At 42.7% G+C, this 57,671-nt stretch carries 53 protein-coding genes and 1 tRNA gene (2 of these 54 cut by a window edge); 28 read left to right on the top strand and 26 right to left on the bottom strand.

The window, feature by feature from the left end:
• Positions 1-1,011 carry the 5' portion of a DUF4139 domain-containing protein gene (locus I3249_RS03575; protein ID WP_238068622.1) on the bottom strand. It extends 642 nt beyond the left edge of the window, so only the first 1,011 of its 1,653 coding nucleotides appear in the window; it begins with the start codon at positions 1,009-1,011; its stop codon lies off the left edge, out of view.
• A gap of 411 nt (positions 1,012-1,422) precedes the next feature.
• On the opposite strand from I3249_RS03575, the gene urtA reads away from it, so the two are divergent.
• The 8 genes from urtA (at position 1,423) to I3249_RS03615 (ending at position 10,367) form a co-directional block, all read left to right on the top strand.
• Positions 1,423-2,775, top strand: a complete 1,353-nt coding sequence (gene urtA, locus I3249_RS03580) for an urea ABC transporter substrate-binding protein (protein ID WP_238068624.1) — start codon at positions 1,423-1,425, stop codon at positions 2,773-2,775.
• 214 nt (positions 2,776-2,989) lie between these two features.
• Positions 2,990-4,816 (top strand): urea ABC transporter permease subunit UrtB, encoded by a 1,827-nt coding sequence (urtB, locus tag I3249_RS03585; protein WP_346268575.1) that lies wholly within the window; start codon positions 2,990-2,992, stop codon positions 4,814-4,816.
• A gap of 10 nt (positions 4,817-4,826) precedes the next feature.
• Positions 4,827-5,897, top strand: a complete 1,071-nt coding sequence (gene urtC / locus I3249_RS03590; RefSeq protein WP_238068625.1) for an urea ABC transporter permease subunit UrtC — start codon at positions 4,827-4,829, stop codon at positions 5,895-5,897.
• On the top strand, positions 5,897-6,742 hold the full coding sequence (gene urtD, locus I3249_RS03595; protein ID WP_238068626.1) for an urea ABC transporter ATP-binding protein UrtD: 846 nt from the start codon (positions 5,897-5,899) through the stop codon (positions 6,740-6,742). The genes urtC and urtD overlap by 1 nt, the downstream gene beginning before the upstream one ends.
• Before the next feature lie 78 nt (positions 6,743-6,820).
• Positions 6,821-7,519, top strand: coding sequence for an urea ABC transporter ATP-binding subunit UrtE (urtE, locus tag I3249_RS03600; protein WP_057761967.1), 699 nt, complete (start codon positions 6,821-6,823; stop codon positions 7,517-7,519).
• 305 nt (positions 7,520-7,824) lie between these two features.
• On the top strand, positions 7,825-8,709 hold the full coding sequence (lgt, locus tag I3249_RS03605) for a prolipoprotein diacylglyceryl transferase (protein ID WP_238068628.1): 885 nt from the start codon (positions 7,825-7,827) through the stop codon (positions 8,707-8,709).
• 148 nt (positions 8,710-8,857) lie between these two features.
• Positions 8,858-9,727 carry a thymidylate synthase gene (locus I3249_RS03610; RefSeq protein WP_238068629.1) on the top strand — a complete coding sequence of 290 codons (870 nt, stop codon included), beginning with the start codon at positions 8,858-8,860 and terminating at the stop codon, positions 9,725-9,727.
• 64 nt (positions 9,728-9,791) lie between these two features.
• Positions 9,792-10,367, top strand: a complete 576-nt coding sequence (locus I3249_RS03615; protein ID WP_238068632.1) for a dihydrofolate reductase — start codon at positions 9,792-9,794, stop codon at positions 10,365-10,367.
• A 129-nt stretch (positions 10,368-10,496) separates the two neighbouring features.
• Here the strand turns inward: I3249_RS03615 and uvrC are convergent, their stop codons facing one another.
• Together uvrC and I3249_RS03625 are read right to left on the bottom strand one after the other, a co-directional pair.
• The gene (gene uvrC / locus I3249_RS03620; RefSeq protein ID WP_114701789.1) at positions 10,497-12,341 is read right to left on the bottom strand and encodes an excinuclease ABC subunit UvrC; all 1,845 of its coding nucleotides are present in this window, start codon (positions 12,339-12,341) and stop codon (positions 10,497-10,499) included.
• A 154-nt stretch (positions 12,342-12,495) separates the two neighbouring features.
• Positions 12,496-14,019 carry a DUF3360 family protein gene (locus I3249_RS03625; RefSeq protein ID WP_238068634.1) on the bottom strand — a complete coding sequence of 508 codons (1,524 nt, stop codon included), beginning with the start codon at positions 14,017-14,019 and terminating at the stop codon, positions 12,496-12,498.
• Between the two features lie 512 nt (positions 14,020-14,531).
• On the opposite strand from I3249_RS03625, the gene I3249_RS03630 reads away from it, so the two are divergent.
• A complete protein-coding gene (locus tag I3249_RS03630) occupies positions 14,532-15,092 on the top strand; it encodes a DUF4442 domain-containing protein (RefSeq protein ID WP_238068636.1) in 561 nt (186 codons plus the stop codon).
• A 224-nt stretch (positions 15,093-15,316) separates the two neighbouring features.
• Here the strand turns inward: I3249_RS03630 and rplS are convergent, their stop codons facing one another.
• From rplS to rpsP, 4 genes are all read right to left on the bottom strand, one after another.
• Positions 15,317-15,736, bottom strand: coding sequence for a 50S ribosomal protein L19 (rplS, locus tag I3249_RS03635; protein WP_165598205.1), 420 nt, complete (start codon positions 15,734-15,736; stop codon positions 15,317-15,319).
• A 205-nt stretch (positions 15,737-15,941) separates the two neighbouring features.
• Positions 15,942-16,706 (bottom strand): tRNA (guanosine(37)-N1)-methyltransferase TrmD, encoded by a 765-nt coding sequence (gene trmD, locus I3249_RS03640; RefSeq protein ID WP_238068637.1) that lies wholly within the window; start codon positions 16,704-16,706, stop codon positions 15,942-15,944.
• A 77-nt stretch (positions 16,707-16,783) separates the two neighbouring features.
• Entirely contained in the window at positions 16,784-17,317 is a 534-nt protein-coding gene (gene rimM / locus I3249_RS03645) for a ribosome maturation factor RimM (RefSeq protein WP_101205950.1), read from the bottom strand.
• A gap of 165 nt (positions 17,318-17,482) precedes the next feature.
• The gene (rpsP, locus tag I3249_RS03650; protein WP_021812802.1) at positions 17,483-17,752 is read right to left on the bottom strand and encodes a 30S ribosomal protein S16; all 270 of its coding nucleotides are present in this window, start codon (positions 17,750-17,752) and stop codon (positions 17,483-17,485) included.
• 426 nt (positions 17,753-18,178) lie between these two features.
• Between rpsP and I3249_RS03655 the strand changes: the two genes are divergently transcribed.
• Entirely contained in the window at positions 18,179-19,654 is a 1,476-nt protein-coding gene (locus I3249_RS03655) for an ATP-binding protein (RefSeq protein ID WP_238068638.1), read from the top strand.
• Between the two features lie 38 nt (positions 19,655-19,692).
• Here I3249_RS03655 and I3249_RS03660 read toward each other — a convergent pair whose 3' ends face one another.
• The 13 genes from I3249_RS03660 to I3249_RS03720 form a co-directional block, all read right to left on the bottom strand.
• Positions 19,693-19,872, bottom strand: a complete 180-nt coding sequence (locus tag I3249_RS03660; protein ID WP_238068639.1) for a hypothetical protein — start codon at positions 19,870-19,872, stop codon at positions 19,693-19,695.
• A gap of 191 nt (positions 19,873-20,063) precedes the next feature.
• Positions 20,064-21,761 carry an ATP-binding protein gene (locus I3249_RS03665; protein ID WP_238068640.1) on the bottom strand — a complete coding sequence of 566 codons (1,698 nt, stop codon included), beginning with the start codon at positions 21,759-21,761 and terminating at the stop codon, positions 20,064-20,066.
• A 329-nt stretch (positions 21,762-22,090) separates the two neighbouring features.
• Positions 22,091-22,807, bottom strand: coding sequence for a response regulator (locus tag I3249_RS03670; RefSeq protein WP_057761994.1), 717 nt, complete (start codon positions 22,805-22,807; stop codon positions 22,091-22,093).
• A 601-nt stretch (positions 22,808-23,408) separates the two neighbouring features.
• Positions 23,409-23,825, bottom strand: a complete 417-nt coding sequence (locus tag I3249_RS03675; protein ID WP_057761996.1) for a F0F1 ATP synthase subunit epsilon — start codon at positions 23,823-23,825, stop codon at positions 23,409-23,411.
• Between the two features lie 114 nt (positions 23,826-23,939).
• On the bottom strand, positions 23,940-25,373 hold the full coding sequence (atpD, locus tag I3249_RS03680; protein ID WP_057761998.1) for a F0F1 ATP synthase subunit beta: 1,434 nt from the start codon (positions 25,371-25,373) through the stop codon (positions 23,940-23,942).
• A gap of 38 nt (positions 25,374-25,411) precedes the next feature.
• Entirely contained in the window at positions 25,412-26,293 is an 882-nt protein-coding gene (gene atpG, locus I3249_RS03685) for a F0F1 ATP synthase subunit gamma (protein ID WP_238068641.1), read from the bottom strand.
• A gap of 216 nt (positions 26,294-26,509) precedes the next feature.
• The gene (atpA, locus tag I3249_RS03690) at positions 26,510-28,054 is read right to left on the bottom strand and encodes a F0F1 ATP synthase subunit alpha (protein ID WP_057762002.1); all 1,545 of its coding nucleotides are present in this window, start codon (positions 28,052-28,054) and stop codon (positions 26,510-26,512) included.
• 93 nt (positions 28,055-28,147) lie between these two features.
• The gene (locus I3249_RS03695; protein WP_057762004.1) at positions 28,148-28,771 is read right to left on the bottom strand and encodes a F0F1 ATP synthase subunit delta; all 624 of its coding nucleotides are present in this window, start codon (positions 28,769-28,771) and stop codon (positions 28,148-28,150) included.
• Between the two features lie 13 nt (positions 28,772-28,784).
• On the bottom strand, positions 28,785-29,255 hold the full coding sequence (locus I3249_RS03700; protein WP_101205956.1) for a F0F1 ATP synthase subunit B: 471 nt from the start codon (positions 29,253-29,255) through the stop codon (positions 28,785-28,787).
• A gap of 117 nt (positions 29,256-29,372) precedes the next feature.
• Positions 29,373-29,621, bottom strand: a complete 249-nt coding sequence (gene atpE / locus I3249_RS03705; protein ID WP_010197960.1) for a F0F1 ATP synthase subunit C — start codon at positions 29,619-29,621, stop codon at positions 29,373-29,375.
• Between the two features lie 33 nt (positions 29,622-29,654).
• Positions 29,655-30,521: a F0F1 ATP synthase subunit A gene (gene atpB / locus I3249_RS03710; RefSeq protein WP_101205957.1), complete on the bottom strand. Its 867-nt coding sequence runs from the start codon at positions 30,519-30,521 to the stop codon at positions 29,655-29,657.
• Positions 30,522-31,197: 676 nt separating this feature from the next.
• Positions 31,198-31,596: an ATP synthase subunit I gene (locus I3249_RS03715; RefSeq protein ID WP_102093133.1), complete on the bottom strand. Its 399-nt coding sequence runs from the start codon at positions 31,594-31,596 to the stop codon at positions 31,198-31,200.
• A gap of 277 nt (positions 31,597-31,873) precedes the next feature.
• Positions 31,874-32,767 (bottom strand): zinc ABC transporter substrate-binding protein, encoded by an 894-nt coding sequence (locus I3249_RS03720; protein ID WP_238068642.1) that lies wholly within the window; start codon positions 32,765-32,767, stop codon positions 31,874-31,876.
• Positions 32,768-32,977: 210 nt separating this feature from the next.
• Here I3249_RS03720 and I3249_RS03725 point away from each other — a divergent pair, with 210 nt between their 5' ends.
• From I3249_RS03725 to gluQRS, 6 genes are all read left to right on the top strand, one after another.
• On the top strand, positions 32,978-33,556 hold the full coding sequence (locus I3249_RS03725) for a transcriptional repressor (RefSeq protein WP_238068644.1): 579 nt from the start codon (positions 32,978-32,980) through the stop codon (positions 33,554-33,556).
• Positions 33,557-33,628: 72 nt separating this feature from the next.
• Positions 33,629-34,426, top strand: a complete 798-nt coding sequence (locus I3249_RS03730; protein WP_238068648.1) for a metal ABC transporter ATP-binding protein — start codon at positions 33,629-33,631, stop codon at positions 34,424-34,426.
• A gap of 113 nt (positions 34,427-34,539) precedes the next feature.
• On the top strand, positions 34,540-35,343 hold the full coding sequence (locus I3249_RS03735; protein ID WP_238068649.1) for a metal ABC transporter permease: 804 nt from the start codon (positions 34,540-34,542) through the stop codon (positions 35,341-35,343).
• Positions 35,344-35,659: 316 nt separating this feature from the next.
• The gene (locus tag I3249_RS03740; protein WP_238068651.1) at positions 35,660-36,499 is read left to right on the top strand and encodes a metallophosphoesterase; all 840 of its coding nucleotides are present in this window, start codon (positions 35,660-35,662) and stop codon (positions 36,497-36,499) included.
• A 492-nt stretch (positions 36,500-36,991) separates the two neighbouring features.
• Positions 36,992-37,429 (top strand): RNA polymerase-binding protein DksA, encoded by a 438-nt coding sequence (gene dksA / locus I3249_RS03745; RefSeq protein ID WP_057762021.1) that lies wholly within the window; start codon positions 36,992-36,994, stop codon positions 37,427-37,429.
• 242 nt (positions 37,430-37,671) lie between these two features.
• The gene (gene gluQRS / locus I3249_RS03750; RefSeq protein ID WP_238068652.1) at positions 37,672-38,667 is read left to right on the top strand and encodes a tRNA glutamyl-Q(34) synthetase GluQRS; all 996 of its coding nucleotides are present in this window, start codon (positions 37,672-37,674) and stop codon (positions 38,665-38,667) included.
• 127 nt (positions 38,668-38,794) lie between these two features.
• Here gluQRS and I3249_RS03755 read toward each other — a convergent pair whose 3' ends face one another.
• The gene (locus I3249_RS03755; RefSeq protein ID WP_182176715.1) at positions 38,795-39,991 is read right to left on the bottom strand and encodes a putative peptidoglycan glycosyltransferase FtsW; all 1,197 of its coding nucleotides are present in this window, start codon (positions 39,989-39,991) and stop codon (positions 38,795-38,797) included.
• A 280-nt stretch (positions 39,992-40,271) separates the two neighbouring features.
• Positions 40,272-41,696 carry a UDP-N-acetylmuramoyl-L-alanine--D-glutamate ligase gene (gene murD, locus I3249_RS03760; RefSeq protein WP_238068654.1) on the bottom strand — a complete coding sequence of 475 codons (1,425 nt, stop codon included), beginning with the start codon at positions 41,694-41,696 and terminating at the stop codon, positions 40,272-40,274.
• Positions 41,697-42,397: 701 nt separating this feature from the next.
• Between murD and I3249_RS03765 the strand changes: the two genes are divergently transcribed.
• From I3249_RS03765 to I3249_RS03780, 4 genes are all read left to right on the top strand, one after another.
• Complete coding sequence (locus tag I3249_RS03765) at positions 42,398-43,897, top strand: SulP family inorganic anion transporter (protein WP_238068657.1); 1,500 nt, start codon at positions 42,398-42,400, stop codon at positions 43,895-43,897.
• 174 nt (positions 43,898-44,071) lie between these two features.
• Entirely contained in the window at positions 44,072-44,926 is an 855-nt protein-coding gene (locus I3249_RS03770) for a universal stress protein (RefSeq protein WP_057762029.1), read from the top strand.
• A gap of 479 nt (positions 44,927-45,405) precedes the next feature.
• On the top strand, positions 45,406-45,744 hold the full coding sequence (locus I3249_RS03775) for a P-II family nitrogen regulator (protein ID WP_010197981.1): 339 nt from the start codon (positions 45,406-45,408) through the stop codon (positions 45,742-45,744).
• 107 nt (positions 45,745-45,851) lie between these two features.
• Positions 45,852-47,114: an ammonium transporter gene (locus I3249_RS03780; protein ID WP_238068659.1), complete on the top strand. Its 1,263-nt coding sequence runs from the start codon at positions 45,852-45,854 to the stop codon at positions 47,112-47,114.
• Between the two features lie 194 nt (positions 47,115-47,308).
• On the opposite strand, the gene I3249_RS03785 is transcribed toward I3249_RS03780, so the two are convergent.
• The 3 genes from I3249_RS03785 to I3249_RS03795 all read right to left on the bottom strand — a co-directional run bounded on the left by I3249_RS03785 (position 47,309) and on the right by I3249_RS03795 (position 49,134).
• A complete protein-coding gene (locus I3249_RS03785; protein WP_101205965.1) occupies positions 47,309-47,692 on the bottom strand; it encodes a DUF2147 domain-containing protein in 384 nt (127 codons plus the stop codon).
• 261 nt (positions 47,693-47,953) lie between these two features.
• Entirely contained in the window at positions 47,954-48,217 is a 264-nt protein-coding gene (locus tag I3249_RS03790; protein WP_238068661.1) for a hypothetical protein, read from the bottom strand.
• Between the two features lie 71 nt (positions 48,218-48,288).
• The gene (locus tag I3249_RS03795) at positions 48,289-49,134 is read right to left on the bottom strand and encodes a DNA/RNA non-specific endonuclease (protein WP_238068664.1); all 846 of its coding nucleotides are present in this window, start codon (positions 49,132-49,134) and stop codon (positions 48,289-48,291) included.
• A gap of 177 nt (positions 49,135-49,311) precedes the next feature.
• Here I3249_RS03795 and I3249_RS03800 point away from each other — a divergent pair.
• Positions 49,312-49,402 (top strand) — tRNA-Ser (locus I3249_RS03800).
• 283 nt (positions 49,403-49,685) lie between these two features.
• The gene (locus I3249_RS03805; protein WP_238068667.1) at positions 49,686-51,050 is read left to right on the top strand and encodes an integrase arm-type DNA-binding domain-containing protein; all 1,365 of its coding nucleotides are present in this window, start codon (positions 49,686-49,688) and stop codon (positions 51,048-51,050) included.
• 22 nt (positions 51,051-51,072) lie between these two features.
• Here I3249_RS03805 and I3249_RS03810 read toward each other — a convergent pair whose 3' ends face one another.
• Positions 51,073-52,377 carry a hypothetical protein gene (locus I3249_RS03810; RefSeq protein ID WP_238068670.1) on the bottom strand — a complete coding sequence of 435 codons (1,305 nt, stop codon included), beginning with the start codon at positions 52,375-52,377 and terminating at the stop codon, positions 51,073-51,075.
• 389 nt (positions 52,378-52,766) lie between these two features.
• On the opposite strand from I3249_RS03810, the gene I3249_RS03815 reads away from it, so the two are divergent.
• The 6 genes from I3249_RS03815 to I3249_RS03840 all read left to right on the top strand — a co-directional run.
• A complete protein-coding gene (locus I3249_RS03815; RefSeq protein WP_238068672.1) occupies positions 52,767-53,654 on the top strand; it encodes an inovirus-type Gp2 protein in 888 nt (295 codons plus the stop codon).
• A 189-nt stretch (positions 53,655-53,843) separates the two neighbouring features.
• Complete coding sequence (locus tag I3249_RS03820; RefSeq protein WP_238068674.1) at positions 53,844-54,131, top strand: hypothetical protein; 288 nt, start codon at positions 53,844-53,846, stop codon at positions 54,129-54,131.
• A 68-nt stretch (positions 54,132-54,199) separates the two neighbouring features.
• Positions 54,200-55,192 (top strand): DUF932 domain-containing protein, encoded by a 993-nt coding sequence (locus I3249_RS03825; protein WP_238068675.1) that lies wholly within the window; start codon positions 54,200-54,202, stop codon positions 55,190-55,192.
• A 109-nt stretch (positions 55,193-55,301) separates the two neighbouring features.
• Positions 55,302-56,405 (top strand): lambda-exonuclease family protein, encoded by a 1,104-nt coding sequence (locus I3249_RS03830; RefSeq protein WP_238068676.1) that lies wholly within the window; start codon positions 55,302-55,304, stop codon positions 56,403-56,405.
• Between the two features lie 107 nt (positions 56,406-56,512).
• Positions 56,513-57,424 (top strand): hydrolase or metal-binding protein, encoded by a 912-nt coding sequence (locus I3249_RS03835; protein ID WP_238068677.1) that lies wholly within the window; start codon positions 56,513-56,515, stop codon positions 57,422-57,424.
• A gap of 165 nt (positions 57,425-57,589) precedes the next feature.
• A protein-coding gene (locus I3249_RS03840; RefSeq protein ID WP_238068678.1) for an AlpA family phage regulatory protein crosses the window boundary here: on the top strand, positions 57,590-57,671 show its beginning. Its footprint extends 179 nt past the window's final position; 82 of the gene's 261 nt are visible here — the first part of the coding sequence; it begins with the start codon at positions 57,590-57,592; its stop codon lies off the right edge, out of view.

Raw genomic sequence — 57,671 nt, forward strand, 5'->3', positions numbered from 1 at the left:
AGGTAGCGGCGCCATAGCTGCCCCTGCTCCTTTATTATAAGCAGGCTCTTCCATCATAACAGGGGACGCATCCATCATAGGTAGCTCACGTCTTACTCGAGCATCTTCGCTCTCTTCATACAATGACAGACGCTGCACATACGGCAATTGCCCCGTCGTACTTTGATTAGGATTAACGGTACTAAGTGTCAGTGGTACGTTTGTCCAGTTCTCACCAGTTTGCTGAGCAATAATCGCAGAAGCTGTGATACTTAACTGCTCACTGTTTGTATTTAGGCGAGCTTGATACGCAGGCTCCCAACCTGCACCTTGCACTTGATAATCCAACTTAACGCTACTTGGCGAGCGACTTGCCGTACGTACACTCACCTGTGTCACCTTGTTAAAGGTCGATGTCGCGCTGCCTGCCATCAGTTGATTCAGTGCGTCTTGGGCACGCGCTTGTCGCTGTTGAATCTCTAGAATTCTTTGGTTAATACTGGTCGCTTGAGTTTCTATATCGCGGGCATTATTGGCAATCGTACTGTCTGTATTAACTTGCGTGGCTTTGGTCAAATTCTGCAAGTAGGCCTTTGCTAACCGTGCTGCTTCTAATTCCGCATTAATACTAGCTAGAGTATTTTGCTGCGTCTGTACCTTGGCATCACCTTGATATTGGCACTGGGCTGCCTGCTCACCTGTCAGCTCTTCGATACTGACTTCCCCAACGTTGACACTACCTGTCGCCTGTACGCTTAGGCTTTCTTTATCCATATAAGGTGACAAGCACGAAAACACCACCGTTTGCTCACCGCTACCTGTGATAGGCAATGCGCGCGTCACGCTCGCCAGCCCCTGATAAATGGTCACTTGCTCGACGCTACTGGTGGCTGCTTGTGCCGAAGACAATTCCAAGATGCCACTACTACCAAGTACAAATGGCAAGATAGCAAATCTGGTCATTTGATTAAGTGGCGGCAATACGCTGCCATGCCCTGTTGAGACAGTCGAATCCGTTAATTGTGCGTTCATACATCATTCCTTAGCAGTAAAATCGATCATGGCAGCCACGCATTGGCTCAACGCGCAAAATAGTAACTATCTTAGAGAGATTACCGTAGCCGTTTTACAGGTCTTTGGCAATAAATGCTTTTGGCAGACAGCATTTTTAGTAAAAATCGCCTTATCGATAAATCTCTTAATATGGTAGCTCTTCAATTTTAAAAATTTGGTTTTCTGTATTGCACCATTTTTTTGTTCATCTCCCCTTTATGGTGCAGTTTATTAGCCATCCTGCACTAAATTAATGAATATATTAATCAGAACCTAATTATTGCTCAATTATTACTCGATTATTGGCTTTTTTAACTTGGCACGGAACTTGAACTCTTAATAGGTGTTCAGGAACATTATTTTACCTTTTGTATGTATTAGGAGATGTCCATGTTTTCGTTACCAATTTTAGCCAATACTCAAGTAGTAGACCCTCAATCACACGGAAAAATCAAATCGCGTTTTTCGTTACTAGCGGTGGCCGTCGTTGGCAGCTTAAGTCTTACTGGTTGTCAAAAACCTGCCGAAACTGCGACATCGGCAGAGACAACGACTGAAACAACAACAGAAACAACAACCACTCCTGCCGCTGATGGCGACACGATCAAAGTAGGCATCTTACACTCGCTATCTGGCACCATGGCCATCTCTGAAACTTCTCTAAAAGACACGGCACTCATGACCATTGATGAGATCAATGCCAATGGCGGTGTGCTGGGTAAGCAGCTAGAGCCTGTCGTTGTTGACCCTGCCTCTGACTGGCCGTTGTTTGCTGAAAAAGCGCGTCAGCTGCTCACTCAAGACAAAGTCGACGTGATTTTTGGTGGTTGGACATCGGTCTCGCGCAAGTCAGTATTGCCAGTGGTTGAAGAGCTGAATGGCTTGATGTTCTATCCAGTGCAGTACGAAGGCCAAGAGCAATCAGAAAACATCTTTTATACTGGCGCGGCGCCCAACCAGCAGGCCATTCCAGCAGTTGAGTATTTGATGAGCGAAGAAGGCGGCGGTGCAGAGCGCTTTGTATTATTGGGTACCGATTACGTTTATCCACGTACTACCAACCAGATTCTAAAGGCATTTTTGAAATCAAAAGGCGTGGCTGATGCAGACATCATGGAAGAGTACACCCCATTTGGTTTTAGCAACTACCAAACCATCGTCTCTAATATTAAGAAATTCTCAACGGGCAAAAAGACCGCGGTGATCTCTACCATCAATGGCGACTCAAACGTGCCGTTCTATCGTGAGCTTGCCAACCAAGGTATCAAAGCCTCAGATATTCCCGTGATGGCATTCTCAGTTGGTGAAGAAGAGCTGCGCGGTATCGATACCAGTCTGCTACAAGGGCATTTGGCGGCGTGGAACTATTTTATGTCGATCAAAAACCCAACCAACAGTGCCTTCACCAAACGCTATAAGCAGTATGCATTGGACCAAAAACTACCAAATGCTGAAAAAGTCGTGACCAATGATCCAATGGAAGCTACTTATGTCGGTATCAACATGTGGAAGCAAGCTGTCGAAAAAGCAGGTACGACTGATGTCGACAAAGTGCGTATCAGCATGGCGGGACAAACGTTTGATGCACCTTCTGGCTACACGCTAAAAATGGATGAAGAAAACCATCACCTATGGAAGCCTGTCATGATTGGTCAAATTCGTGCCGACGGACAGTTTGATACGATTTTCAAAACGCCAGAAGTTATCCAAGCCCAGCCATGGAGCGAGTACATTCCTAAATAGGCTATCCCTAAATAAATCAGTACTGAAAAGCACGTATATAGTAACTGAAAAGTAGGCGGATGGATAAACGATACCAATAACCGTCCTAACGCCTACTTTTCACACTTATTCTTAACTTTTAAATAACACCAAACCTTATCAACTCTTCTATCGCTTAAAACGCTAAGCAGTAAAAGCTAAAGGTTTGTTGTCTGTGAAAAACAGGGAGCCGCACATGCAGCACCATACTTTACGCCCGTTTGTAGGGCAAACATCGTCCGAAAATGGTAACAACCCACAAGCATCAGTCAGTGAAGTCATGCAGTATGTGGCACGTTTTTCAATTTATGCGCCTCTGCGATTACTTGCATTGATGGCATTATGCATAACAACTTTTACCACCACAGCATATGCGGATCATGATGGTCAGGTACATGACCACGATACGAATATCGCTCATAGTGAGCAATTCTTGGTCACGCCTGCGAACAAATCTATCTCTATTCAAACCACCTCAGATACCTCAGCAGCAACTTCTACAAGTTCAGGTGATGCCATTCAACAATTTGTGGCCGGCGATTTTAGTAAGCGTCAAGCCATGCTAAGTGATTGGCCAGGATCCGTTGAGAGTTTAGATAGTTTGGTTGAATTTATTGCCAATGATGAGCTATATCAAGGCAACGGTGGGCAAACGTATTTATTGAATAAAGAAGATCAGCTGTTTACTTATCCTGATAAAAAAGAGACTAACGATTGGCCAAGTGATTTATCACAAATCACCCTAACCAATGCCCTTCGCTCAGCGCTTATCTTTGGTCAAGCCAAGGTAAAACTAGCATCTGACAAGCCAGCACAGCGCCTGCAAGCTGTAGAGATTTTGGCTGATAATATTGACCAAGTAGATCCAGCCATTATTATGATCGCAGCAGGAAATGAGGACAATGCTAAAGTTCAAAAAGCACTAACGGCACTACAAGCTCGTATTGATTTCAAAAACGGCGACCTGCCCACTCAGATTGCAGCGGTCAATCTACTCGCTGATAGTGATAACCCACAAGTATTGGTCGATATTGAATCTGCCCTTGCTGCGGATAACTTAGATGCCTCGCTCGAAGCTGCACTTATCGATGCTGAATCTAGCGTGTCACGCCGTATTGAAATAAGCACATGGACGGGTCATATTTTCACCGGTATGAGTACCGCTAGTATTTTGCTGCTAGCAGCGCTTGGTCTCGCCATTACCTTTGGTTTGCTTGGTGTGATTAATATGGCGCATGGTGAGCTGATTATGATTGGCGCTTATACCACATATATGGTGCAAAACTTCTTTCAAGCTTATATGCCAGATATGGCAGGTTGGTATTTGCTTGCCGCTATTCCAGCCGCTTTTTTAGTCAGCGCTGTCATCGGTATGATTATTGAACGCATTGTGATTCGCCCACTATATGGTCGTGAGCTAGAGACTTTATTAGCGACCTTTGGCGTTAGTCTGATTTTGATGCAATTAGTACGGATGATTTTTGGTGCTCAGAACGTTGAAGTCAGTAACGTGGCATGGTTAAGCGGCGCGTACCAAGTGTCATCAAGTTTGGTGCTGCCTTACAACCGTATCGCCATTATTGGTTTTACTGTCATTGTCGTAGCGCTGCTGGTTTACTTACTCAACAAAACGCGCTTTGGTTTGTTTATACGTGCCGTCACTCAAAATCGCCAAATGGCACGTGCTGTCGGTATTCCTTCTGCACGTATCGATATGATGGCATTTGGTTTGGGCTCTGGGCTAGCTGGTATGGCTGGCTGTGCCCTTGCCCAAGTCGGCAACGTGGGTCCTGATCTGGGTCAAACCTATATCATTGATACGTTTTTGGTCGTCGTCGTTGGCGGTGTCGGACAAGTATGGGGCGCAGTATTGGCCGCCTTAGGACTTGGTGTGAGCGGTACGGTACTTGAGATTGGTATCGGTGCAGTACTGGCTAAGATTGTATTGTTGGTTCTTGTGATTCTGTTTATTCAGAAACGGCCACAAGGTTTATTTGCACTCAAAGGCCGCTTTGTCGAATAAGGAGATTCCTATGATACTGACCAAATTACTGTCTGATACACCGCGTAGTGCTTTTTTAATTGGATTATGTTTTGCCGTACTGCTTATATTACCTTGGCTACACCTTATGCCGGAGACTTCAGCCTTTCACCTTTCAGCCTACTGGATTACCCTGATTGGCAAAATCATGGCACTAGCGATGGTGGCTTTGGCGCTAGATCTCGTCTGGGGCTATGCCGGTATCTTAAGCTTGGGACATGGCTTGTATTTTGCCTTGGGTGGTTATGCATTTGGCATGTACCTAACACGTGAGACAGCAGGCGATGCGCTTCCTGATTTTATGCGATTTTTGAGCTGGACCGAAATGCCATGGTACTGGGCGGGCACGCAGCATTTTTGGTGGGCTGTCGCACTGGTCGTATTAGTGCCTGGCTTGGTTGCTTTTATCTTTGGTTTCTTTGCCTTTCGCTCCAAAATCAAAGGGGTGTACTTTTCTATCATCACTCAAGCCATGGTCTATGCAGCAGCCTTGCTATTCTTCCGTAATGAGACAGGCTTTGGTGGCAACAATGGCTTCACTGGTTTTACCACCTTACTCGGCTATGACATTACCGCTGCCTCTACACGCTCAATGCTGTGCTTTGTCACGGCCTTAGCATTGTTAATCTCTTATATGGGTTTACGTCATTTAATGAATCAGCCTTATGGGCGAGTACTTGGTGCGATTCGTGATAGCGAAAACCGCTTGCAGTATTTGGGCTACCGTACGTTGTGGTACAAGCTATCCGCTTGGGTATTATCCGCCGTCATCGCTGGTATCGCAGGTGCGCTATATGTGCCACAAGTAGGCATTATCAATCCGAGCGAGATGAACCCTGTGAACTCAATTGAGATAGCCGTCTGGGTAGCAACTGGTGGTAGAGGAGGCTTAATTGGCGCAATCTTAGGTACTGGTGTGGTAAACGCGGTAAAAACCTACTTTACGGTCGCCTACCCTGAGTTTTGGCTATTGATATTAGGTGGACTGTTCGTCGTCGTGACGTTGTTTTTACCCAATGGCATTATGGGCTTGTTCGATCGATTCAAAAAGGAGAAGCAATAATGCTAAATGATAAACCGTCAACGACTGAGCAAATTATTAACGAATATGGACGTAATCATGGCGGTACTGGCCGCAGTCACCCAAAGCCATCAGGCGTCGATTTTAGCCATGGCATTGCATTATATTTAGAAGATTTAAGTGTTTGGTTTGATTCGTTTCGCGCACTCAACAATCTGTCACTCTATATCGAAGAAGGCGAGCTACGCTGTATCATCGGCCCCAACGGCGCTGGCAAAACCACACTAATGGATGTCATTACAGGTAAAACCCGCCCTACCGAAGGCAGCGTGTTTTTTGGTCAGACTCACAACCTTGCCAGCTTATCTACCGAACAAATCGCTGAAGCAGGTATCGGCCGTAAGTTTCAAAAACCTACTGTCTTTGAGAATTTTACGGTAATGGATAATCTGTTACTTGCTGCGCCAAAAGACAAACGTGTGGTTAAAAGCTTATTTAACAAACTCAATGCCGATACTCGCGATACCCTCGACGCGACCCTACAACAAATTCGCCTGACCGATAAGATCAATAAACCTGCTGGCTTGCTCTCACATGGGCAAAAACAATGGCTAGAGATTGGCATGCTTTTGATGCAAAGCCCCAAGCTAATTCTGCTTGATGAGCCTGTGGCCGGTATGACTGATGCAGAAACTGAACATACCGCTGAGCTGTGTCTACGCCTTAAAAAGAATCATACCTTAGTAGTAGTTGAGCATGACATGACCTTTATCGATGCCATCAGTGAAAAAGTCACAGTATTGGCACAAGGGGCGATTTTGGCCGAAGGTACGTTAGCGGAAGTGCAAGCCAATGAAGCAGTGATTGAGTCCTACTTAGGTCGATAGCTGAACAAATTGTCTGGACGAGCCAAACGAACATTCCCTTTGAAATATTAGAAAAGTTTTAGAGTTTAGGAGACAGCCATGTTACAAGTGAACGATATCAACCAGTATTACGGCGGCAGTCATATTTTACGAGATGTCTCGTTTACAGCACCTGTAGGCGCATGCAGCGTGGTACTTGGACGTAATGGCGTGGGCAAAACTACGCTACTTAAGTGCCTGATGGGGATACTACCGATTAAATCAGGAGAGATTTTGCTCAATGATAAAGATATCAGCAAGATGTCTCCAGAGCAACGTGTCCGAGCAGGTTTGGCTTATGTACCACAAGGACGCGATATTTTTTCGACACTGACGGTAGAAGAGAACATATTAATTGGTATGGCAAAGTTTTCACGCAGTAAGGCCAAACACGTACCTAAGCATCTGTATGATATTTTTCCCGTACTCGATGAGATGAAACATCGTCGTGGCGGTGATTTGTCTGGTGGTCAGCAGCAGCAACTTGCCATTGCACGCGCCTTAGCCTCCGAACCGACTGTGTTAATTTTAGACGAGCCAACTGAAGGTATTCAGCCCTCTATCATTAAAGATATTGGCCGAGTCTTGCGTGACCTAGCGGATAAAGGTGACATGGCCATTGTACTGGTTGAGCAATTCTATGAGTTTGCCGAAGAGCTTGCTGACAATTACACGGTACTATCACGCGGCAAGGTAGTCTCACAAGGCGCAGGCGATACGATGGTCGAAAACAAAGTACAAGATCTGGTCGCCATCTAATTTCTTTTAATAATAGATGTAATAATACAAATTGGTAGTGAACGCTCGATAATGCTAAAAATAGCACTTTCATCTCAAGCTAATAGCTACCAAGATTACATATCATCACGAAAACACTCCTTAATTAAAGTCATTTTTTTCACCTCACTTCTTATCTTTTTTGACTCTTAGCCTATACATTCTGTATCATCTCAAAGAATCAAATTACTCATACACTCTGATTGGCACTAGAGCAATTATGTATGCCCAGCGAACGAAATTTGCTATTATAGTCAGCATTTTATTATCAATATTATGATGCCTTTATGATGATTCATCCTCAGTACGATCCTGTAGCATTAGCAGTTGGACCTGTCGAAGTCCATTGGTATGGGCTGATGTATTTGTTGGCATTTGCCGCCGCTTACGGCCTAGCATGGTACCGCAGTACCAAGCGTGAAGGCTGGACGACAGATATGGTCTCCGACCTAGTGTTTTTTGGCGCACTTGGTGTGATATTAGGTGGCCGTGTCGGCTATGTATTGTTTTATCAGTTCGGTGAACTGCTTCAAAACCCTGCCTATCTGTTCAAAGTCTGGGAAGGCGGTATGTCATTCCATGGCGGCCTGATTGGTGTCATGTTGGGTATGCTGTATTTTGCCCGCAAATATAAGAAGACACCTTTCCAAGTGCTCGATTTTGTCGTTCCCTGTGTGCCAACTGGTTTATTGTTCGGACGTATTGGTAACTACATCAATGCCGAGCTATGGGGCCGTGTCTCTGACGGTGGCTACAACTGGTTGACCTACTTCCCGCAGGCCGCTAGTGTTGATATGCAGCAGCTACAAACCAATCCTGCGCTGCAAGACCTTATGACTGAAGTCAATGGTCAGTACCTGTTGCCTCGTCACCCGTCGCAACTGTATGAAGCCCTTGCAGAAGGTCTACTGTTGTTTCTATTCTTGTGGTGGTACTCATCAAAGCCCCGTCCTCGTATGGCAGTGACCGGTGTCTTTATGCTTGGTTATGGCTTTAGCCGTTTCATCATTGAGTTTTTTCGCCAGCCAGACATCGACCAAGGATTCATCTTGCTAGGCTGGATGACCAAAGGTCAGATACTAAGCGCCCCAATGATAATTATCGGTCTGTTCTTGATCGGTTACGCTTACAAACGCGGCATCTACGACTGGGGTAAGCAAGCTGCTTATTAAGCCTACCCTTTCGTGATAAAGGTTGAGGACTTAAAATAGGGTAAGCTGTCAAAACACCTACCCTAGTAATACTTTCAATAATGACAGTGTCTATATCGACTACCCATCTAGCCTGTATGCGCTGTCAGCAGTAACTAAAGAGCATTTTATGATCAATGGCACCCAAAGTAATAACGAGCAAGGCTATTTAGATTTACTACGCCACGTTCTCGACAATGGCACTGAAAAAGGCGATCGTACTGGTACGGGTACGCTTAGCCATTTCGGCGCACAGCTACGCTTTGACTTAGCAGATGGGTTTCCACTGCTAACAACCAAAAAGGTTCACTTTAAATCTATCGCTTATGAGCTATTATGGTTTTTAAGTGGCAGCACTCATGTTGACTATCTACAACAGAATAACGTTCGTATCTGGAATGAGTGGGCAACAGCAGAACAGACCGCGCGCTTTAACAGACCTGCTGGCGATTTGGGTCCTATTTACGGTCACCAATGGCGTAACTATGGTGCGACCAAAAATGAAGATGCCAGTTATAACGCTGATGGCGTCGATCAAATCGCACAGGTCGTTGAACAGATAAAGACCAATCCGAATTCACGTCGTTTGATTGTTTCTGGCTGGAATCCAGGTGAAGCAGAGCAAGTAGCCCTACCACCATGTCATACGTTATTTCAGTTCTTTGTCGCAGACAACAAACTGTCGTGCCAGCTGTATCAGCGTTCTGCTGACTTATTCCTAGGCGTGCCTTTTAACATTGCGAGCTATGCGCTATTGACTCATATGATCGCGCAGGTGTGTGGTCTAGAAGTTGGAGAGTTTGTTTGGACAGGTGGTGATTGTCACATCTATCAAAACCACCGTGAACAGGCTGAGCTACAGTTGACTCGCTCGCTATATAAACTGCCGACATTGTCTTTGAACCCTAAAGTGAAAGACATATTTGCGTTTGAATACGAAGACATTAGCGTCAATGACTATGAGTCGCACCCTGCTATCAAAGCCAAAGTTGCCGTATAAAGTTAGTCTGGTTAACTACACTGAATCAGAGCAAAACTTAAGAATACAATAAAAAGGATATATTATGAGCTATGCCCATACCGAAGTTGCCCAAATCGCTGCTATTAGTAGCAATCGCTGTATTGGCAAAAACAATGAGCTACCGTGGCATATCTCAGCAGATTTGCAACATTTCAAAAGCATGACGACCAAAGAAAACGATAGCAAGATTCAAGGTATCGTGATTATGGGTCGTAAGACATTTGAGTCGATGGGTAGCAAACCATTACCAAAGCGTGTGAGCTTCATTGTCACGACACAGATGGGTTATGCTGAGACAAAAGGTCTCGCAGATAGCAGCAACGCCTATGTGGTACACAACCTAGACGATGCTCTGACACAAGCAGCTAGCCTAGCACATGGCGCGCATCTCGATACGATTTGGGTGATTGGCGGTGAGCGCGTATTTAGTGATGCTCTGATGTACACCGACCGTATTGAGCTGACTCATGTAGATACTGATATTGCAGACGGTGATGCATTTTATCCTGAGTTGCCAGAACGCTTTAAAGTAGCAGACGAATCTGAGCAAATGCACGATGAAAAAAGCGATTTAAACTTTAAATTTACCACTTATAAAGTAACAACTGATAAGCAGTAAAAGCCTATTAAAAAAGGGGCAGTCTTGGATAATTTTACTTATCCAAGACTGCCCCTTTTTCGTTTACTCTTCACAAAGTCTTATTTGTATACAATCAATAAAAACTGCTGCTTGATACTATCTAATCCATTACTCGTGCAATACTTTATAAACCGTTTTTGCGAGTACTGGTCCGATGCCTTGTACGCCTGCCAACTCTTGCTGTGAAGCACCAAGCAGCTGCTGCATACCACCAAAGTGATTGAGCAAGTCACGACGACGTTTCTCACCCAGTCCCGGTATCACCTCTAGCACTGATGATGAGCGACGCTTATCGCGTTTTTTACGGTGAGCGGTAATCGCAAAACGATGCGCCTCATCACGAATATGCATCAGCAAGTGCAATGCTTTGCTATCCATTGGCAGATCTAACGGCTCATGATCGATAAAGTGTAGTACTTCAAGCCCAGCCTTGCGCCCTTCCCCTTTTGCCACACTGATGAGCAAAGTATCGCCAAGAATACCCAATTCAGTCAATACTTCTTTGGCAATACCAAGCTGACCTTTACCACCATCAACCAATAGTAAGTCTGGCAATGGTTGTTTCTTGTAACGCCGAGTCAGCACTTGTTTCATCGCTGCATAGTCATCGCCGCCTTGGATATCATGGATAGCATACTGACGGTAATCGCGACGACGCGAGCCACCTTGGTCAAACACCACGCAGCTGCCAATGGTCGCTTCACCCATCGTATGTGAGATATCAAAACATTCAATGCGATCAATCGTCCGATCGGTGACAGTCGCCAATACGTCTTTTAGTGCGCCAAAGCGTGCATGCAGCTCTAAATAATCGCCAAGCTTGGTTTTTAATGCATTACTGGTATTCAATGTGGCTAAGTCCAGCCACTCTGAACGGTGTTCGCGTACATTGGTCTTGATGACTACTTTATTACCGAAATGCGTTGCCAATGCTTCACTCACTGCCACCTGATCTGGTATCTGATGGCTCAATATGATTTCGGCGGGCAAATCATCGGTCACTTGGAAATAGAATGACGTAATAAAGGCCGATAGGTTATCTGCTAACGACTCACTACTGTCCACATCTGGGAAGTAGTTTTTTCCGCCTAGTACACGGCCGCCACGTACCGTCAGCACATTCACACAGGTCATGCCAGCTTGACTGGCAATCGCAATCACATCTGCCTCACCTTGTACGGTATAAACCGCTTGCCTTGCTTGTACTTCACGTAACATAGACAGCTGATCGCGATAAAATACCGCTTTCTCAAAATCTAACGCTTCAGCTGACGCTTCCATCTTTTCAATCAGAGTCGTATGAATATCACTAGAGTCGCCTTTTAAAAAACGAATGGTATTATTTACATCTTCTGCGTACTCTTCTGGCGATACCAAACCGACACAGGGCGCACGACAACGTTTAATCTGATACTCAAGGCAAGGACGCTGACGCTGCTTAAAAAAGGTATTGGTACATTGACGCATTTGAAACATTTTTTGCATCAAGACCAACGTTTCTTTTGCCGCATGTGCAGAGGGAAACGGGCCAAAGAATCGACCTTTTTGATGATTGCCTTTGCCGCGACCATAAGCCAAGCGTGGATAAGGCTTATCGGCTGAGATAAACACATACAGATAGGATTTATCATCACGCAGCAGTACATTATAAGGTGGACGATGCTCTTTGATCAGATTCTGTTCAAGCAACAGCGCTTCGGTCTCACTACGCGTGATGATAGTCTCAATATTATGAATCCGCGCCACTAGCGCCCGTGTCTTTGGATGATCAATCGTTTTGGCAAAATAGCTATTTACTCGGCTTTTTAGCGACTTAGCTTTACCAACGTATAATATATCGCCGTTCTTACCCAGCATCTTATACACTCCTGGCAAGTTAGGAAGGCGTTTAATCAGATGCTTAAGACGGGCTTTTTTATCATCGACAGGACTCGATTCTGAGACATTAACCATAGAATTTATTGCTCTTGAAAATCTTAGTAATACTGCTAGTTATGGGGCGGGAGTCATTGTTTTACAAGCCAATTATTATCGCAGTGCTACCCATAAAAAAGCCAGCTTTCGCCGGCTTAGTTTGTTCTATTATCGTTTATGCAATAACCTACTACTAATGACGGAAGTTTGCCATCAGTGCTGGAATACCCGGCAGCATACCAACGATAGCCATCACGCCTGTCAGTACCACAAACATAATACCTGGTATGATCCAACGGCTCATTTTAGTCAAATTGGCACTACGTTCTTTAGAGCCAATTAAGCCTAAATTGTCGAGTAATAGCGTCAACGACCAACCGAAGGCTGGGTTAACCAATGCCGACGCAAATACCACAATCGCAGCAGACTGCGTAGTTTTACCTTCACGCGTCATCTCCATACCAGCTTCTAGTAATGGAATAAACACCCCAACGATCAAGGCCACACACATCACTGGTTGCCAGATGGCTAAATCCATTGGATAGCCCCAAACCCCTGCGATAATACAAAATAGAGCCGTCAATAAAGCACCGGCAGGAATTGGACGTTTAGCAATCGCCGCAGGAACAATATACGTTCCCCAAGATGACGCAAAGTTGGAGCCGCCCAATACAGAGCCGACTACCTGACGAAATGAAGCACTGGTCATGGTGTCATCAATATCCATAAGCACTTTTTCAGTACGCTTAGGATAGCTGATTTTTTGGAATACCTGATGGCCCAAGAAATCTGGCGACCACATTGCCACGGCCAAAATAGCAAATGGCAATACTACAATGAAGCTTTCAATCGTCGGCAGACCTAACATCCAACCTGTGTTTTCGCCCCACCAATACATTGGATTCATGTTTGGTAGACCTGGTGCTGTTTTGAACTCAAAAGGTGCGCCCAATGCAAATGCAAGACCACCACCTAACACACAGCTTAGCGGAACCGCGAGCCAGCGTTTTTGCCAATGCTCAAGCAATGCATACAGCAGGATAGTCGCCAGAATAATAAAGAAAGCGATATGTGACATGCCAATCCCTTCTGCCCAAGCAAAGAGATTTTTGACCTGTGATGTGGTACCGATAAAGCCCAAGTAAATCAAGAGGCCACCGCACACACCCTTACTGGTCAAATTAGCCAGCAAACTCCCCCCTTTACTAATTGCGAGGAGCAGACCAAAAGCACCGATAAGCAAACCAAAGGCCATCGGGTGCCCACCAGCTGCTACCACAATAGGAATCAGAGGAATAAGTGGGCCGTGAGTACCTGCAAGGTTGGCCGTCGGCAATAGAAAGCCCGAAAATAAGATAATAAAGAAAGAGACGATCAATAGCTCATAGCGCACGTTTTCTAAAACAAACGCATCACCTAAGCCGAGTGGACCTGCAAAGGTTGCTGCAATGGCGCCCACCATAACAACTTTACCGATGGTCGCGGCCATTGCTGGAATAGTATCTTCGTATTCAAAACGGTAATCACGGAATGGTAAATTAGGACGCCAGCGTTTCGGCTGCATGATTTGTAATTCATGGTTTAAATAAGCATCACGACTGTCGAAACTAGAACTGGGCTTATGCAAGTCTACATAACTGCCTTGTACTTGACTGTCGTGGTTTACGTTCGAGGTCGGCGTATTAGACCCTGAAGAGGGGGTCTGAGGGTTACTCATCACATTTCCTTGTGTCGATTACGTCTTTGATTGACTACACACGCTCTGCTCTAATGTCATAGACCAAAGCGCCTATTACAAACTGCGAACTATTGTATGCCAAGACTTGATGAAATGCGAATCTAAAACCATTTATAGATACTATGTATCTCATTATAATATATAAAATAAAGTTTCTATTTGAGACGAAACTGACCTTAATAGAAAACCATGAGGAAAAAACCTCTCTGTTATAGACTTTGAATTAGAATAAACGACTATTTTATTGATAATTGTTTACATCTAGGTAGATTTTTATCACATAGATGAATAGCAAAGATAGTTATAATAAATAACGATCGTTACTTGTAAGTGGGCATAAATATGTCATTTTGGTTACGCTTTAGAGCTAGCAGGCTGAGTATTTTTTAATTATGATAAATATTTTTTATCGATTTATTTCTCAGTGACACTGTGTAAAACCGCATTATTGATACAATCAAAAAATTGAGAAAAGGCAACAGGACAAGTTTATGAGCGTATTACCTACCAATCTTGAGACTTTGAAACGTCGTGCCAAGAAAAGCATCATGCCATTGCTGACACCGCATTTATTAAAGCTGCGCCTTAATACTTATGCACCATACATTGGCGCAGGTATCAAAATCGATCATATCAGTCTCGATCAGGGTTTGTGCGTGGTAAGCATGGGACTAAACACTCTGAACAAAAATATCGTCGGTACTCAATTTGGTGGTAGCTTATATTCAATGGTTGACCCTTTTTATATGCTCATGCTGATGCATCAACTGGGTAGCAATTATGTGGTGTGGGACAAAAGCTCACACATTGATTTTGTTGCGCCTGGCAATAGCAAAGTCACTGCACGCATGAAAATACCTAGCTCTGAAATTATTACTATTCAAGATCTAGCAAAAGAAGGCGAAGCGGTATTCCGTGAATATAAAGTCGATATCGTTGATGAGCAGCAAAAGCTCATTGCAACCGTTACCAAGACTTTATACATTAGACTGCGCAAATACAGTAAGTCCAAAGAGCAAGTCAACCGCATCGATACATTTGATGCTCAATAAACTTTAGCTTATAACTGGCACTGTCAGAGCTGATAAAACTCAAATTATTAATGCTATACATACAAAAACCCCAATCTAGCTTTCGCATAGATTGGGGTTTCGTCTTTTTTGGTATGGCCCGCTTATTTATAAATAAACCTATGAATAAGGGCTTGTATCTACTATTACCTTGTCTTGAGCCAATCCTAAAATTATAGGACTAATTCAAAACGGCAAACTTGTGCTTAGATACCAGGTGCAGTATCAACTGCATCAGGTACACCAGCGTCAGTTTTTTTCTGAGCTGGACGTGGCGCAAGTTTTTCGCGGATACGTGCTGATTTACCAGAACGCTCACGTAAGTAGTACAGTTTCGCACGGCGAACAGCACCGCGACGTTTCACTTCGATGCTATCGATGATTGGTGAATGCAACTGGAATGCACGCTCAACGCCAACGCCGCTTGAGATTTTACGTACGGTAAACGCTGAGTTTAAACCGCGGTTACGCTTAGCAATTACAACGCCTTCAAAAGCCTGTAAACGCTCACGCTCACCTTCACGTACTTTTACTTGTACCACAACGGTATCGCCGGGTGCAAAGCTTGGGCGCTCAAGCAATTGAGCGTTTTCGATGACCTGAACCAATGGATGCTTGTTGCTCATGAGAGTTATCTCCTCACATTAGATAATAGAGGCTTAACGCATATCACCTGTTTGTAATAATTAATCGCATCTCTTTATAGTGAGACACAACGTAAATGGGTTATAACCAACGGCCACTATGTGATGACTCGTTTTATTATTGCTCAAAACTCTGTTTCTTAACTGTTTATCAAAACTAGTAACAATAAAGTTAGATTTTAAAAATCTACTTTTTATCTGCTTTGGCCAATGCTTTCAACCACTTCGCTTGCTCTACCGTTGGGGTAAACGCTTGCCATAAGTCTGGACGACGCGTTTGCGTACGACTGACTTGCTGACTAAAACGCCACTTAGCGATATTGGCATGGTGACCTGAAAGTAATACCTCAGGAACCGCCATACCCGCAAACTCATGCGGCTTAGTATAGTGTGGACAGTCAAGCAAGCCATCGACAAAAGAGTCTTGCTCCGCTGACTTGTCATCACCCATGATATCGGGCAGACGACGTATCACACTATCCATCAGCACCATTGCTGGCAATTCGCCACCAGTCAACACATAATCACCTAACGATACTTCCATATCGACATATTGTGACAGTAAACGCTCGTCGATACCTTCATAACGACCGCATAATAAAATCATGCCATCGTAATCAGTCATATTGACTACGCTACTTTCACTAAGCGTCTGTCCTTGCGGTGACATATAAATCACCGGACAGTGCTCACTATCGACACGGCAACCATGCTGACTGGCACGCAATCGTGCATCCTCAATGGCTTTCGATAATGGCTTAGCCATCATCACCATCCCAGGACCACCCCCATAAGGGCGCTCATCAATACGGCGATAGTTATCGGTGGTATAATCACGTGGATTAATGCATTCAATCGTAACTTGCTCTTGAGTCACTGCTCGGCCCGTGATTCCAAATTCACGAATCGTGGCAAACATCTCAGGAAAAATACTAATTACGGCAAAATACATCTGATGTCTACTTGCGTTGAGGCTAAAACAATCGGTGTAAGTACTAATAACGTCTGACTAAAAAGCCAGAAATACTATTAGTAATCACTCGGCCATGCCACAAGCACTGTTTTTTCAGTCATATTGACTTCTATCACAGTTTGCTTATGCCATGGAATCAGGCGTTCTTCATTGTCTAAACTGTCTGAATTTGCCGTTACACGCATGATGTCATGGGCACCGGTTTCAAACATTTCAGTGATATTACCTAGATACTCATCCTGCTCGTTCATCACGCGCAGACTGACCAAATCCGACCAATAATATTCGTCTTCAGCTGTTTCAGGTAGGACGTTTTGTTCGACCCAAACGGTAACACCGTTCATAGTCTCAGCAACATTACGATCAGGAATCTGCTCAAATTGAGCCACAATTCCTGTTCCTTGCTCACGCCAAGCCTTCACAGTTAAAGGTTTCATGCCAGTGGCAGTTTTCATCCACCACGGCTTCATATCGAATATCGCTGTACGGTCATCCGTATCACTGAATACCCAAAGCCAGCCTTTAATGCCGTAAGGCTTCTTAAGCTGACCAATTTTCATAAGGGCACTAGCGTTTGGAACAGATGACATAGCAGCTAACCTAACAATGATTAAAACAGCAATTGTAAAAACAATTGCGTCAAAAGCGATAAACAGTTAATGGCGCACCCTGGTCAGACCAGTTACGCTATGTATTCTAAAGTCTACTGAGTCATATCATAGTTTTGCTATGAACGTCTCAGTAACAACCAAAACTTAAGCAGTTGCTTCAGTTTGAGCTGCAGACTTGTTGTAAGCTTTTGCTAATGAAGCAACGCGATCTGAAGGTTGTGCACCTTTTGCGATCCACGCATTGTACGCTTCCATGTTTAGGCGTACTGCTTCTTCAGACTCTTTAGCGAGTGGGTTAAAAAAGCCGATGTTTTCAATATAGCGACCGTCACGCGCGCGGCGTTGATCAGCAACAACTACTTGATAAAATGGGCGTTTCTTGGCACCGCCCCGTGCTAAACGAATAACAACCATGTGAATTCTCTCTTTCGCAGGTATACCAAAAAGGGCATAATTATATCACAGTCTTTATTTGTTGAAAACATAAACTGTGCATATTTAATTATTTATTAACAATAGCTTAAATGTCGACCTAAGTAAAATATAACTGGTAATAATGGCTTATTTTTAAAGTTTTTCTTTAGATTCTATAGATTACTATCGTTCTTTCTGAAAAATAGACAATTGCTAAATACATTTATCCTTAAGCTTAACTTTATACCTGTTCCAATAACTATCTGGCTCGCTCGTCGATTGCATACTGTATCAGTACTATTTATTGATTATGCTATTCTATGATATACCGCCATAAATTAACGCACATACTCGCCTTAAGACGACTATGTTTAGAAAACTACAGGCTATATCACACTAACTTTTATTTTACTCTGTTGGACACATATGATCTCTCCGAACCCAAAACCGCGTCGTAAAGGTTGGCTGCCACGCTCTTATTCCAACACTTGGCTAACGACCTTGATGGTTGCCTTTATCGTGCTTATCAGTGTGAGCTTGTCAATTTTGTTCTTTTGGCGCAGTCTGTATCTGCCAGAGTTAAAAAACCATGCACGCTATTTAACGAGTGAGTTGCAGCTGATTAATAGCGTTAATAAAGACTGGCAAGGTCGTCCCGAAGTACGCCAATGGATTTACCAGCACTCTCATGTCGTCGTGGTAAACAATCCGAGCGACTTTCCAGAAGTCGCTGACAAGCCATTCGTGAGCTTTTTTACTGACGTACTACAACGTGAAATCGGTGCGCAGCTTGGTCGCCCTGTAGAGGTTTATTTTAAATTTAAGCCCACACCGCAGCTATGGGTACAAGATAGCCGTGATGACAGTTTTTGGGTGCGTGAGCCTGTGGTTTACTATTCACAATATAGCCCGACATTACTGGTGCTATTTTTGATTGGACTGCCTATCCTATCATTACTCACGATTATTCTATTAGCCCGTCAATTAAATCGCCCGCTACGCTACCTACAGCGGGCAGCTACTAATTATATTCGTCTCGGTCATGCAACCACACTGCCAACTCAGAAAGGCCCCACAGAAATACGTCAAGTTAATATGGCGTTTAACCGACTGTTCACGACCTTGAATCAGGCACAAAAAGAGCGAACAATAATGCTTGCCGGTATCTCACATGATTTGCGGACGCCGTTGACACGTATGCGCTTAACTGCAGAGATGCTACCAGATGATTTTTTCCGTGAAGGGCTGATTTACGATATTGAGGATATGGATGCCATTTTGGAGCAGTTCATCTCTTTTATGAAAGACGGTTCTGATGAGCCAGTCAGCTTGACCAATCTAGATACCATATTTAACGAAATCATGGTGCAGTTTGCGCCCATGAAGTTTGTATATGAGTCAGAATGCGACAAGGTCGTTCCCGTACGTCCATTATCCATCAAGCGTCTGATTATCAACTTGGTCAACAATGCCAATCGTTATGGAAAGCCACCTATTTATTTATCGGCTACGGTTATACCGACATTTATCGAAACTATCGAAGACGAAGATACGGATGTGGTCAGCGAAAATGTGGTGAACAAAGAAGCTCAAGAACAACTAGTGATTTGTGTACGAGATTGCGGTGATGGCGTCGCCGACGATCAATTAGAGCGGATTATGCAACCGTTTGAACGTGGAGAGACGGCGCGGACTACTCAAGGTAGCGGACTAGGTCTTGCGATTGTTGATCGTATTGCACGATTACATCATGGTACTGTTGAAGCCATCAACCACCCTGAAGGTGGGCTACAAGTATGCGTACGTATTCCCCTACTCTCTAAAGTCGCTGGAGATACGACATTAGCGGCTGACGTAGACGAAGTATCTGAGGTAGACAGTACAGCGCCAAATTTAAAATAGTGATAAGACTTCAATCTGAATAAGCAAAGATATCAAAGCTAGTCTTTGCTACCAATAGCCGGCGGGATATACTCAGCACTGTTAGTAAAAGCTAATGGCTGGGTAATTTCAGCCTGAGTTGCTTGTAGTGTTTGGGTCGTTGACGGCTGTTTTAAGAACAAATAATAGCCTAGCGTAATCGCATTCAACACTACCAAGCCACCAAATAAATATGGCATCCTATGCCCTCCTATGACATTGTCCAACTGTCTTAAAAATAGCGACAAGTGCGTCACCTGGCTATAAAGCGCTATCGTGCTATACCATTAAAATGGCGCTGATTGTCTTTAGTATCATGACTAATAATTATGGCGTAGTCTGATGATTTAGTCTGATAGCTTGCTCTTATAGCTTAGCCCTATAACTTGGTTTAGTCTGACAACTTAGTATCGAAGTCGCGCTCGCTTTTCTCTTGCGTTAACTCATCAGCAGCAAGAATTTGCGTCAATGGTTTAATAGGCCATGTCATTACGAACCTTGCACCGCCTAATTCACGACTCTCATCTACCTTCATACTACCATTAAACCAAAAGGCAATACGCGATACAATAGACAAGCCTAGGCCATAGCCACCTGACGCGCGTGTACGGCTGTCATCTAAGCGTGAGAATGGAATGAATACTTTTTCGCGATCTGCTTCAGGAATACCATGTCCATCATCTTCGACACTGACGAAGGCATTGCCTTTTTTGACACCTGCACTAATGATAATGGTTGTTTCTGCATAGCGTAACGCATTACCTGCAAGGTTCTGAATCACACGGTGTAAGTAGCGTCTATCCGCAACTGCCGTTACTTTTGCATTCGGCAAACTGGTTACTATTTTGATAGGTTTACCTAGCGCATTGGTTTCGCGCTCGATCTGCTCTAACAGCTCTCTTAAGTTTACTGGTTCTAAATCTAACTTTGGTGACCCTTCCTCAAGCTTAGCATAGGTCAAGATCTCATCAATCAAACCATTAAGCGATTCAATATCTTCATCAATATAGTCACGCTGCATAAAACGTGAGTCTTCGTCATCCGTATCAGCAAGCATATCTACGGCAAATCGAATACGAGCCACTGGCGTACGAAGCTCATGTGAAACCGCTCGGGTAAGCTCTCGCTGTGATTCAATCAAACGCTTAATATGCGAGGTCATGGAATTAAAAGTTGCTGACAAACGTGCTATTTCATCTTGACCAATAACCTGTACTTGAATATCAAGGTTACCTTGACTGACCTCATTCACACCTACCTGAATCAATTGCAGCTTACGCTCAAGCGGGAAGATGAGCGCATATACACCTAAGCTAATTAGGAACATACTGATAAGAATCATACTAATAATTAAGTTAAGCGGGAACCAGTTAAATAACGGTATAGGCCCAATTAAAATTGCCATATCATTGATTTCAGAGGGTACTATTACCCTAATAGCAGAGTTACTCGTACTACTGTTAGTATCTTGCAGTGATATGACGACTTCGTCACGACGCAGACGAGCCATCTGATCTGAATCTAACTCAAGCGTATTAACTGCTTTAAACGCTAAAGGAAAAGAAAACTTTTTCTCCAATTCAGCCAAACGTGCGCGCTTGTCCGATAGTGTCATGTGATAAGACAAATCATCTAACAGAAATACCGCGATTGCCCGTACTTGCTGCTCGGTAACCTGTGAGATTCTCGCTGTTAATACACTCTTATTATCCGGCAAGCGATAATAAACATCTGCATATACAGGCTGGTTGAAATAACGTACAACGGTATTATCATTTTTAAAACGGCGTAGCTCACTGGCGCTAAAATCTACTTCGTCAATAGGCAAGACTTTAAAAGTAGTACCAAACAAACTACTCGCATCTGATAACCAATATTCACGCTCTTCTTCGCTATTTTGGTGAGAGATGCCTTCACTCACCAAATGGAACGCGCCCTTTGCCATATTTTCACGATAGGACTGGACACGTTCCTTATTAATGGTATCCATCAATAACTGCGCAAACAGTGCCACACACAAGCAGACTATAAGTAGCCCAGCATAGATACGAACAAAAATACTGTGTTTTAAAGAAGAGACTAATGACATACGTGCCGTGACCAACTTAATAAATAGAGATTGCCAATATCATCAAACATATAGGTAGTGCTATGTGTTTGACGATATCGAACATGATCGAATAGGAATAGACTTTAACTTTGACTTTTAACTACCGCATTTTAATTCATATGCAGCAATCATCCAAAGACTTATATGTATGACATATATTTAGTCAGCGTCTATAATAATGGGTTAATTAAACCACATAACACTGCGTTTAAGTTTAAAAATTAGAATTTAGCCACAAAAAAACCAGCATCGTTGCTGGTTTTTTCGAATAGTGATTAATAATTAATCAACCTATAGAAGCAACAATATTAGTTGCCTTCTTTTACGAATAGATAGCCTTTACTACGTACTGTCTTGATACGTTTTGGATTTTCTGGATCATCACCGATTTTTGGACGAATACGTGAGATACGTACGTCAATTGAACGATCTTGACCATCATACTCAATACCGCGTAGACGCTCAAAGATATCTTCGCGAGATAGAATACGACCTGCATTAGAAGCAAGCAACCATAGTAAATCATATTCAGCACTGGTGAAATCGACGAGCTCATCACCTAGATTAACTGAGCGACCACCGTTATCAATGACTAACTCACCAAACTCTAGACGTTGTGGCACATCTTCTGATGGTGCATTTTCTGAGCGGCGCAGTAACGCACGAATACGGGCAAGCAATACACGTGGCTGGGCAGGCTTGGCAACATAGTCGTCAGCACCCATCTCAAGACCCAATACCTGATCCATGTCTTCAGTACGTGCAGTCAACATCAAAATAGGATTTTGATAATGCGGACGCACTTCACGGCATACGGTCAAACCATCACTACCAGGTAGCATAACATCAAGTACAACCATATCTGGTTGCTCATTGACGATACGGCGAATAGCACGATTACCATCAGTTTCAATTGCCACTTCTAAACCATTCTTGACCAAGTAATCTTGAGTCAACATGGCCAGACGCTCATCATCTTCAACAATCAAGATTCGGGGGGTGTTGTCTTCTTCATTCGTTGTCATTGTTATATCCTCTAATACATCTAATTTAAAAGCAGTAAAAGTAAGAGCGGTAAAATTAATAGCACCATATAGTGGCACAATTGATGTTCGTATAGCTGTTACAAACTTGGTAGCACAGTATACTATTAAATTATCAGCTTCCTATACTATAGCTGATAGTCGGTAACAAAACCTATAAACTACCCCTATCAAAACTTTAGTTTGCGTCCAGAAATTACGTCAATTACTTCGTTACTACATCGCAATTTGTATTATCTATCGTTTGCTAATTATCCAAACCATCGAGCCAACATTATCACGTACAGTTACTGCTCGTTGCTTATAATACGTTATGTCTAATATAACCATATATTAACGTTGTCGCCAGTGTCTTTTTAAGAAAATTCCAATAGGCGATGATTCATTGATAATAAAAGATTTTTCCTGAGAATAGAGTGAACTGCCACAAATATTATCCAAGTGATAATCATGTGTATTCAATGCAGAACCGTTAATTTCATAATGAATAGGCATAAAAAAAACAGCCCATATAATGGACTGTCTTTTTATCATTATTTCTAGCGACAACTCTAAATTATTAGCTAGAGCTATCAGTAATAAATTACGCGCGGTTTTTGTACTTACGAATAGTCTGTAATTGTCCTACAGACTCTGCAAGTGAGGCCAAAGCCGCATTGGTTTGTAGCGTATCAGACTGGTTAACTAACATTTGCTCAGCTTTTTTACGTGCTTCGACGATTTTGCTTTCGTCAAGATTGTGTGCACGCATAGCTGTATCAGCCAATACCGTAACCATCTTAGGCTGTACTTCTAGTACACCACCTGAGACGTAAATTACTTCTTCTTCACCGTTTGGTGTTTGCACTCGCATTGCACCTGGCTTTAGCAAAGTAATAAGCGGTGTGTGACCTGGCAATACACCAATCTCGCCTTCGGTACCAGTAGCTATTAACATGCTAATTTCGCCTGAATACAACTCTTCACGAGCACTTACGACGCGACATTGTAACGTTGCCATACTTAATTCCTTACCATCAAAGCGCGATCAAAAAACAGTAAAACTGCGATGCGTTACTGAAGAGTAGATATAAGGTTTATATTATATCTACTCGTTAGCTTATGCTCATACAACTTACGCTGACTTAGACTTCATTTTTTCAGCTTTAGCGACTACTTCATCGATGCTACCAGCCATGTAGAACGCCTGCTCTGGTAGGTCATCGTATTCACCAGCGATGATTGCTTTAAAGCTAGCAATGGTATCGCGTAGTGGTACGTATTTACCAGGTGCACCAGTGAAGACTTCAGCTACGTGGAATGGCTGAGACAAGAAGCGCTGAATCTTACGAGCACGATAAACAACCAGTTTATCTTCTTCTGATAACTCATCCATACCCAAGATAGCGATGATGTCTTTAAGCTCTTTATAACGCTGTAGAACTTCCTGAACACCACGAGCAACATTGTAATGATCTTCGCCGATTACTTGTGGATCTAACTGACGCGACGTTGAATCGAGTGGATCAACCGCAGGATAGATACCTTGTGATGCGATATCACGGCTTAGTACAACTGTTGCATCCAAGTGAGCAAATGTTGTAGCAGGTGATGGATCGGTCAAATCATCCGCAGGTACGTATACCGCCTGAACTGAAGTAATAGAGCCTGACTGAGTTGACGTAATACGTTCTTGTAGTAAGCCCATCTCTTCAGCTAGTGTTGGCTGATAACCAACCGCTGACGGCATACGACCAAGTAGTGCTGATACTTCTGTACCCGCTAGTGTATAGCGGTAGATGTTATCAACAAACAATAGTACGTCACGACCTTTGCCAGTAACAGGATCTTTGGTATCACGGAAGTACTCAGCCATGGTCAGACCAGACAGTGCAACACGTAAACGGTTACCTGGTGGCTCATTCATCTGACCGTATACCATCGCTACTTTAGACTTACTGAAGTCTTCAGTGTTTACAACGCCAGCTTCCTGCATTTCGTGATAGAAATCGTTACCTTCACGAGTACGCTCACCAACACCAGCAAATACTGACAAACCTTCATGTTTTAGAGCGATGTTGTTAATCAGCTCCATCATGTTAACGGTTTTACCAACACCAGCACCGCCAAACAGACCAACTTTACCACCTTTAGCGAACGGGCAAAGTAGATCGATAACTTTAATACCAGTTTCTAGTAGCTCAGTGCTGTTTGACTGATCCGCGTAGCTTGGCGCTTCACGGTGGATAGACCATTTTTCGTCAGCAACAACAGGACCTTCTTCATCGATAGGACGACCAAGAACATCCATGATGCGACCTAGCGTACCAGTACCTACAGGCACAGAGATAGGTGCGCCAGTATTAGTAACAGGTAGGTTACGCTTTAAACCTTCGGTTGAACCCATTGCAATAGTACGTACAATACCGTCACCCAGCTGTTGCTGTACTTCTAGGGTAGTTTCGGTACCGTCTACTTGCAAGGCATCAAAAATTTGAGGAACTTCATTACGGTTGAACTCAACGTCAAGAACCGCGCCAATAATCTGTACAATACGACCGCTACTCATTGCGTTCTCCTTGAACTTCTATATATAGGTGTAGTCAATTATGAAACAGCAGCAGCACCGCCAACGATTTCCGAGATTTCTCGGGTAATCGCCGCTTGACGCAGCTTGTTATAAACCAACTGTAAATCGTTAATAAGGTCACCAGCATTATCTGTTGCCGCTTTCATCGCAACCATACGTGAAGACTGCTCAGAGGCAATATTTTCCATTACCGCTTGATAAACAATCGACTCGATATAGCGACCAAGCAATTCATCAATCAACGTCTTGATATCAGGCTCGTAGATATAATCCCAGCTAAGTTCTGTCTGTAGACCACTGTCTTCATCACCAAATGACTGCTCTGGTAGAGGAACCAACTGATTGACTGTTGGCTTCTGAGTCATCGCATTGACGAATCGGTTGTAGACCACATAGATACGGTCAATATTGCCGTTACTATAGTCTTCAAGCATTGCTTGAACCGGTGCATTTAATTGCTCAAACGTTGGTTTATCGCCATAGTCGGTCACAGCCGATGTGACTTTACCACCAAAGTTTTTGAAGAAACTCACACCTTTGGCACCGATGACTGCAAACTCAGCTTGTACTGACTGATCTTGATAATCTTGGATACTTTTAGTTAAAGCTTTGAATAGGTTAATATTCAAACCACCCGCTAGGCCACGGTCAGAGGTAATGACAATATAGCCAACCTTATTGACTGGACGCGATACCATATACGGATGTTTATAGTCTGATGAGGCATGCACCAAATGTGAAATAACCCGGCGCATACTATCAGCATACGGGCGACCCACGTCCATGCGCTCTTGCGCACGGCGCATTTTACTTGCCGCTACCATTTGCATAGCACGAGTAATTTTCTGGGTGCTTTTAATACTGGTGACTTTGGCACGTATCTCTTTTAAGCTTGCCATAATGATTCCAATATAAGAGGGTTAAAAAGCATTGGCGCATGCGACAATCGTTTGATATACAACATCAGTCCTACAGAATAACATTTTATATCTTGTGGCATTACGCGATCTAATACCGATAATGGTTAAAACAGTGGCGCAAATATCTAGTCAGACAACGCGCCACTTTATCAGCTCTAAGCTACAGTTATAACCAATTCGGCTTAACCCGTTAAATTAATAACTGTGATTTTGTTTAAAGGTCTCTAGAGATGACTTTAAACGACCTGCGATATCATCATTGTAGTTCGCAGTGTCATCAATCTCACGCATCAATTCACTTTGCTCATCATGCATATAACGTAGGTACGCTTCTTCGAAAGAACCAATCTTTTCGACAGGTACGTCAGCTAAGAAGCCTTCGTTTGAAGCATAGATAACGGCTGCTTGCTCAGAGATTGACATCGGCTGATACTGCTTCTGCTTCATCAATTCAGTCACACGCTCACCATGATCAAGCTGTTCGCGAGTTGCGTCATCAAGATCTGATGCGAACTGAGCAAATGCTGCTAGTTCACGATACTGAGCTAGAGCGGTACGAATACCACCAGATAGCTTTTTGATGATCTTAGTCTGAGCGGCACCACCAACACGAGATACCGAGATACCAGCGTTTACTGCTGGACGGATACCTGAGGCGAACAAGCTAGACTCTAGGAAGATCTGACCATCAGTGATCGAAATCACGTTAGTTGGTACGAATGCAGATACGTCACCAGCTTGTGTTTCAATGATTGGTAGAGCGGTTAAAGAACCAGTTTTACCTTTCACTTCACCGTTAGTGAACTTTTCTACATAATCAGCATTTACACGTGATGCACGCTCAAGTAGGCGTGAGTGTAAGTAGAATACGTCACCAGGATAAGCTTCACGACCTGGCGGACGACGTAATAGTAGTGAAATCTGACGATAAGCAACTGCTTGCTTTGATAAATCATCAAATACAATCAGTGCATCTTCGCCGCGGTCACGGAAGTATTCGCCCATCGTACAACCTGAGTACGGTGCGATATACTGAAGTGCTGCAGGCTCTGATGCTGAAGCAACCACAACAGTGGTATATTCTAGTGCGCCAGTTTGCTCAAGCTTACGTACTACGTTAGCGATAGTCGAACGTTTCTGTCCGATAGCTACGTATACACATTTAATGCCTGACGCTTTCTGTGCGATGATCGCATCGATAGCCATCGCTGTTTTACCAGTCTGACGGTCACCAATGATAAGCTCACGCTGACCACGACCGATTGGAATCATGGTATCAACGGCTTTATAACCAGTCATTACTGGTTGATCTACTGATTGACGGTCGATAACGCCTGGAGCGATTTTTTCGACTTTATCAGTCATTTTGGCATCGATAGGACCTTTGCCATCAATAGGATTACCCAAAGCATCAACAACACGGCCTAACAGCTCAGGACCTACTGGTACTTCAAGAATACGACCAGTACAATAGGCTTTTTGACCTTCTTGCAGCTTTAGGTAATCACCAAGTACTACCGCGCCAACAGAATCACGCTCTAAGTTTAGAGCCATTCCGTAGATTTCGCCTTCAAACTCAATCATTTCGCCGTACATGGCATCTTCAAGACCATGAATCTGCACGATACCGTCAGATACTTTGACAATCGTGCCTTCATTCTTTGCAGTTGCACCCGCATCAAGGTCTTGAATACGCTGCTTAATCAGGTTACTGATTTCCGCTGGATTCAATTGTTGCATTGCCTTGTTTCCTTTAATTTATGATAACCCGCCCACTGACTTAATTGCTCTTATAATCATACAGTCAATATTTGACTATATTGATGATTGGCATTAGGCAGTTAGCTGTGTTTTTAACTGTTGTAACTTGCCGCGCATCGAATCATCAATGACTTTGTCACCGACTTTGATTGTAGCGCCTGCCAATAGACTTGGATCAACTGATTCGTGAATCACTACACTAGCATTTAGCGAGGCAGCAAGACGCGTTTGTAGCGTTTGACGCTGTTCATCAGTCAATGGGTAGGCAGAGGTCACATATGCGTCAAGCTGCTTTAAGCTTATTGCCTTGTGACGGCGATAATGCTCATAAACTTCAGGAAGCAGCGCCAGACGCTCTTGTTCTGATAACTGTTTAACGAAGTTACTAAGTGCTACTGATACTTTTGGATAGCTTACGTTACTGTCAAGGCTAGTCCCTTGAGCTTCGCTTAATAACTGCTTGAAAGCAGAATCATTAGCGCTAGCTACTTGCGTATCATAAAGATCGACCAAAGCAGCTGACTTATGCTCAGCAGAAACAGCTGGATTGTCTAGCCAAGTACTGAACGACTTGTCATTGACAACAGTGCTAGCAACAAGTAAGAAGTTTTCCCACTCGTTGACTGCGCCGTTTTCGTTGGCATAGTCAAACGCGGCTTTAGCGTACGGTCGTGCTAAGGTTGATAAGTCAGCCATTATATCCTCACAATTACAGCTTCGCCGCCAGTTGGTCTAACATACTGGCATGTTTTTGCACATCGACTTTGTCTTGCAAAATCTTCTCTGCACCAAGTACAGCCAGTTCAGCAACTTGGGCACGTAATGACTCACGCGCTTGATTGATTTCTTGATCGATAGATGCTTGCGCTTGTTGACGAATGCGCTCGCCTTCCGCTTGGGCTTGCGATTTTGCATCTTCGACGAGCTGATTGGCACTCTTGTTCGCTTGCTCGATTAGAGCGGCAGCCTTGGTCTTTGCAAGATCAAGTTCCTGCTGGACATTTTGCTCCGCGGTCGCCAAATCTGCTTTTGCTTTTTCTGCGGCATTCAGACCTTCAGCAATTTTACGCTGACGCTCATTGATGGCACCGATAAGTGGTGGCCACACGAATTTCATGCAAAAAATCACAAATATTGCAAAAGCAATGGCTTGACCGACGAGGGTAAAATTGATATTCACGTGATCACCTCTTTGTTAATGAAAAATCAGTTTCATTGATCATGTTTGGTAGTCAAATCTTGACTATATTTGATAGAAAGTCTCCGAATACCAAACATTTACAACTGAGCTTTCGGATTAACCTGCTAGAGGGTTAGCGAACAACAATAGCATAGCAATACCAACACCGATCATCGGAATAGCATCAAGAAGACCTGCTACGATGAACATACGAGTTTGCAATTGTGAGCCAAGCTCTGGTTGACGCGCAACGCCTTCTAAGAATTTTCCACCTAGAATAGCAAAACCAATACCTGTGCCAAGTGCGCCAAGACCGATAAGTAGTGCTACTGCGATAACTGTGTAACCACCTAATACTGGATCCATTGATGTATCCTCATTTACCTATTGAATGTCTAATTAATGTTCAGTTGATGATGCAAGCGACATATAAACTATCGTCAGCATCATGAATACGAACGCTTGAAGTGTAATAACTAAGATGTGGAAGATAGCCCACGGTACCGATAAAGCCCATTGAATCCAAAACGGCATTAGAGCAATCAGTATGAAAATCAATTCCCCAGCATACATGTTGCCGAACAGACGCAAACCAAGTGATACAGGTTTGGCTATTAGAGTAACTGCTTCTAGGATGAAGTTGATGGGAATCAAAATCGCTTGTACGATTGGGTTTTTGGCGCCAAACGGATGTAGTGTTAACTCACCGATAAAGCCGCCCAAACCTTTTTCTTTAATGCTATAAAAGATAATCAGTGCAAAGACAGAGAACGACATGCCAAGCGTGATGTTAGGATCAGTCGTTGGAACAATCTTAAAGAAAACATGATGTGGATCATGGCCCATAGCGGCACCGATTTGCCCAGCAATACCTGGAATGAAATCAACAGGTATCAAATCCATCAAGTTCATCAAAAAGATCCAGACAAAAATGGTCAACGCCAATGGCGCAATCAGTTTTGATGTACCACTGTATGAATCGCGAACGTTGTTATCAACAAACTCAACGATCATCTCAACTGCTGCCTGAGTTTTTCCAGGCACGCCTGAAGTGACTTTTTTGGCAACCATCCAAAAGACGGCGCAAAATAAGATACCTAGACCAATCGACCATAGCATAGAATCAAGATGGATAGCGTTAAAGCCCATTGCCCCTGCTTCTTCAGCAGTATGAGCAACTTTCCAACCTTCGCCCGGCAGATAGCCATACGTCCAATTCGTTAAGTGGTGAGAGATATATTCTGATGATGTTTGCTCGGATGCCATAATGTAAGCTTCTTATTAATCAACGATTTAATCAACTACCAAAAATATGGTTGTCATCTGATGAGGTGTAGTATTGATATCTATCTTGCTATTAAGCAGACAAATAAACCGTACTAAATCACTCATGTAACCAACAACATCCAACCCATAGTTCTATTACTAATATGCAGTATTTGATAGCGTGAGATAAATTTTAGCTATCAAAAAAGGGCTTATGATAACTCAGTAATAGCCCTTGCATTTTTATACGCAAAATTATTATATATGTGCTTGCTCACTGACCGTTTTTTACGATCGGCACTTAATGTAGCGCTTATAAGCAAAATATTTAGCCGCCTATATTAATGCAGCGTTGTATTCGTGTAAAGTCAATTGTGATTTTTTTATCCACTGTATGAATAAGTTAGCCACCAGTTTTACTTGCTAATATAGCCACTAACCATAATTAGATATCAATACTCTAATTATCAGCGATACAGATAGTTGAATAACCCCTACCCTCTCACTGCATACTACGTCTAACATTGAGACTCATAGTGCGGTCTTTACAATCACTGGTGCTATCCTAAGACAGCGTTGTGCTTCGACTTTTCGAACTAGTCATAGAGAAGCTGGACGGCAGGGTGACTTGCCAGTACTATTAATAAACCATCTGTTTAGCGATCATTTATTAGCGCTAGCGTATATGCCACAACATCCAACTGTGACTAATTTGCATTACCATAAAACCGATAAACAGCGCTGGCGCAGATAGGGGTTGTACGGTAATAAAAATTAGTGCAAAACCAAACACGGTCAATAACCATTTTGACATTTGACCCCGATATAGCTGGCTAACGATGTGTTGGCGCGCGCGATATCCGGTGTACCAAAAAATAAAAAACGCAAATACTGCTTGAGTGATAAAACTTAGTAGCGCACCAATTGCAGCACTTTTTGCTATCGTAAGCTCACTATGTAACCAAATAGTATCTACTATCCAAGCAATGATAATAAGGATAAATAGTATCCATGCTTGTCGTTTAATATAGATGCCAATCTTGTCTTTTTGCGTGCGTTTGGCAGGCTTGGTCATCGGTATTCCTATAGCCCTTACAGCATTGGGACAATATATCATACTTATGATAATTTTATCCGTGAATGACTTACTCTACAGGCATTACCTTTCGGCCAAAATAAAACGCTACTTATTATAGGTAGAGCGTAACTATTAAGCAAGTAAAATATGACTTTTATCAGTCACCTAACGCATTTTGCTAAGATTATTATATTATTTGGTCTGTAATAAATGCTTGAAGCGAAGCTATACAACCAACTCAAACAATCCTAGCAAATTGCTGTTTTTGGCTACATTACGAGATACATTGATATATCTGTTTGGCCATACTCTGCCAACCGCTGATAAAGTCATCGCTACTACTCATATCTTCTGGCTGTACCGTACTCTTCACTGGTTGTAACTTCGCAAGTAAGCCTTTTGCTGGCTCACTTGGACTGACTAAACACATTTGCTTAGTTGGGCGTTGCTCATTCAACCAACGGAGTTGGCTTGCTTTTGGCGATAGATGATGATCCACGCTAAGGCTACCAACGAGCGTCAAATTTAGACTATCTTCGATATATTGATACGCATCATGATAAGCCCAATAAGGTCGTGTTTTTGAGGCACTCTGAATAGAGCTTTGCTCAAATGCAGTAACTTCTTTGTCTAGTTGCTGTGCAAATTTTTTCGCGTTGGCTTGATACAAGTCTTTATACTGTGGATTTGCATGACTATGAATCACAGCCAATGCACGGGTAATGGCTTTGGCATTTTCAGGATCTAACCAAATATGTGGATCTAGTGTACCCGCGATAGCGGCGCCCTTTACATCACGTAATGGATGACGATTGAATGCATCGAACTCAAATAAAGCAATGGCATTTGGGGCTGTTTTTAAGCTCGCTGCTAGATTGTTTTCTAGCGGCTCACCGAACCATACGACGAACTTACTGTCTTTGATTGCTTTGATATCACCTGGGCTGATACTACCATGATGTCCCACCTCCCCCGCTTGCAATAGTCGATTCGCTGATGGCGCGCCTTCTGTTACTGCTTCACTTAACAAGAATAGCGGATAATTACTAACACTGACCGTTGCAGCTTGTGCATTCAGTGTGAAAGACCCTAGGACTATCAATCCTGTCATTAGCAAGCGCTGTAATGTGATAAGCGAACGTACGGAGTAAGTAAAAACAGCGTTCATAGTAAGCTCTTTTATTGTTAGATAGCATTGTTGGATAACGAACGTATGAGTAATAGTGTCTTGCCCCACTCCTGTAAAAAGGGTAGATATACAAGACTACTATAAGTAAATTAACTCATTTCTTATAGTAGTATGTTATACTATAACAATAAAAAACGCTATCATAAAAAACGTCATGCGATTACCATGCTATTTTTAGGAGCTTGTACCATGTCTATTACTTCATCGATCTGCGAACATTTGCATGATGTGCAAGATCTGACTCCGCATGATGTTCATGAACGCTTAGCAGCAGCTAAAGAGCATTGCCGTGTAAATGGCGCGCGCTTTACGCCTTTGCGTCAGCAGATATACCAATTAGTCTTGGAGGCAGATCAGCCCGTTGGCGCTTATGACCTAATCACTCAGTTGCAGCAAATGCGGTTGTCTATACCTAATGATAGTAATATTCAAAAAGTAGCGAGTTCACCAACAGTGTCGGTAGAAACTAAGATAACCAAAAAACGCACGCCGAAAAATGTCGCGCCGCCAACGGTTTATCGCAGTTTAGAATTTTTGCTAAGTGAAGGGTTGATTCATCAATTAACCTCTATTAATGCTTATGTTCCTTGCTGTCATCCTCGCGCCCAGCATACAGCCGCATTTTTGATCTGCGATCAGTGTCAACGGGTGCAAGAATGCAGCAGCCTGCCCGTTCAGGAAATGATGAGCTTTGCCGAGCAAGATGTGGGGTTTGTGGTTGAGCGTAGCGTCATTGAGCTTAGCGGTCGTTGCCAAGCTTGTCAGTAAGGCTACTGTGGTTCGTGTAAACGTTTTAAGCATGATTCGTCGATTGTCTATTTAACTATGCGTTGTCATATTATGAATATCTCTACCCTACCTTCTAATCAGTTAAATACTACTGTTGCGAATAGCAGTACTGTGAGTAATGCTGACAAATTATTGAGCTTAAACAATATCAGTTACCATATTGGGCCTCAACGCCTGCTCTCTCACATCGATATTGACATTGCTGTTAATGAGACGGTCAGTCTTATCGGTCCCAATGGCGCTGGTAAATCAACACTAGTCAAACTCATCTTAGGTTTGATTGAGTCAACTGATGGCTCTATGACAGCACATAAGCCGCTACAGCTTGGTTATGTACCGCAGCGATTTGCTGTGCCACCGATATTACCACTGCGTGTCTGCGACTTGTTGGGGCAAGCAGATAAAAAACGTTTAACCTCTGAGCAGCGACAGTTTATCTTTGATAACTTATCATTAACGCATTTACTGTCACGGCAGATGTTGCATTTATCAGGTGGTGAGACGCAGCGCGTGTTGCTAGCTAGAGCGCTACTAGACAAACCTAACTTGCTTATTTTAGATGAGCCGATGCAAGGTCTCGATCCCGATACTGAAGTTTGGCTATATCAGTTCATTGATGAGCTGCCTGATTTCTTACGTTGCGCCATGCTAGTGGTGTCTCATGATTTGCACTGGGTCATGAAAGGCAGCCGCCGCGTCATTTGTTTGAATAAGCATATTTGCTGTGAAGGACAACCAAGCGAGCTAGCTATTAGTACTGAGTTTCAAAAGCTATTTGGTCATCATTATGAGCAGCCATACGTGCATCAGCCCCATGCCTGTGAACACCATGCACCAAGCAAGCTATAGCGTCAGTAATCAAGGCTCAAAATCGCCAAAATCCAGCTCATTAAAGCCAAAACTATTAAACATATAAATAATACGGCTTTACTCTTTTATAAAAAATTTTACGGACATTCATTATGACTGCTTGGTTAGCCATCATTGCGCCTGCTTGGATCGCTGGCAGTATATTAGCGTTATTATCAGCGCCGTTAGGTTGCTTGGTATTGTGGCGGCGCATGGCGTTTTTCGCCGATGCCTTAGCTCATGGCACGTTGCTAGGTGTGGCTTTGGCTGTGTGGTGGCAATTGCCAATGGGTATCGGCATTGCATTAGTCAGTGTCATGGTCGTACTGGGCCTGGTCTTGATTGATGATGAGCGTCTGCCAGTGGATGCTGTACTGGCAGTCGTTTCGGTATCGCTCTTATGCCTAGGCTTGCTGGCTTTGACCCAATTGACTGACCAACAGGCCAATGTGCTCGGGTTTTTATTCGGTAACTTGTTGGATCTTGATTGGGCAGATTTGCCTTTACTTGCTGGTAGCGTACTAGCTGGCTTGGGACTGCTTATTTACATTTGGCCTGCGCAAATCAAGCTGGCAACGCATGAAGCATTGGCACGTATTCAAGGTATCAACCCAACACGGCAACGGCTGTTTTTTATGGGTGTACTGGCAGGGTTTTGTGCGATTGCTCTACAGGCAGTTGGCAGTCTATTAATCAGCGGATTATTAGTGCTACCTGCACTGACCGCACGTCTATGGTCGGCATCGCCAAAACAAATGGTGATTATAGCGTTGATAATCGCTCAACTGGGTGTGACACTTGGTGTGTGGGGCAGTATTTGGCTAGATATTCAGACAGGTCTTTCTATCGTCTTGATATTAGCTGCTTTATTTTTTACTGCACTCATTTTTTCGAAGTTAATAAAGATGAAACTTTAGTTAGCGTCGCTGTAAATACGTTATAATAAATAAAACGTGACTGTTTTTCGCTATCTTTTTGTTCGACTTTATTTTATTAATATAATGAATACTTTAGTTCGATAATACTATAAGGTGGCTCTAGACTTTAAATTTGCTATTGCTAGTTGATAGTATAAATATCGTTGATTAGAGTCAAAGTAAGCTCAAGGCAAACGCTGTGCTCTTCTATAGTAGATTGATGATAATTATAAATACCCAGTGAAAAATAGTAGCTCATTTATCCATACTCGCGCTAACAATACTTATTGTTGTGATTCGATAAGGGACTGAACCAATGCCAAACTATCCTGCCAATAAGTTAAGCACCTCCGACCAAACAATAAATATTTTACAGATTACTGATTTGCATTTATCGACGCCTGTCCTTATTGATGAGAGTAATACCTATAGTGATGATATGGCTTGTCAGCGTAGCTTTGAAGCCGTGCTCCAACAGGCACTTAGTGAAGATATTCGCTGTGATTTGATTATTGTGACAGGTGACTTGGTCAATCGAGTAAAGTCTTCAATTTACGATCATATCTTTACTGTATTACAGGCGACTCAGATTCCTTTTGCTTGTATTGCTGGTAATCATGATGTGACGGACGAGAATGGTAAAGACTTGCCGTTTTTTCAACGAGAGCTTGTCGCTCAGTCTGCTGACTCACGTTTGTTAAGTCGTCATGTCATTGAGACTGAATACTGGCAGCTGTTGTTATTAGACTCCTCTATTTCTGGTAAGGTCGCAGGCGAGATTACGCCTACTGATATCAATTGGTTATGTGAGAGACTCAGCACCTGTGATAAGCCCGCATTAATCGCCCTACACCACCATATTGTTCCAGTTGATTCTGACTGGATTGATACCCATATGGCAGAAAACACTGAGAGCTTTTGGCAGCATATGGCGCCATTTGAACAGCTACAAGTGGTGATCAGTGGCCATACTCACCAAGAGCAAGTTCGACTGCGCCAAGGTGTTACAGTCTATAGCACGCCATCTACCTGCTATCAGTTCAAACCCTATGAAGATGATTTTTCTTATGATGAGCATGCATTACCAGGATATCGCTGGTTGCAATTAGCCAACAATGGAACAGTTGCAAGCTGGGTTGAAAGACTGGATACTTGATGCCCAGAATTATTGGGAATAGTATAACCATTAGCCCTTTGTACTTATAGCTTTCGTCAATAATTCCTAATCAAAAATGCAGTGATGAACAAATAAAATATGCATTCAATATAAAAAATCACTTCATTATTATTACAAACAATGATACAACTTATGAAATAAAGCAAGGGTGGCCCAATATCTAATATGAAGCCACTGCACGATAGCTAGGATGGCCCATTAACCACAAGCTCAGTTTTCACAATCACTGACCTACGGCATGCTTTAGACAGTATTATTCAAACCGAAGTTTATATAACAACCTATCTAACAATCGGTATATAACTGTCAAGATATAAAGTCTACGATATTATTTGATCAGCTGTGTTACTTGTATTACCAAGTGGTGAAACGTTTGATAAAAGGACAAATTGTAGCGTTTGTAGCATTAATAACGTCTTGTCTTTTGATACGTCGTTTTATTGAATTAATTTGAAAAAGTAGGATACCCATATGAGCACCCTGACCACGAATCCGAGTGAAGTTAAATTTACTCCTTATGTGCCGGCCAAAGACGAAGAGTATATGTCTGATGCGCAGTTGGAGCACTTTAAGGCTATTTTATTGGATTGGAAAAACCAACTGATTGGCGAAGCGGATCGTACCAAAAACTACATCCAAGATGAGTCAAGCGCCATGCCAGACATCAATGACCGTGCCACTCAAGAAGAAGAGTTTGCATTGGCATTACGTACTCGCGACCGTGAGCGCAAACTTATCCGCAAAATCGACAAATCTATGTTAGAAATCGAAAATGATGACTATGGATTTTGTGAGACTTGTGGTGTAGAGATTGGATTACGTCGCCTTGAAGCACGTCCAACCGCTACTCAATGTATCGACTGCAAAACCTTATCTGAAATCAAAGAACGTCAAAACCAAGGCGCTTAGATCAGATATTACAGATATAAATGTAAGCATAAGCGACCTTATAATAGGTCGCTTTTTGTATTTTAGACTGTCACTATTTTGTTGCGTTACTGACTTTGCTCTGATAAATACAATCGCCTGAATAATGACAGTACTAACAAAACAATCTCATTTAATGAATATCTTTTGATACTTATATTTATTATTCTATCTTTATTACCTTTTATAGACAGCCATTTATTTTGAAAACAATGCCTACAGCTATGCCAAATCAAACGCCACCATCCCAGCCCATTGGCCGCTTTGCGCCTTCACCAACGGGTGAGTTACATCTTGGCTCTCTAACCACCGCGCTTGCCAGCTTTTGCCATATAAAATCAATCGGTGGTAAGTGGCTGTTGCGTATGGAAGATACCGATACTGAACGCTGTGATCGGCAATTCACTGAGCAAATTTTGATGGATCTTGAGGCACTTGGATTACATTGGGATGGTGATGTTATTTATCAGTCTGAGCGCATTGATATCTACAACGATTATCTATCATCATACCTAGGGCCGTTGACCTATGGCTGCCAATGCTCCCGTAAAGACTTAGAACAGTACTGGGCGCAAGAAGGGATAAGTAGAAACCATAGTCTTGCTAGCTTAGCTGCGCTGACCGACCAGACATCGTTAGACGAACAAGTTTCATCAATTGGCCAAGTACAGCCAAATCGGCAGCGCTATCCGCGGCGCTGTGTGGCAGCTGACCTTGATAGACAGCAGCATAAGCTACGTATTCAGCTACCAGACTATCGGATTGGGTTCAATGATGGTATTCAAGGACTACAATGGGATAATCCGCAGCAGACATTAGGCGATATGGTTGCTCGCCGCCAAGATGGTATGATTAATTATATACTGGCAGCCAGCCTCGATGATGGTCTACAGCAGGTTACTCATATCATGCGTGGTCTTGACATCCTACCTATGACGACGGCGCAAATCGGTATCATGCAAGCCGCGCGCCTACCTACTATTGACCAATGGTATCATCTGCCATTGATTAATAATGCTGACGGCCAAAAACTCTCTAAGCAGAACCTTGCTCAACCAATCGACACATCAGATCCGAGCCAACTTATTGCTGAAGCCTTATCACTATTACAGCAACCAAAGGTCGATATCGATACCCCAGAAAACATGCTTAAACAAGCCATTGCTCAATGGGACAATACCCCATTACAAGGCAAGCAACAGTTAAACTTGTCCTATTAATAGGAGTTCAAAAGCTATAAGTAGACAATAAAAAGCGCCACTATGAGTGACGCTTTTATTGCAATAATGCTAGACGCTATTTACCGAAACTCTGAAGCTATGCAAAGACTATTATATATAGAGCCTATTAATAATAACGGCATTGGCTTTTTTCTATTTCAGGGCTTTCTTTATATATCTTTAATAATAGCGCGACCATAACCAAACTAATCAACATAGATGATCCGCCATAACTAAAGAATGGCATAGTCAAACCTTTGGTTGGAATGGCACCCATATTCATCGCAGCGTTAATAATCGTCTGGGCAATAAATACCACACCGATTCCGAAAGCGGTGTAGCTCATGCGCATTTGACGACGTTTTAGCGCGTTGTAACTGATACGCATCGCACTACCGATGATCAACGCTTCAAGTATCAGTACCATGCTGACACCGACGAACCCTAACTCTTCACCCGTAATGGCCAATAAGAAATCCGTGTGCGCCTCAGGCAAATGCGACAGTTTCTGTACACTTTCGCCATAGCCGACACCCGTGAACTGCCCACGACCAAAGGCGATCAAACTACGTGCCAGCTGATAATCGGTATCCTGCACGTCATCAAATGGATCCATAAATGACATCACACGCACCAGTCGGTACTCTGCCGTAGTCACCATCAACACTGCACCGCCAACAGCAGCAGCACCCAAGGCTAAGAAGTGCTTGTAAGGTGCCCCAGCGATATAAAAAATCGCGAACAGCGTACCAATAATGACGACAAAAGAACCAAAGTCTGGCTGCGACAATAGCAGTATCGTGATCAGCGCCACTACCAACATAATTCGTAAGAAACCATCTAGGCCATTACGAACCTCAAAAGATCGACGCACCACAAAGTCAGATACAAACACAATCATGACCAATTTGGCTAACTCGGCTACCTGAAAATTAAAGCCGCCTACTGTAAGCCAGCGTTTGGAGCCATTAATTGGTGTGCTAAACAACGTGGCAACAAGCAATAGCCCCGTGATGCCCAACAAAGCAAACTGGGTCTCAGTTTTATAAAGGGTGCGTAAAGACACGCCATAATAAGGAATGACTGCAACGATTAAACCAATCGTCATATACAACAGCTGGTTTTTGAAAAAATACAGCTCTGTCATACCGCGGCTAAGCGCAAAAGGGATAGAAGCAGAAGCAACCATCAGCAGACTAAGCACCATCATACAGCCGACGCTTGATAATAAAATTGCACGCGCTGACGGCATAGACAGAACCCCGTCTGAGCCAGAGGTTTGCTTGGTTTGGGGCGAGGAACGAAAAAAAGAAGAGAGCGCCATAATTTTATATACACTAACAAACGAAAAAACACGGCGTCTATGAAACGCCACCGTTTAAAAAATCATAAAATAAATCGTACTAGATAGATGGTGATAGAAAGCCTTTAACCCTCGGCAAACGCCTTAGCTAGCACCTATTTCAGTAATCAAGATTATATGCTTGACAGTAGCAGCAATCTATAAGCAAAACAATCATTTATCCAGAAAATACTGGCTGTTGCTAGAGAATAGACATCTGCTATGCCAACCTATATAGCTGCTTAATATATTCGACTACCTATCAAGCTTCTAATTGTGCGGTGTCTAATTGCTTGACCAGTTGGCTAAAGTGTTCACCGCGCGCGGCATAACCACTATATTGGTCAAAGCTAGCACAAGCGGGTGACAGCAATACAGCTTGTACTTGCGATAAACTACTGGTAGTGACTTGTTGGATGGTCGCAAATGCGTTCTCTAGTGTCTGACACTGATGTAGTGCGACATCATCACTCAATTTCGCAGCTCTGAGATGTTGTTCAATCTGCTGACCATCCTCACCAATGAACAAGACTTGGCTCACATATTGATTGATAAAAGGCGTTAATTCACCAAACTGTTGCCCTTTGCCTTGCCCGCCTAGGATCAATAGTAGCTTACCGTCTTTTGGCGCATAGACTGCGCCCAAGCCTTCGATAGCGGCCATGGTCGAACCAATATTGGTGCCTTTAGAATCATTGAAATAATCAATACCAGCAGCATTGGCCACATATTGGCAGCGATGTTCAAGACCTGTGAACTGCTGTAAAGTGGTCAGCATACTCTCTAGCGGCAATCCTGCAAGCTCGCCAAGTGCCAGAGCCGCTTGCGCATTCAGTAGATTATGACGACCTTTAATCAACAGTTTGTCTGCCGACAGTAATCGTTCTGTACCACGAGCAAGATAAGTTTGGCCTTCTGTGTCGGTAATCAGACCATACTGACCTTTATCAGGGGCATGAATACCCGTACTAATTCTCGGTAGGTTGTCTGCGACCAATGGACGAGTGAGTGCATCTTCACGGTTAATCATTACCGACTTTGCACCTTGGAATATACGGTGTTTGGCTTGATGGTAACCGAGCATATCTCCATGACGATCTAAATGATCAGGCGACATATTGAGCACAGTTGCTACTTTTGCGCCCAAGTTGGTGACAGTTTCTAATTGGAAACTAGACAGCTCAAGTACCGCAAGCTCCATATCAGAATTATCTAGCAATGTTAAAGCGGGTACACCGATATTGCCACCAACACCCACGTTAACGCCAGCATCAGCTGCCATTTGACCAACTAACGTAGTGACCGTACTTTTGGCGTTAGAACCTGTAATTGCTACGATGGGTACGGTACACGCTTCGCAGAACAGTTGAATATCGCTAACTACAGGAATATTGGCTTGGCGAGCAGCAGCCACAGCGGTAGTCTCAAGAGAAATACCTGGGCTAATGATAATACGTGCCGCTTGCTGTAATAAATCGGCATCTATCCCACCGAACTGACGAATCTCAATCTCGGCTGGCAACTGATCGGCCAATTTAGGGGTAACTTGAGCATCAGTGACTGCGACTTGATAGCCTTGCTTGGCCAGATAATGCGCGACTGACAATCCAGACTGCCCCAAACCGACCACGACTTGTAGACCACTACCCTTATGAAGTAAGGCTTCTGTTGCTGTATTAGTGGTCATATCTATTCCTTCTATTAAACGAGAAAAGTTGTATCAAATAAATCTGCTGTATAGCGACTCTAATCGACACCGCTAAGATGTGCAGCATCTTAACGCCATCGTTCAGATTTCGGTACTGATTTTTTATGAGTTTATGCTATTATTCGCCTGTTTTTATATTAAGTGGCTAATGCTATAATAGTCAGCTTGATTAATATTTATCAGTATTTTGCTGAGCACATTGCTCAAGCATTTTAGTTTAGCATGTTGTCACATTTATCGCGCTATTGTCACGCCTCTTCATCAACGATTCTCGTTGTGATAAGGGTGTATCAGACAATTTTGATAATTTGACGAGTGATATATCACCTTCTACTACAGCAAGTGATTGCTGACTCTATATATTATTGTAGGTACATCTATCTAGTTGCCTATTTTAAGCAATCTTTTAAAAAATATTTTTAGGTAATTTACTGCCCTTATCATCGTATTGATTATTGATGAGCGTATTTTTGATACCAAAAAAATCAGTAGATACTTCGGTTATTAGTTAGATATCTTCGTTAGATATTTTGGTTATTAGTTTCTCACAATCCAACACAGCAACATGACCTAGTGCATGTTGAAGTAAAAGAAAAATGAATAGCTATTATTAGCGACGCGATCATTTTATAAATGAGTAATGATTACTTTTTTTGCCTCTAACCCTATGTAGTTTACTTATGACATCTTTTATTGATAACTTGCGTGACGAGTGGTTTTCCAATGTTCGCGGTGACGTTTTATCGGGTTTGGTTGTAGCCCTAGCTCTTATTCCAGAAGCCATTGCCTTTTCTATTATCGCTGGTGTCGATCCAAAGGTTGGCTTATATGCCTCATTTTGTATCGCGGTAGTGATCAGTTTTGTCGGTGGTCGTCCAGGTATGATTTCGGCGGCGACTGGCGCTATGGCACTGGTCATGGTCGATTTGGTTGCTGACCATGGACTGCAATATTTGCTTGCCGCAACTTTGCTTTGTGGTGCCATTCAGGTCGTGATGGGCATTCTAAAGCTTGGTAATCTGATGCGCTTTGTTTCTCGCTCAGTGGTTATCGGTTTCGTCAACGCTTTAGCAATATTGATTTTTGCTGCGCAATTACCAGAACTGAACCCCATGACTGAGCGTGTTGGCACGACCGTTTATATCATGACGGCAGCTGGTTTGGCGATTATTTATCTGTTTCCCCTTATTCCTAAAATCGGTCGCATCGTTCCTTCACCGCTTATTTGTATTGTTGGTTTGACCGCTGTTGCAATGTATATGAATCTTGACATTCGCAACGTTGGCAGCATGGGTGATTTGCCAGATTCATTGCCAGTATTCTTGTTGCCTGACATTCCATTAAACCTAAATACCTTGCTGATTATTGCACCATACTCTATCGCGCTTGCCATCGTTGGTCTTTTAGAGTCTATGATGACAGCGACAATCGTCGATGAATTGACCGATACACCAAGTGATAAAAACAAAGAGTGTCGTGGTCAAGGTATGGCTAATGTCGTATCAGGTTTCTTTGGTGGTATGGCAGGCTGTGCAATGATTGGTCAGTCAATGATCAACGTCAAATCAGGTGGTCGTACGCGTCTATCTACTTTGATAGCCGGTGTTGTTCTTCTTATCATGGTAGTATTCTTAAGCGAATGGGTCAGTCAAATTCCAATGGCAGCCTTGGTTGCAGTCATGATTATGGTATCGATTGGTACGTTTAACTGGCAATCTATTCGCGAGTTTAAGACGCATCCAATGTCGTTCAATATCGTTATGCTAGCGACTGTATTGACTACCGTCTTTACTCACAACTTAGCTTACGGTGTCGGCGTAGGTGTCTTACTATCTGCCTTGGCATTTGCCAATAAAATTGGTCAGTTCCTAACCATCTTTAGTGAATATGATGACAGCAGCAACACCCGTTACTATTATGTTCAAGGGCAGGTATTCTTTGCCTCTACCACCCAGTTCTTGCATAGTTTCGATACCAAAGAAGCTGTAGACAGTATTCAGATTGATGTAAGCCAAGCGCATTTTTGGGATGTCAGCGCTGTTGATACCTTGGACAAACTAGTGATGCGCTTGCAACGTGAAGGTATTGATGTCAAAGTGGTAGGACTAAACAATGCGAGTCGAACACTGATTGATCGCTTCTCTGTTCATGACCGCCGAGACATTGGCTTGTTAGACTAAGCGAAACTGCTAAGCGAATCTACGCGGTTGCCATGTGGCTATATTATTAGTCCATGGCTGATGTATAGGATATTAATAGACAGTTATCTTGGTAAAAGGGTTGGATGTATTTTGAATACGCCAACCCTAAACTAAGATAGCCGATTTTTATTATTAAAATGATGTGGTCGTTTTATGAGTAATTTAAAACCAGATAGTGTGATTGCTTGCTTGGACTGTCCTGATCATGTTCAAGCGGTACTAGAGGCCAGTATGTGGGCGTCTATTCGCCTGCGCGCGCCTGTTGGCTTATTGCACTCGATGCCAAGCTTGCAGCAAAAAGCCGCTATTAATTATTCTGGTTGCCTCAATATTGATGATGAGAATGCTTTGCTCGAACAGTTCACATCCAAAGAGCATCTGAGCAACTGTGAGCTAAAAGCACAGGGGCGACTGCTATTATCTCAAGCAACCTCGTATTGTGAGCAGCAACGCCATAAGCTAAAGACATATACACTACATCGTCATGAGAACCTCAATCAGAGCATTGATTACGTCGATGACAAAGCACAAATGATCGTTATAGGTCATCATGTCACCTGCAAATCAACACTTAGCCAACTCATTCGAGTCAGTCACTGCCCCATTTTGGTGACACATGCACCATTTTTGCCCCCTACTACTGCTTTATTTGCGTTTGATAACAGTCCAACGTGCCATAAACTACTAAATTGGCTGTGTAAAACGCCACTGGTGCGTGCACTAACGGTTCATATTGTGATGGTTGGCAAGGAAACTTCTGATAACTGTGATGCATTGCGTGAAGCCTATGCCAAGCTCAAACAGGCGGGTATCAAATCCAAAAAGACATTGCTAGATTGCCGTGATGTCGCGGCAGCTTTGAACTACTATCAAAACCAACATGATATCGGTTTACTTATGACTGGGGCTTTTGGCCAATCTCGTTTACGCGAATTACTACAAGGTAGCGATACAAAAAAGCTATTGGTCAGTACGAAAACTCCTTATCTACTATTTCCTAAAGCCTAACGACGTATATATAAACACGCCCAAACCCTTTATCTATCTAAGCCCAGGGGTCTGACTACTATGTTAGACTCTGCTGCTTACCTCTATTTTCTCTCTACCTTTCCGCCATTCATCTTTGATACGCTTGCATGAAAAGGCCAAGCTAACGACCAAACTCAAGTTAGCAAATCGTCACATGAAATAAAGGGATAGCCTCCCCAAGCACTCAAAAAGTTGGTTATAATAAAGTTTTCGTTAACCAAACGCTAAAGATTGATTCACCTTTATTATGCTTGTAGCGATGGCTCTAATCGTTGCATCGTAGCCCATACTCTATGTTACTACTGTTATTACTTTTTAATGAACAACGCCAATTCTACCTCCCCCCTTGAGTAGGTTGGCACAGTTCTTGAATAACTTACAGTAAGCAAGGCAGAGATATGATGATGCACCATAGTACTTCTATCAATCTGCGGCATCACACAAATAAGGAATTTTTTATGAAGCTAATCACTGCGATCTTAAAACCGTTTAAGCTCGACGACGTGCGTGAAGCGCTTTCCGACATCGGTGTTAAAGGTGTCACTGTCACTGAAGTCAAAGGTTTCGGTCGTCAAAAAGGTCATACAGAGCTCTATCGTGGCGCAGAATACGTGGTGGACTTTTTACCTAAAGTAAAAGTCGAAGTCGCTGTGATCGACGAGATGGTTGAGCCTGCTATCGAGGCAATCACTCGTATCGCTAGCACTGGTAAGATTGGTGATGGCAAGATTTTCGTCACTGCACTTGAGCAAGTTATCCGCATCCGTACGGGTGAAACGGGACCTGACGCTATCTAAATTTGAAAACCTACCTACGGGCATAAACTTATAGGTACAGACTCTTACAGCATTTTTATCTATCGGTAATGCCGATATCTATATTATAAATTCAAGGGGGAATTTAAATGGAAAGTCAAATCTTTGAGCTCCAATATGCGCTTGATACGTTTTACTTTTTGATATGTGGTGCGTTGGTCATGTGGATGGCAGCAGGCTTCACTATGTTAGAGGCCGGACTGGTCCGATCAAAAAACACAGTCGAAATCTTAACCAAAAACATTGCCCTATTTGCAACGGCTAGTATCATGTATATGGTATGTGGCTATGCGATTATGTATGGTGGCGATCTATTCTTAAGCGGAATTGCAGGCGGTGATACGTTAGTAGAAGACGCCCTAGCAGCCTCTGCTGAAAACGGCTTCGGTGGCGACTCTGTCTACTCTGCCGCATCAGACTTTTTCTTCCAAGTGGTCTTTGTAGCGACCTGTATGTCAATCGTATCAGGTGCCGTTGCTGAGCGCATGAAACTGTGGTCATTCTTGTTATTCGCTGTGGTCATGACTGGTGTTATCTACCCATTAGAAGGTAGCTGGACATGGGGCGGCAACGATGTCTTTGGTCTATTTAACCTAGGCGACATGGGCTTCTCTGACTTTGCAGGCTCTGGTATTGTACATATGGCTGGTGCTGCAGCAGCTCTAGCAGGTGTACTACTCTTAGGCTCACGTAAAGGTAAATATGGTCCTAACGGTGAGATACGTGCTATTCCTGGTGCCAACCTACCATTGGCGGCACTCGGTACACTAATCTTGTGGATGGGTTGGTTCGGTTTCAACGGTGGTTCAGTGCTTAAATTAGGCGACATCGCTAGTGCTAACTCTGTTGCAATAGTATTTTTGAACACTAATGCTGCTGCTGCTGGTGGTGCTGTCGGTGCCTTGATCTTAGCCCGCATCATCTTTGGTAAAGCGGATCTAACCATGCTTCTAAACGGTGTACTAGCAGGTCTAGTTGCCATTACTGCTGAGCCTTCAACTCCTTCTGCATTACAAGCCACTATTTTTGGTGTTATCGCCGGTATTATTGTAGTGCTATCTATTTTAGCCTTAGACAAAATCAAAATTGATGATCCAGTTGGTGCAATCTCAGTTCATGGTGTGGTCGGTCTATTTGGTCTGCTAATTGTACCTATTACTAACCCAGCATCTACCTTTATCGGTCAGATTATGGGTGCTGCAACCATCTTTGCTTGGGTATTCATTGCCAGCCTAGTGGTTTGGTCTATCATCAAGCTAGTTATCGGTCTACGTATCTCTGAAGAAGACGAATACGAAGGTGCTGATATTGCAGAATGTGGTATGGAAGCTTACCCAGAATTTATAAGATAAGCTCCTTTTAAGTAAGCTAAAGATTGATGTTAAATGCGCTGATACTACCCACTGTAGTATCGGCGTTTATAATTTTAGTGTTTAAAGTTCTCCCCTGTTGAAGCCATAAGCTTAAATCTAAAACGTAAAAAATCCCGCGAGACCTTTCGGTAACGCGGGATTTTTATGTATTACGCTAAAACTAATTTTTTAGTTTATTTCTTTTTCCACTCTTGGCTACGAGAGAATGGTCCGATATAGCCTTTTAGCTTCAATGTGTTGCCGCTTAAGCTTGCAGTCATACGATAGTCTTTGCCTTTTTCAGGGTCAGTAATCGTACCACCACTATATTTACCACCACCGTCAGCTTTTAGACCTTTAATAATGGTCGTACCAACGTGCTTTTTGCCTTTAGCTGAGTTAGTAGCAATAAGAGTACCGGTCAACACACCATTTGACTCAGTGATCTTTACCGTACCTTTTGGCTTGCCTTCATCATATGTCTGCCAAGTAGTGTTGGCTAATGGGTCAGCGGCGAATGCCATGCTAGCAATACCAATACCAGCAACTGCTAAAGTGGTCTTTGTAAATAATTTCATAGATTGACTCCCTTCATACAATGATTACTCGAAACGTTATGTTTCTGTTGTCCTATGCTTATCCTTTGCTAGAATCTTTCATTACGAGCTTTATGATTTCGACCTTTTTAAATGATAGTTACCATTACAACTTATAAGCTTTTGGTTAAAGATTCAAGCGACACAAGCGATGTCTTAACTCATTATAAGCAATTTTTAGGTTTTGCCTAGTAATTTTTTTACAGTTTCTTATTTCTATAAAAATAAAACCATATCAAAGAGTTACAGAAAAGGATTGTCGATATCTTTATCTAATTGGTCATCATTTTCCTTTGACTTAGCATCATTCTTGCTATATAGATTTTTATCTGCAAATGCTTGTACGATTTTTCCCGATAGCTCATGCAACTGTTGGGCTTGCTTATATCCTAACTCATCAAAAGTGAGATCAATATCACCATATATAATAATCTTGTCTTTTTGATTTTCAATGACAAGATCACCAATCTGCATGCTTTGATGGTCGTTGGCGAATGGCTCAATCATTTGATTATCCTTATTATCAGTAACATTTTATATTTTTCGAAATGTGGATATTTTAGGGGCTTACTTTCAGCTTAAGCCTGCAATTGTGCAATTAACCACTCTAAAATAGCCCAGACAAACAGCATCCACTCAGGCTCCTCCACAGGCGCCTCAGGGGTATCTGAGCTCTCACCCGCCTTCAATGGTAAATCAAACGCTTGAGATTTGGACTGACTATCTAGCATAGGTAATACATCGATGCCAATCTCAGTAGTCAGCTCATCGATACTGATCACATCGATGCGTTCTGACTCATCATTTGGGGCGTAATACACGCCTGCTTGATTGGTTGCTGGGATATATACCGCTTTAAAGAAGTGACTGGGCACAAGGACACGGTTAGCGAGCTGCTTGGTTTTTTTATTAGTAAATGCCACACCTGTGATGGTATACACCTCACCGTATTGCTGCGTTAAATACCGAGTGGCAGATTCAATATTACGCCAGATGTAGCGATTGTTACGTGGTGACTGCGGAGCGATATTGGCCAGACTAAAACTATCATACTGCTGGCTGCGATTGGCCATATTGGCATTGGGTGCCAAATGTCCTCGATCATAACCAGATCCTGAATAATCAGATAATGAGGCTCGTGCTGACTTTGGTAGTTTACTCTCTTCGTGAAAGCTGTCTTCACGATCGATCTGCTTAGCTTGTTGTAGACGCGTGCGATCGAGGTACTCTGCTGACCAGAGCGGTGTACGCGATACCCCCGAGTACATGACCGCAAAGCCATCCATGCATAGTGCTTGTGTGTCTTTTTTTAGCTTGGTATTGGTAAATTCAGGATAAACACCCCCATAAAAAGACTGGCTACACTGGGTCAAATCATCAGCGTGCGCTTGGGTAATACCCGTCGCGACAAGCAATACTGCCATCAGCGCACTATTCTTGCATCCGTACTTAAGCCTACTAAAACTTATCATTCAACTCTCAACCATTTATACTTGCTGTTACATGCTTGCTATCCTAGCAGGCGCTTGCCAATAAAGAAAGATAGCGCGCAAGTCGTGACATTTTAAATGGTATCCGCTATACTTAGGCGTTCAAAAAACGGTGAAGTGGGTGAGTGGCTGAAACCGCACGCCTGGAAAGTGTGTATACGTTCATAGCGTATCGAGGGTTCGAATCCCTCCTTCACCGCCAATCTTATGAAATCTTAGTTTTCCCACCTTGCCCCAATTCCACACATATACCAAGAAAACCCTTTATAAATAACGCGTCTAGCGTTTTTTTTATGCCTGCTGTTTTCCCAGTTCTACCCAATGCGACCCACCTATCACGTTACTTGTGTTGGTCTATTCTTTGGTCTATTATTCATATACATCGTAATTAGACCAACATTCGATCTAGATTTATACGACTTAGACCAACATGATTGCCTTAACGCTTTAAATGTATAGCTCGTAGGTACAAGGAATAGACCAACATGAAGTTGACTGATACCAAAATTCGTAAGCTTAAGCCCACTGATAAATGCACCCCTTCTTGTCCAGACAAATATAGTGATCAACAAGGTTTGCAGTTACTGGTACGTAGTTCAGGTACTAAAACTTGGATAAATGCATATCGCTTTAATGGTCAGCAGAAAAATATAACCCTTGGTACTTATCCTCTTATGTCTCTTTCTGAGGCAAGACAAGCGAATACTGATATCAAAATGCTATTAGCTAAAGGCATAGATCCAAAAGTTAAAAAGCGTCAAGATAAACTGGCTAATATCCACGCGCAGAAATTCAATGACTACGCATTAGATTGGCTAGCTGAACGCAAGCGTAACGTAAAGTCACTTACCTATAAGCAAGACTACAACCGCATGCATAAAGATGTGTTACCAAACTTTGAAGGTATTGCTTTAAAAAATGTAAGCTTTGAAGATTGCCGATCGATGGCAGATGAGATTGAGAAGCGAGTAAACAATAAAGGGGAACCACCACGTGAGGTCACCAGACGCACCATTGATTTGGTTGCTAATGTTTTAAAACGTGCCAAACGTGAACGTATCATTGAGCAAAACCCAATCGACGATCTAAAAGCACTTTACCCTAAAGCCAAAAGTCAGCACATGAAGCATGTAGATATTAATGAGCTACCCGCCCTACTACAAGCTATCGAAGGTTATCATGGTCACGACCAAACTAGATTGGGTATGAAATTCTTAGCCTATTCATTTTGTCGCACCATTGAGCTACGTATGATGAAATGGTCACACATTGATTTTGCTAACCGTTTATGGCGTGTTGATATCGACAATCTTAAAATTGCGCGTAAGCATGTCGTACCACTATCAGATCAAATGCTCGCAGTGCTAGAAGAGATGAAAGCCATCACAGGGCAGTATGAATATGTTTTCTATCACACGGGCATGCATCAGCCGTATAGCGAAGAGTTTATCAATAACGCGCTAGATATACTAGGGTATGCTGGTAAACAGACAGGACATGGCTTTCGCCACATCGCTTCAACCAATCTGAACGAGCTTGGATACATGGGCGATGCGATCGAAAAGCAAATGGCCCATGATAAAAAAAGTAGCATTCGCGCAGTGTATAACCACGCGCAACACTTAGAAGAACGTCGTAAAATCATGCAGGTTTGGGCTGATTTTTTAGACTTACTAAGAGACAAAGGCGAAGTTGTGGACTTCCAAACTGCTCGTCAGCAGATTGAGCATTCATTAGAAAGCAAACGTCCTGACTCATTACAAAATGCTGATAAGCAATCCTTGATTAAAGCCTTGCTAAACCAAGGGCTTACAGTAGATGATTTGCAAGGTTATATTGTTAATAGTTAGATAGTATAAACAGCCTAAAAAATTAGCGAAATTTCCCTGTCTTATCTGCAATAAATTGTGCATTAAAGTCAGCTGGGCTCTGTTCATCTATAGTCTGCTCATCACGGCTTTCTTGAGGATAGAATGGCTTTACTGGCCCACTGTTCTGATTTGTTTCAACAGTAACATTTAATGCGTATTCATCAATATGAATTTTCGAATGACCTAACATCCCGTCACCACATGTACTACTTGGATTTTCTTGAACTTCAATTAATGAAGTATCCTCAGACCTAGCTTCTGTCTCACCATCTTCCTTTTGCGAGCTAGAGGGCTGCGTTTGAGGAATGCTATCAAAAAAAGCATCTTGATTAGGAAAGGATGAATTTAGCCGAATTTCTTGATTTCGTGTCTGATTATAAGCTGACTCAACCAACTCATTTAAGATATCTTGCTGTGTCTTGCCATGACTCTTAGCAAGGTATCTTAGGTTCTCTTTATTCTGTTTCGTCAGCTCTAAGCCAGTCTGTTTAATTTTCTTAGCCCTATCACGAGAATTTTTCGAGTTACAAGCATCTTTTATTTTCTTTATAAACTCTTCTCTTGTTTGCTCATCAACTTTACCATTTAATTGCGCAAGATTGTTGCTACCCCATAGTTTCTCAAAATTCCAGTAATCAAGAACCGCTAGAATGTAATTCGACTTATCGCTTGTTGAATCAAAGCTAATGTCTTGGGTGTATTTCAATATAGATATGATCGGTACCTTATCTTTTATATAGTTATACGCATGCTCTACATTTTTATTATCACGTAAAAACGCTACCGATCTTTTATCTATTTTTGATTGCATGTAAATTTTTTCTAGTCTTTTAAAAGACTCTATGCTATCTAGTTTTCTTTGTTTATAAACTGGACCTATAAAATTTATAGCATTGTTCCTTATAGCTATGTTTGAATTGTATATCAAGTCATGTGAAAAATTTCTAATATCAATTTTATTACTGATTGGAGGCATGCCGTTTGTAAATCTATTACAAACTATTTTTAACCATAGCGAAGCTCTGTCATCTTTGTAAAACCAACCAACGTACTGAAAAGGGGTCAAAATACGTGGAGTATTCTTCAGCATAGCTTCAATCTCTCTTTTACTTTTACTTGAATCCTCCAGTAACTCAATCAAGATATCTTTATAAAATTTAGGTTCTCTAGGCACTGGATATGTAAACCCTTCATAACTCATTCTATAGTTATATATATGCCAGTAAGTTTCATATTCATTGGAACCCTTAACTATTTTTCCTATTATTGAATGATTATCATTATAATCTATAGTTGGTTGCATCATTGTCTCTTCATAATGAGTGAAATTATATCATCAGTATTACATCATAAAACCGTCATTTTATCGTTAGTATGGATGTATATTATACCAGCAAATATATACTATAAAACCATCTATCACTAGAGATTTTAGAAATACTCTATCAGCTAACTCCATCTTCATCATCTTCCTCAAAATGCAGTGATTCGCTGTATTGTATTGTTCATAAACCCAAGCGTGGCTTGCATAAAACTATGATCTATATACCCTCAAAATGTTGGTACTATATTATAAGTCATATTAAGTACTACTTAACTAAAGCGGATCGTATCCGCACTCAGTAGTAAAAAAATACACAACCCTATGAATATATGTAATACCCATTCAACTTTATATTCATAGGAAATCAAGCCATGATCTACTCACCTGTTAACCACTCACAACTTATCTCTAACGTCGACAGACTGGTTAGAGATGTACTGTTCGGTACGATCAGTTTTCAACAAATCAAAAGTCGATTGAACGAGCTCTATTACTCGTTCATTATTAGCTTTGATCCTGAATTTAAATATTTAAAACCAATCCAAGCATTTATAGAAAGCACTAATATAATTGTTGGTGATGCTTATCCTTATAACGTATTTTGGGATAATGAAAAGACAGTACAATTTATTCAGTTGCTGTTAAGTCATGAGAAGACAATTAGAAAAGACTATAGTGCGTGGCGTTATCAGAGTCATCAAAACGGTAAGCGTTTAGAGAATAATGTTCGAACTCTAATCTCAAATTACTCAAGATTATTATTTGTTAGAGTGGATTTAAAATACATACAAGAAAACAGCCATCACATTACTATTCGTGATTTCGATTTTCATATGAAAAAATTAAGAGAGGCTATCCATAATGGCGATACTTGTTTTACGCATTTATTGAGGTACGCTTGGTCGTTAGAACAGGGTGAGGAAAATGGTGGCTTTCACTGTCATTTGCTATTGATCTTTGATAGCTCAAAACATTACCAGGACAATTATTTGGCTGATCAAGTTGGACAAAAATGGCGAGATATAACTGATGACGTTGGATATTGCTTTGTCTTAAATACTAGGGAGTATAAGGAAGGACTTGCGCGCTACGGTAAACTTGGTATTGGAATGATTCATCGTAATAACTTACAAGAAGTCGAGAATGCGGTTAATGCTGCCTTGTACTTAACCGGTCCTGACAAGCCTGATGGTAGCTATCAGCGTCTTAAAGTGTCTTTACCGAATATGAAGTCCTTTGGGCAAAGCATGATTCACTAGCTCATTAAGAGCGATGTTAGACACATTTACAGTATAGATGCACCTTAATACCAAAATAATCTCAGATATACAGTATCGCCATGAGATGAGATAAGAAGCCATCGCTGTCTTATCCATCTATCCCTCAACGTCTAATCAAGGCCTGCTTTAAAGCAGGCCTTTTTTATGCGCTACTATCAAGGAGATCCTATGAAACCCATCTGTCCGAGCTGTCACTCAGCCCATGTTATAGAAAATATAGATACCAATACACAGAGTATGGCAGAGCATCTGTTCTCACCTAAGCTATTAGTCAGTCTTGGTGTTAGCGTCTGCAAGTACTACAAGATCAACCCTATGATTGGCATGGTTGCAGGCGGTGCTATTGCTACTGTGATCAATCTGGCACAACAAAAGCTGATCCAACCACCACTCATTAAAGCGGTTCTTACACCGCGCTATTTATGCAATACCTGTCAGCACACCTTCAGTATCTGATCTCCTCATTTATTTAGTCCTTCACTTATCAAACCACTTATTTTATCGAACCATAAAGGAGCAATAACATGGCACATTTAATCGAGAGCATGGCATACGTTGGTGAAACCCCTTGGCATGGCTTAGGTAATGAACTGGCTCCCAAGCAGCCTATCGATGTCTGGGCAAAACAAGCCGGTATGGACTGGCGTATTGAATCATCGGACGTCAGCTACATGGCAAACAATGATAAAGGGCATAATCTGATCTTGCCCTTTGCAGAGCAAAAGGTGTTATATCGTAGCGATAACTTTGAGCCGTTATCGGTAGTCAGTCAGCGTTATCAGGAAGTACAGCCGCGTGAGATTTTAGAGTTTTATCGTGATCTCACCGAGCAGTCTGACTTTGAGTTGGAAACCGCAGGTGTGCTTAAGGGAGGTCGTAAGCTCTGGGCATTGGCTCGTACAGGCCAGTCAGCAACACTTAAGGGTAAGGATGTCAGTAATGGGTACTTGTTATTAGCAACCGCTTGTGACGGTACGCTAGCAACCACCGCTCAGTTCACCTCCATCCGTGTGGTGTGTAATAACACGCTTGCTATTAGCTTAGCTAACGGAAGCGGAGGGGTAGTGAAAGTACCACATAGTACTTCATTTGATGCGGACAAGGTTAAGCAGCAATTAGGTGTGTCGGTGAAGCAGTGGGAGGAGCACAGCTACGAGATGAAGCAATTGTCAGAGCGACGAGTCACTCAAGCAGAAGCGGCTAACTATCTTAGCCGTGTGTTCAACGATCAGGACAATGACATCATTCTGTTTAATAGCGCTAAGAAAGAGAAAGACGCTGTGCCCAATGCTAAAGCGATGAATCAGGTGATGAACATGTTTAACGGTCAAGGTCGCGGGGCGGATCTTGATGCTGCCAAAGATACCGCTTATGGTTTGCTATGCAGTATCACTGAATACGTCGATCACGAACGTAGGGCGATGTCGCGAGACCATAGATTAGACGGTGCTTGGTTTGGCTCTGGCGCTAAGCTTAAGCAAAAGGGTCTAGAGGAATCGCTACTGATGCTGGCTTAACCAGCCACGTTTAAAGTCTGACAATACAATCAACCACGCCTTCGAGCGTGGTTTTTTATGTCGCTTATTTCATTGAATCCCAATAGTCAATTTATCTAAGGAATTTGCCATGAACATGATCGCATTAAACAGGTCTACTCAGCCAAGACAAGCCAAACGTACCACCGTGAAGTTTAAATCATCAGTAGTGAAAACGAAGCAAAGCGATACTGCTGACAAACCTACCCAACTGAACACATCAACCACTGCTAAGCGCTTGGTTAACACAAAAAACTTAAGCCGTGAGGACTGGCTACAGTTTCGTAAGCAAGGCATTGGCAGCTCGGATGCCGCTGCCGCTTGTGGTATTCATCCTTATTTATCGATGCTTGAACTATGGATGATCAAGACTGGTCGTATGACTTCAAACATCGATGAGAGCATCGAAGGTTATTCACCTTTGTACTGGGGCAATACCTTAGAGCCGATGGTCGCTAGATACTACCAAGAACACACTGGTAATAAAGTACGCCGCGTCAATGCCATCTTGCAGCATCCTGATCCTGACAAGCACTTTATGCTAGCAAACCTAGACTATGCCATCATTGGCAATGACGAGGTACAGATTCTAGAGTGTAAAACTGCTGGTGAACATGGTGCCAAGCTATGGAAGCATGGCGTGCCGTTGTATGTGACATGCCAAGTGCAACATCAACTGGCTGTTACTGGCAAACAAGCGGCGCATATCTGCGTGCTACTTTGTGGACATGAGGCTAAGATTTATAAGGTTGAGCGTGATGAGCGCTTGATTGAGTCCATCATGGAGCATGAACGTCTTTTCTGGCAGTACGTGGAGACAGATACGCCACCAACCCCTGATCATTCAGAATCCGCAGCGAGAGCATTAAAGCAGCTTTATCCAACCGCTAAGCCGTCCAGCAAGGTTGATCTAACGGATGATGATGGTGCTAACAAATTGTTTGAGCAATTGCTTAGCTACCGCGACTACATGCAGGAGCTAGAAGAGCGTCATGATCAAGTGAAGCACCAGCTGCAAACACTGATTGCTGATAATGAAGTCGCTGTGTTCGATAAAGGTGCAATTTCTTGGAAACGCTCGAAAGATAGTTTTGGCTTGGATAGTAAGGCCGTTATCAAAGCACATCCTGAGCTATTAGCTAAATTCAGTAAAACTAAGCAAGGTAGTCGCCGCTTCGTCATCTTAAACGACTAAGCCGAAACCTACTAAACTTAACCAAAATAAGCGCATAACCGCCCACCCTAATCGGTGGGCTTTTTTATGGCTAAACACATTTTATTAAACCTATAAGGAATATCACCATGATTAAAGGTCTCACGATAACCCCACCAGTTTTAGGTCGTATCAGTATTGGACGTGTTATTCAAAAGGACGGCAAGCGTCTGCCTGCTAAGGACGATCAATTCACTATCACCAGCCAAGTTCAAAACAAGGATGGCTGGATCAATCATCCGCTTGATGAAAAGCTACGCGCAAATAATGACGGTAAGCTAAGACATATACCGGTACGCATGTTGTTTAATGATCCTGAGCTAAACCTTCGTGCTGAGTACACGCTGTTCGATAGACAAACAGGTCGTCCATTATGTGTGGGTGACGGTGAGCAATGTCAGCGCAGAACCAATAATGGTGTCGAGCAGCTTCTTTGCCCATCACCTGATCGCTGTCCATTGGCACAAGGCGGGGCTTGTAAGCCGTATGGCAGACTGTACGCAAATCTGAGTGAAGACGATGAGCTGGGTACGTTTATCTTTCGAACGACTGGCTTTAATAGCATCCGTACCTTGGCAGCACGTTTAAACTACTTTGCAGCAGTATCAGGTAATAAGCTGTCATGTTTACCACTACAACTCACACTCAGAGGTAAAAGCACGACGCAAAGCTATCGCACACCAATTTACTTTGTGGATTTGACACTACGTGATGATGTGACGTTGAAGCAAGCGGTACAAGATGCTGGGGTCATTGATGCAGAGTTAAGTGAACACGGTTTTGACCAAGCAGCGCTAGAAGTAGCTGCTAAGCAAGGCTATGTTAATTCCTGTTTTGAGGTTGATAGCGACGGCCTACTTGATGTGGCTGAAGAGTTTTATCCCATAGAGACAGATGAGGCTGACAGTAGTCATCAAGTAGGGTCACAAAATGCTATCGCTCCCTACAATGTCGGTAATATTGAAAGAAGTTTAAGAGAGAGTGTGACAGCTATAAGTTAAAACAGTGGTAAGGATAGACGGCATAATAAAGGAGTTGATTATTCAGCTCCTTTTTATGTTGTATACCTGGCCAGTCATTGGACTACATGGGATGCCGTAAAAAAATATGGGACTCCGTAACTGTATGAGAAGAAAGATTCTCATTAACTTACAAAGGAGATAATCATGCAATTATTAAATGCGAATACACAACAAAATGCATCAACAGCTAGCACTTTACAGATACCTCGCATGATACCGCTCAAGC

It is taken from the genome of Psychrobacter sp. Ps1 (assembly GCF_022129425.1).
Lineage (GTDB): Bacteria > Pseudomonadota > Gammaproteobacteria > Pseudomonadales > Moraxellaceae > Psychrobacter.

Excerpts from the sequence above, each read along its gene's own strand:
- urtA (WP_238068624.1), top strand. The coding sequence starts at position 1,423 with ATGTTTTCGTTACCAATTTTAGCCAATACTCAAGTAGTAGACCCTCAA.
- urtB (WP_346268575.1), top strand. The coding sequence starts at position 2,990 with ATGCAGCACCATACTTTACGCCCGTTTGTAGGGCAAACATCGTCCGAA.
- urtC (WP_238068625.1), top strand. The coding sequence starts at position 4,827 with ATGATACTGACCAAATTACTGTCTGATACACCGCGTAGTGCTTTTTTA.
- urtD (WP_238068626.1), top strand. The coding sequence starts at position 5,897 with ATGCTAAATGATAAACCGTCAACGACTGAGCAAATTATTAACGAATAT.
- urtE (WP_057761967.1), top strand. The coding sequence starts at position 6,821 with ATGTTACAAGTGAACGATATCAACCAGTATTACGGCGGCAGTCATATT.
- lgt (WP_238068628.1), top strand. The coding sequence starts at position 7,825 with ATGATGATTCATCCTCAGTACGATCCTGTAGCATTAGCAGTTGGACCT.
- I3249_RS03610 (WP_238068629.1), top strand. The coding sequence starts at position 8,858 with ATGATCAATGGCACCCAAAGTAATAACGAGCAAGGCTATTTAGATTTA.
- I3249_RS03615 (WP_238068632.1), top strand. The coding sequence starts at position 9,792 with ATGAGCTATGCCCATACCGAAGTTGCCCAAATCGCTGCTATTAGTAGC.
- uvrC (WP_114701789.1), bottom strand. The coding sequence starts at position 12,341 with ATGGTTAATGTCTCAGAATCGAGTCCTGTCGATGATAAAAAAGCCCGT.
- I3249_RS03625 (WP_238068634.1), bottom strand. The coding sequence starts at position 14,019 with ATGAGTAACCCTCAGACCCCCTCTTCAGGGTCTAATACGCCGACCTCG.
- I3249_RS03630 (WP_238068636.1), top strand. The coding sequence starts at position 14,532 with ATGAGCGTATTACCTACCAATCTTGAGACTTTGAAACGTCGTGCCAAG.
- rplS (WP_165598205.1), bottom strand. The coding sequence starts at position 15,736 with ATGAGCAACAAGCATCCATTGGTTCAGGTCATCGAAAACGCTCAATTG.
- trmD (WP_238068637.1), bottom strand. The coding sequence starts at position 16,706 with ATGTATTTTGCCGTAATTAGTATTTTTCCTGAGATGTTTGCCACGATT.
- rimM (WP_101205950.1), bottom strand. The coding sequence starts at position 17,317 with ATGTCATCTGTTCCAAACGCTAGTGCCCTTATGAAAATTGGTCAGCTT.
- rpsP (WP_021812802.1), bottom strand. The coding sequence starts at position 17,752 with ATGGTTGTTATTCGTTTAGCACGGGGCGGTGCCAAGAAACGCCCATTT.
- I3249_RS03655 (WP_238068638.1), top strand. The coding sequence starts at position 18,179 with ATGATCTCTCCGAACCCAAAACCGCGTCGTAAAGGTTGGCTGCCACGC.
- I3249_RS03660 (WP_238068639.1), bottom strand. The coding sequence starts at position 19,872 with ATGCCATATTTATTTGGTGGCTTGGTAGTGTTGAATGCGATTACGCTA.
- I3249_RS03665 (WP_238068640.1), bottom strand. The coding sequence starts at position 21,761 with ATGTCATTAGTCTCTTCTTTAAAACACAGTATTTTTGTTCGTATCTAT.
- I3249_RS03670 (WP_057761994.1), bottom strand. The coding sequence starts at position 22,807 with ATGACAACGAATGAAGAAGACAACACCCCCCGAATCTTGATTGTTGAA.
- I3249_RS03675 (WP_057761996.1), bottom strand. The coding sequence starts at position 23,825 with ATGGCAACGTTACAATGTCGCGTCGTAAGTGCTCGTGAAGAGTTGTAT.
- atpD (WP_057761998.1), bottom strand. The coding sequence starts at position 25,373 with ATGAGTAGCGGTCGTATTGTACAGATTATTGGCGCGGTTCTTGACGTT.
- atpG (WP_238068641.1), bottom strand. The coding sequence starts at position 26,293 with ATGGCAAGCTTAAAAGAGATACGTGCCAAAGTCACCAGTATTAAAAGC.
- atpA (WP_057762002.1), bottom strand. The coding sequence starts at position 28,054 with ATGCAACAATTGAATCCAGCGGAAATCAGTAACCTGATTAAGCAGCGT.
- I3249_RS03695 (WP_057762004.1), bottom strand. The coding sequence starts at position 28,771 with ATGGCTGACTTATCAACCTTAGCACGACCGTACGCTAAAGCCGCGTTT.
- atpE (WP_010197960.1), bottom strand. The coding sequence starts at position 29,621 with ATGGATCCAGTATTAGGTGGTTACACAGTTATCGCAGTAGCACTACTT.
- atpB (WP_101205957.1), bottom strand. The coding sequence starts at position 30,521 with ATGGCATCCGAGCAAACATCATCAGAATATATCTCTCACCACTTAACG.
- I3249_RS03715 (WP_102093133.1), bottom strand. The coding sequence starts at position 31,596 with ATGACCAAGCCTGCCAAACGCACGCAAAAAGACAAGATTGGCATCTAT.
- I3249_RS03720 (WP_238068642.1), bottom strand. The coding sequence starts at position 32,767 with ATGAACGCTGTTTTTACTTACTCCGTACGTTCGCTTATCACATTACAG.
- I3249_RS03725 (WP_238068644.1), top strand. The coding sequence starts at position 32,978 with ATGTCTATTACTTCATCGATCTGCGAACATTTGCATGATGTGCAAGAT.
- I3249_RS03730 (WP_238068648.1), top strand. The coding sequence starts at position 33,629 with ATGAATATCTCTACCCTACCTTCTAATCAGTTAAATACTACTGTTGCG.
- I3249_RS03735 (WP_238068649.1), top strand. The coding sequence starts at position 34,540 with ATGACTGCTTGGTTAGCCATCATTGCGCCTGCTTGGATCGCTGGCAGT.
- I3249_RS03740 (WP_238068651.1), top strand. The coding sequence starts at position 35,660 with ATGCCAAACTATCCTGCCAATAAGTTAAGCACCTCCGACCAAACAATA.
- dksA (WP_057762021.1), top strand. The coding sequence starts at position 36,992 with ATGAGCACCCTGACCACGAATCCGAGTGAAGTTAAATTTACTCCTTAT.
- gluQRS (WP_238068652.1), top strand. The coding sequence starts at position 37,672 with ATGCCAAATCAAACGCCACCATCCCAGCCCATTGGCCGCTTTGCGCCT.
- I3249_RS03755 (WP_182176715.1), bottom strand. The coding sequence starts at position 39,991 with ATGGCGCTCTCTTCTTTTTTTCGTTCCTCGCCCCAAACCAAGCAAACC.
- murD (WP_238068654.1), bottom strand. The coding sequence starts at position 41,696 with ATGACCACTAATACAGCAACAGAAGCCTTACTTCATAAGGGTAGTGGT.
- I3249_RS03765 (WP_238068657.1), top strand. The coding sequence starts at position 42,398 with ATGACATCTTTTATTGATAACTTGCGTGACGAGTGGTTTTCCAATGTT.
- I3249_RS03770 (WP_057762029.1), top strand. The coding sequence starts at position 44,072 with ATGAGTAATTTAAAACCAGATAGTGTGATTGCTTGCTTGGACTGTCCT.
- I3249_RS03775 (WP_010197981.1), top strand. The coding sequence starts at position 45,406 with ATGAAGCTAATCACTGCGATCTTAAAACCGTTTAAGCTCGACGACGTG.
- I3249_RS03780 (WP_238068659.1), top strand. The coding sequence starts at position 45,852 with ATGGAAAGTCAAATCTTTGAGCTCCAATATGCGCTTGATACGTTTTAC.
- I3249_RS03785 (WP_101205965.1), bottom strand. The coding sequence starts at position 47,692 with ATGAAATTATTTACAAAGACCACTTTAGCAGTTGCTGGTATTGGTATT.
- I3249_RS03790 (WP_238068661.1), bottom strand. The coding sequence starts at position 48,217 with ATGATTGAGCCATTCGCCAACGACCATCAAAGCATGCAGATTGGTGAT.
- I3249_RS03795 (WP_238068664.1), bottom strand. The coding sequence starts at position 49,134 with ATGGCAGTATTGCTTGTCGCGACGGGTATTACCCAAGCGCACGCTGAT.
- I3249_RS03805 (WP_238068667.1), top strand. The coding sequence starts at position 49,686 with ATGAAGTTGACTGATACCAAAATTCGTAAGCTTAAGCCCACTGATAAA.
- I3249_RS03810 (WP_238068670.1), bottom strand. The coding sequence starts at position 52,377 with ATGATGCAACCAACTATAGATTATAATGATAATCATTCAATAATAGGA.
- I3249_RS03815 (WP_238068672.1), top strand. The coding sequence starts at position 52,767 with ATGATCTACTCACCTGTTAACCACTCACAACTTATCTCTAACGTCGAC.
- I3249_RS03820 (WP_238068674.1), top strand. The coding sequence starts at position 53,844 with ATGAAACCCATCTGTCCGAGCTGTCACTCAGCCCATGTTATAGAAAAT.
- I3249_RS03825 (WP_238068675.1), top strand. The coding sequence starts at position 54,200 with ATGGCACATTTAATCGAGAGCATGGCATACGTTGGTGAAACCCCTTGG.
- I3249_RS03830 (WP_238068676.1), top strand. The coding sequence starts at position 55,302 with ATGAACATGATCGCATTAAACAGGTCTACTCAGCCAAGACAAGCCAAA.
- I3249_RS03835 (WP_238068677.1), top strand. The coding sequence starts at position 56,513 with ATGATTAAAGGTCTCACGATAACCCCACCAGTTTTAGGTCGTATCAGT.